Source organism: Bradyrhizobium shewense, assembly GCF_900094605.1.
In the GTDB taxonomy this organism is placed as follows: domain Bacteria; phylum Pseudomonadota; class Alphaproteobacteria; order Rhizobiales; family Xanthobacteraceae; genus Bradyrhizobium; species Bradyrhizobium shewense.
The window spans coordinates 171,039-228,709 of the sequence record NZ_FMAI01000014.1 but is presented as its reverse complement, the minus strand read 5'-3'; the positions used below and the strand labels follow the sequence as shown (position 1 = coordinate 228,709).

Here is a 57,671-nt window from a genome sequence, read left to right as displayed (position 1 = left end):
CGCTTGTCGAGGAGCCGGTCTGCGGATACGTGCACGACAGTTCCCTTCAGGCGAGGCACGCGACGCTGATTGTACGGTACGAGGTGAACCTCGGCATTGAGGCCGGGATGAACCACATCGATATCCTCGGGCCTCAGGCGCGCGGTCACGATGAGACGGTCTTGCCGGGGCACCAGGTCCATGAGCGGAGCGCCCGCTCCGATGACGCCACCGGCTGTATGAATCCGCAAATCGTTTATCACGCCGTCCTCTGGCGCCTTGATCTCTGTTCGCGATAGCTGGTCCCTGGCCGCAAGCAACCGCTCGCGGAGCTGGAATATCTGGTTCTGTGCTTCACGAAGCGACTGTGCGATCTCGTTCTGCCTCTCGCTCTCGAGCTTGAACAAGGTGGCCTGCTGTTCGCTGATGACTTGCGCGGCGCGGGAAATCTGCGCGGCGATCTCGCCGCGGCGGCCCTCAACGTCGGCCAGCTCCCGCTGCAGGTTCAGAAGCCGCGGCCTCCGTTCGAGCCCCTTGTTGACGAGGGTCGCGACCATATCCAGCTCCTCCCGAACGATGTCGACCCGCTGCCCGGTGGCGGTTTCCTGAGCCTTGAGACCTTCGATCTCCTTCTCGACTTGACGCCTTCGTTCGCGAATGACCGCAAGCTGCGACTCGTGAACCTGCAGGCGTGCCTGGAAAATGAACTGCTGCGCCGACACCGCAGCGGCGGCCACCCCGCTCTGCTTGCTGTCCTGTTCCAGCGCGTCCGGGATTGCGATCCTTTCGAATCTCTGCTGCTCGGCTTGAAGCCGTGCGGCACGAGCAGCTGCGTCCCAAAATTGGCCTTGAAGGCTTTGCATCTCCGAGCTCGCCCGGGTGTCCTCCAGCGCGACCAGCGTTTGGCCGGTTCGCACGATATCGCCATCCGAAACCAGGATCTTGCTGACGATGCCGCCTTCCAGATGCTGGATCGTCTTCCGGCTCGATTCCGATTCCACGACGCCGGCGGCGATCGCGGCGCTCTCGAGAGGCGCGAGGCTCGCCCATGTACCAAGCCCCAGCATGAAGCAGAGCACCAGCAGATTGCCCGCGACGGTGATAGCGCGAAGCCTTCCGCGTGGCGAGGTCGGCGTAGGCGTCGAGCACCATGGAAATTCCAGAGGCTCGAAATCGTCGATTGCGGTTACCACGACGCCAGATCGTCGGGCGGGCGGGGGGCACACCAGCGCTCGCATGAGCCGGTCCCTGATCATGGGAAGTCTCGAGACGGCAGGATGCTTCCAGATGGTGAGAGAATTCCAGATCATGGCGTAACCTGCGAAGTAACCTGGGGTCGGCTCAGGTGCCGTTCAAAGATGTCCTCGCTGTCGCCGAACGCGGCGACCGCACCGTCTTCCATGATGGCAATCTTGTCCGTGGCGGCGAGGAGACCCATCCTGTGAGTGACGACGACGAGGATGACGCCCGCGAGCTTCATGCGCTCGATGGCATCCAGGAGCATTCGCTCGCCCCCGTAGTCGAGGCTGGCGTTGGGTTCGTCGAGAACGATGAGGCGTGGACTGCCGAAAAATGCGCGGGCAAGACCGAGGCGCTGCCGATACCCGCGTGAGAAGATTGTTTCACTGTGAACCACCGTGTCGTAACCCTGCGGCAGGCGCATGATCGCCCCATGGATTCCGGCGAGCTTGGCCGCTTCGACGACCTTCCTCCGGTCGGCATCTTCAAGGCGTGCGATGATGTCGTTGATGGTGTCGCCGATCAGATTGATGTCCTGGGGGAGATATCCGAGGCCGTCGCCGTTTCGGCCCTCGCGAAGCAGCGAGACGTCGGTATTGTCGAGGAGGACACGGCCATGCGCCGGCATCGACAGCCCGACGATCACCTGGCCGAGCAAGGACTTGCCCGACCCGGACGGACCGATAATGCCAAGGCATTCTCCGGGCATGAGGCTGAAGGAGACGCCGTTCAGCAGAAGATGGTCGGTCCCCGCAAGCCACACGCCCACATTGTCGACGACGAGGCCGCTTCGCGCCTGCGGCGGGAAAACCCTCGCGCTCTCCTGCCGGGCGACCGGGAATGCGGCGAGAAGTGCTCCGAGCCGCTGACAGGCGCTCACGGCCGTCACGAGTGATTTCCAGCCTGCGACCGCACTTTCGACCGGCGCGAGCGCCCGGCTGAACATCAGCGTAGAAGCAAAGATGATTGCCGGACTTTTCCCGTGATCGAGGACGAGCCACGCGGCAGCCCCCATGATTAAGACCTGCGACAGCGCGCGAACCGGCTTGGCGGCCAGTGAGACGATCTCGCCTCGCCGGAGTGCCACATCGTGCTCTCTGCGCGCGTGCTGCGCGTCACGGTGGATCATGCGCGCAGCGCTATCGAACATTCCCATGGCGCGGATCATGTGGATGTTGCCCGCGGCAGTCTGAAGGCGACCGTAGCTTCTGGAGAGCGCGGCGCTGGACCTGAGCAAAGCGTCTTCCGTGACTAGCTCTCCGGCGACCGTGAGTGCGAACAGGAAGGCGACGCAACAGGTGCCCACCACGCCAAGCAGGGGATGGATCAGAACGAGGACAAGGAGGAACAAGGGCGCCCAGAGCGCGTCGAACAGCATCGTACATGAGCCGGACTCGACGAACTGGCGCAGCACGGTGAGATCCCGATATGCGCCCGACGCTTGCGTCCAATCGCTGCGAAACGCCGATTCGAGGCCGGCCGAAAGCACGCAGGGACGAAGGCGATCGTCGAGCCAGCCGCCGAGGCGTCCAAGGACGGCGCGCCGCAATGCATCGAACACGCCGCCGACGACTACTGTGATCGCGACTATGAGCGTGAGCAGGAGCAACGTGTCGCCGCTCCGGCTCGACAACACCCGGTCGTAGATCTGAAGAAGATAGATGGAGGGCGCAAACAGTAGAAGATTGTAACTGCAGCTATATGCGAATACGAGACCTAGCGGTCTCACGCAGGACCGGAGGGCTGTGTGCAGTGGCGTCCGGATCTGCGGCAGGATCGGCAACCGAATGGGCGGCATCAGCATGATCGTCACCGCCTGAAATCGCGGTCCGGCGCACTTGACTGATGGTCAACGCAATCCGGCAACGGCATCGGTGGATCTTTGGCGTGAAATCCGGGACCGGCGGCTGAGGCAGCCGGTCCCGCCAGTCGGACGAGCGGCTCGTCAGAGCGTGTCGAGATGGAAGGTCACTCCGCCGCCCCATGCGAAGTTGCCGTCTCCGCCATCGCCGCCGATGCCGGCGACGACTTCCTGGTGCTGGTCCACCGCGAGCTTGTTGATCTGGGTAGCATCGGTATTGGCGTAGACCTTGGAGGTATCGTAGCCGCTGTAGGACTTCTGGCTGCCGTTCGACTCGGCGTCTCCGCCATGAGCCTTGGAGAACACCGAGGCCTTGGCGTTGGCGCCGCCGGCATCCCAATCCGCCGTCTGTTTGACGTGATCGCCGGTGCTCACGTGCACGTCGGCGCCTTCCGCCTTGTTGGTCGGATCGTAGTTGACAGTCGGCTTGCTGATGATGGCTCCCTTGAAAGTACCGTCGCCGCCATTTCCGGCACTTTGACCACCGGTATCGATCGATTTGACTTTGATCGTATCCGAGATGTTGATTGCCTTTGGCATCATTTGAGGCCTCCGTCGTTTTGTTGGCTGTCGTGCAACATCCATCCCGATCAGACGGACGCGCACGGCAAGTCTGATCCGCCCGTGCGCGAGAGCGATAGATGTCAAATCGAACACCATCCGGTTTGATGGGCCTACGTACGAAGGTACGACATTGCGGGGGGGCGCCTCTGCGTGGACCTTGCATGCGAAGAGCGGCGACGGCGCGTGCCGCGATGCGATCGGCCATGCGAGCGATGCGATGTTTCGTTATGCCACCAGGTGAAGATCCGACAAGAGATGCGCGGCATCGCCACCCAGCGCGAGGTTGCCGTAGCCGCCGTCCCCGCCAACGCCGGCGATCTGGGTCGCACTCTGGTCGATGTGCACGTTGTTGACCTGATCGGCCACGGCCGTCGAATGTGGACCTGCGATTGCTATGTTGATGGGTGCATAGATCGCGACACTGACGTCGATCAGGCTGCCCGCAAAATAACCGTTGCCGCCATTGCCTGCGCTGTTCGAACCGGTCGCGATCGTATCGGACCCGCCCCACAGATTATGGGAGATAAGGTTTGCATGGCCGCCAGCTGCGGCGTTGTCGTTGCCGCCGTGCCCGCCAATGCCAGCGATCTGAACCGCGGATTGATCCACGGAGACATCATTTATCTGGACCGCGTAAGCGCTGGAGCCATAGCCCGCGATTGCGATGTTGATCGGGTTGTACACTACAAACGAGGTATGGACGAGTTCCCCGTGGAACGTGCCGTCACCGCCATTGCCGGCCTGGCTTCCGCCCGTTTGAACGTCAAAGACGCTCGATCCCCAACTGGGGTCGAGCGTGATGACGCTGCCGCCGGCGGCCACATTGCCATGTCCGCAACTTCCGCCGACGCCCGCGATCTGCGTGGCCGATTGGTCGATGTCCACCGTGTTCGACTGACTCGCATGTGCAGTGCCGCCCGAGCTCGCCAACGCAATATTGATCGGATGATAGATCACCACGGGAGCGTCCACGATCGCACCCGAGAAATGGCCGCTGCCGCCGTTTCCGGCGCTGTTGTCGCCGCTCGCGATCACGCCGGAGCCTGAAAACGTACTGATGCTCCCACCCGCTGCAATGTTGTTATTGCCGCCATGGCCGCCGACGCCGGCCATTTGAAAAGCGGATTGATCGACATTCAAATTGTTGGGCTGGTTGGCCAGGGCGACCGAGCCGTATCCCACGCTGATCGAAATGTTGATCGGTTCGTAGATCAACAGGGACGCGTGAATGATACTTCCGTAAAAGAAGCCATCTCCGCCGTTCCCGGCCGTGTTGGCTCCGCTCTCGACTGTCGCAATGCCCATCTCGGGATGGGATGCGCCGGAAGCGGGCGTGATGGACGAAACATCCAGGCCCGCCGCAGCGTGATTGCCGGCGTGGCCGCCTGTGTCGATCCCCGATGCGGGATGTTTGGATTGTGTCGGGTCGGAGTCATGATGCTGGGTATTCGCGCTCATGGGGTGCGCTTCAGGACCTGCAAATTGACCTGAAAATCGACCTGCAGACGGGTCGGGACCATGGACCAGGATGCCACCGCCGACCGCGTCGGTCAGGAAAGGGGCGCTCGGTGCCGGACTCGCTTCGTCGTCGCCATCGTACCCATCGTGCCGATGAGAGGCGTGGTGCAGCCGGATCCCATCCGACATCCGCGAAAAATCCATCCTAGCCTCCCTCATCGCAATCGCTCCACGCAATCGGACGGGTTCTGCATAGAATGTCATCCCGGGAAGGTCGAAAGCCCAGTCGTCAGTTCGGATATAGCGCTTCGTCTGGCAGCCGTAACATCGGCTACATCCGTTCGGGTAGGGTCACAGCCCTTGCAACTTTGCGTTCGCCGATGCTTGAAAGTGCGACCTTGAGGGGACAATCGAGCTGACGGCCAGGAGGTCCCCTGCATCTCGCCTGCGGCCAAAATGAATCCACCGCGTTGCCGGATTTAAGTCGCATTGCGACCCAGGTAACGGCCAAAACTCCCGTCCGGGCAGGGGGCGCAACACCGGGGTTTTTCATGTCCGGTCATTTGCGAATTTGTTACGTCGCTTTTGCACTTCTTGCGGGTCTGTCGACATCATCCGCGTTTTCGGCCTCCCTTTCCGAACTCTTCAATGCCGGTCCCGCCACAGCCCCTGCGCGCGCTTCCGCGGAAGCGGAGTGCTTGACGCGGCCCGGCAAGTCGACCGCTGATGGCCAGCACTGGGTCTATCGGGTGGAAGGCCAGCGCAGATGCTGGTTCCAGGTCGCCGAAGGAACAGAGACGGTGAAGAAGCTGGTTCAGCAACGCGCCATCAAACATCGTGTCGCCAAATATGGTGTCCCCATGTCCGAAGAGAACCAGACCGCGCTGCGCAAGCGGAAGGTGGTGGTGGATGCGCGCGCGGAGCTGCCGCGCTCCGCACCTGCGGATACGCCCCCGCCGGGCCCGTCCTTGCCCGCGCAGGTGGTTGATGCTAGTCCCGTCCTCGCCGCCGGGATCGCAAACCGCGCGTCGCGGGCTCCCCTTCCCAAAGGCGACCGGCTCAAGGCTGACGAGATCACGCCGCGACAGGTCGACGTTGAGGCACTCCTGGCGGCGACGCCGGCCGCCAGTCACGTCGTTGCCGCCGCAGTGATGCCGCTCGCACTTTCCACCGCCGAGGCGGGCGATGACGGGTGGGTCTGGACCTGGCTTGGCATGCTGCTGATTGCTTTAGGGCTTGTCTCCGTCCTGAGCGCTGGTCGAATCATCCGGTGGGAAGTGTTGCTGCACCAGCTGAGGTCATCTTTCGCTGGCCAGAAGCTGCTGCTGGTCAAGACGGGACTACGCGGGGAGGCGAGGCAAAGCGGCCATTCGGCCTGAGCTGCTGTTTCGGACCGGCCCGGCGTCACTGATATTCATGGTGGGCCCGGCAGGACTCGAACCTGCAACCAGACCGTTATGAGCGGTCCGCTCGTTGGAGCGGACTGGGATTCCTCGATTGAAGTCGAGCAAACAGCTTGAGTTCAATGCACTGACAAGGTTTGGTCGAAAATTGAGTCAGTTCTTCAACTTATAAGGTTTCTAACAAAACCTTATCAGTGCTGCGTTGGTCGAATCGGAGTGTCGGCGAATACATGTCCCGACTGATGGAGGATCACCGCTCCTCCAGACCGACCGACCGACCAGCTCTCTGAAGAATCTGCGATTTCCACAACTCGGCTAATTGCACACGTGACGAGCTACGGTGACAAGCTACGAGCTTCCTGCATCTTTGACCTTTGCAGGACGAGACCGACTGGGAGGGGGCATGGTCCCACGACGGATTTTCGATAACGTCAGTTGTCGAAGCTTAAGAATCGCTTAGGCGAACTCCTTGATGAGCGAGAGTGAGACCATTCGTTCGTCAGGGTACCACCTGTGTCTTACCGGAGACGATGGTGCACGCACCGCCGGAAATCTGAAGCGCGTCCAGGCCGGGCGGCTCGCCGAAGAGGCCCGAAACTTCAAAGAAGCGGCAGGGAAGGCCCCGCCGGTGGCTTTTGATCGAGGCGCGACCGTTGTGCTCTCAGGCGGTTGATTTCTCGGGTTCAGGTCGGGCGAGTTGCTCTCCCGCTACCAAATTCTACGATTTTGCTCGCCTTCGATCTTCTGCGATCCATTGCGCGCGATGGTAGCGGCTCGTCAACGCGAGCGGGTGAATCCACCCATAAATTCAGGGGATTGGGACAAGCTTGGCTTGCTCGCGATCCAGGTGGCGCGAGACAGCTCCAGCACAGGATTGACATATTGAGCAGTGATTGGAGCGCCAGCTGTTGGTGCAAGGCGGTCATCCGCGGTGCGGGCAAACCGGCAAGAACAGAAATCGTTGTTTTGCCCCGAACTGCCCTTGTCAGTTCCCGCAAAACTCGTCTTGATGTCCGCAGTAGCAATCGGGTGTGCCGGCAACTTGCGAAAGATATCGAGTTCGGCTCCCCGTATCAGCTGCCAGCAGAGATAGAGTTACGAACCTTTTTGTCGGCAATACGAATTGACGCCGTTGGACTGGACGCGGAATCGGGATTGGGAACGAACGATGCGGCAGACAATTTTGTCTATTGCGCTGGAGGTCATTCCTGAAAGTGCCGAAAAGCTCTCGCTCATCATTGAAAAGCTGAAACGGGATGAGGAGAATCCCGGCCAGGGCATGGCCCAGTCCTACGAGGGCCTGAAAGCCGGCGTGCCGCTGCTTCATTTCATGTCGATGTCGGTGTTTTTCAGCGCCGACTATGACCCGGTTTTTTTCATCGAGGCGAATTTCGACGGCGAGCCCGGCCCCTTCTGGGCTCAAATCGAAGCAAGGCTGGGGCCGTATCTCCGGCCGATGCTGCGCTGTTGCAAGCGCCCCGGTGACAGCGACGGCCCGCTCTACGACGCCGTGACGGCCGATCAGTCGCGATATCCGATCGCCCCGTACCTCGAACGGCGGACGCTGACGCCGAGCGCTTTCCATCAGGGCAATCGGGGACTGGCGAGAGACCGGATATTGCAGGAAGGCGAACTCTTCCTGGCGACCCAGGCTGAGTTTGCAGCGACTGATGCGGCATCGGCCAGCCCGTATCGCGGGGTCTCCGCGCAGCAAATCCACCAGAAACTGCGCGCGGCGATGCTGCCGCAATTTTCTTGGCTCGGTACGTCCGCTCCGGTGAGGGTTTCCTGGGCCGGGCGGATCAAGGATATGGCGCGGCTGCTTGTCTTCGTCCTTGTGGCGCTGTTTTGTCTTTCGATTCCGGGAATGGCGTTCGCGCTGATCACACCGCCGCTCCGCTTTTATGGCTTGCTCGCAGTCGCGATCGCTGTCGTGGGTGTCTGGCTCTGGCGCATCAGAGAGCCGCTGACGGGCAAGGGCGCGCCGGCCCCGTCGGGCGGGCTGACACCCAAAAGTCTCTCGACCCAGAACAAGGTCACATCGCTGGCCCATCCGGCTGGCTTGGCCTTCTGGGTCCTGGTGATGCTGGGGCTGTATCTTGTTGTCGCAACCTGCACCTCGGCGCTGGTTGCCGTTCCAGTCACGGGCCTCCACTTCAGCGCGCTTTGGTGGCCAACCTTCGGAATCGTCAAGCTTGGTCTCGTCAGCGTCGGCTTTACGATATTGGCGATCGTGCTTTGGCTGCGTCTGCTCGAACGGCGCGACTCGTCCCAGGACGCGCCTCCGGTCGATCAGCGCGAATTGCGGAAGATGACGCATCGCGAGGACTGGATTCCGCAAAATCACATGGGAAGCATTGTCCTGGTCAAACCCGGCGTGCTGCGCATGGCGCTGTTTCGGGCGGGGCATCTGGGCCTCGGCCTGATCATCAGGGTGGTGGCGACCGACGGCTATCTCGGCAGCATGCGCACCATTCACTTCGCCCATTGGGCGTTCCTGAACAACGGCAGCCGCCTGGTGTTCTTCAGCAATTTTGATCACGGCTGGGACAGCTATCTCGACGATTTCATCGAGAAAGCGCATGGGGGCCTGACCCTGTCGTGGGGCAGTGGGGTGGGCTTCCCGCCAACCCGCTTCCTGGTGCTCGATGGCGCCAGCCATGGGCGTCAGTTCAAGGCCTGGGCGCGGCACTCGATGGCGGTCAGCCGATTCTGGTTCAGCGCCTACAAGGACCTCACGGTCGATCAGATCGAGCGCAACACCCGCATTGCCGACGGCTTGCGGCAAACCTCGTTGAAACCAGAAGAGGCAATGGCATGGGCGCTGGATCTGTGACGAACTCCGGCAACAGGGCGCCAAACTGGAAGCTCGCATCTCCGCACGACGTGCAGACCCAGGGCATCATTGTCAGCGGCTTCGGTTCGCTGCCTGCTGCGCAGGCGCTGTTTCTGGAGTTCGACCCGAAACCAGCTACCGGCGGCGCGGATCAGGGGCCGGCCGGCTCCTGGCTACAGACATTGATGCGGGTCGCGCCGATCACCGATGCGGATGGAGCCGACGAGCGCGCGGCATGCATCGCATTCACCTGGACCGGCTTGCAGAACCTGGGACTTTCGGAGGCGGGGCTTACGAGTTTCTCGGCACCGTTCAGCGAGGGTATGTACCAGGAAGATAGGTTGCGCCGCCTGGGCGACAGGATCAACGACGCCTGGCAGACGACCGTCATCGACGGCGGGCCGGTGTGGAGCGCCAACATTCCAGCGCGGAAGAACCTGATGGGGCAACCGAAGGGAAGTCCGCTCGGCAATGTCGGCGGCAGCCCCGAAGGCGACGAGCGCCAGGTCAAAACCGCAACCACGGTGCACGCGTTGTTGCTGCTCTACGATACCGATGAGGCCGCCGTTACCGCGTGGGCCGGCACGGTCGAGCAGGCGCTGGCTCCCTGGAACGTCAGGATCGTGCACCGGCTGTCGCTCGACCTCCGCTTGGATCAGAACAATGTCGGCCGGGAGCATTTCGGTTTCGCGGATGGAATATCCCAGCCGCTGCCTTACGAAAATGTCGGCTCCGGCGACGCAACGGTTCTGCTTGATGGCCGGCCCGCGCCGCAGAACTACTGGAACGGCGTCCCGCTCGGCGACATCCTGATCGGTCACAACGACCTGCACAACGAGAGGAGCCCCGGGCCGGTCATACAAGACAGCGAAGACGGCAAGGCGCGCGCCGCGGGCCTCACGGCTGCGGGCGTGCCGGAGGGACTGTTGAATTTCGGCCTCAACGGCAGCTACATGGTGGTCCGCGAGCTTCGACAAAACGTCGCGGCGTTCTGGAAATCGCTCAAGGATGAGGCCGAAAGGCTGTCGCTGCAAGACCCGTCCGCAAAGCCTGTCTCCGATCTGTGGCTCGCCGAGCGGGTGATCGGCCGAAGCATCGATGGTCATCTGCTTTGTCCTGACGGCAAGGTCCTGCCGCCGGACCAGTTCAATTTCCCGCGAAACGATTTTCTGTTCAAGAAAACCGATCCGCAGGGGTTTGGCTGCCCGGTCGGCTCGCACGTCCGCCGGGCCAACCCACGTGACAGCCTGGCCAAGGATATGGCGTCGGCTCAGACCCTGCTCGATGCCGCCAACAATCACCGGATACTTCGGCGCGCCCGCAAGTACGGCAGCACGATCCAGCAGCGCGACCAGGACGACAATGTCGAGCGCGGGCTGCTCTTCATGTGCCTCAACACCGACATCGCCAGGCAATTCGAATTCATCCAGCAGCGGTGGCTGCTCAATCACAACTTCGCGACACTCTTCAACGAAACCGATCCGTTGATCGGACCAAAGGGCCCTTTCACCGTCAATGAACAGCCATTGCGGAAGATCGTGGACGTCGAAACCTTCATCCAATGCGCCGGGGGCGATTATTTCTTTCTGCCCAGCATTCCGGCACTCAACTATCTGGCGACGATATGAAAACGACGGCCTCCCCGGACGTTCTGCGTCCCGCCGCGACAGGATTGAAGGCCACGATCATGGCCTGGATCGCGGAGCAGTTGCCGCTTGTGTTCCGGATCCTGCGCACCGTTCGTCCTATCCTGCGGATCGGCAATAATTTCGTCGTCACGCGCTATGACGACGTGCGCGAAACATTCCTCAACGATGCCGCGTTCCGCGTCCCCTATGCCGGGAAGCTCGACGTCATCATGGGGCACCAGCCGTTCTTTCTGAGCATGGACGATACGCCGGAATATCGCCGGGACACCGGCGCGATGCGAAAGGTCGTGCAGGCTGCCGACATTCCGCAGCGTCTCGCTCCCGAGGTGGAGCGGCTCGGCGAAATGATCGTCACCGAATCGAACGGGAGTCTCGAAGTCGTCGACGCGCTGGTCCGGCGTATCACATTCGAGCTGTACGCCGGCTATTTCGGCGTGACGGATCCGCCCGGCGGAGACCTGCGCGTCTCGGCGACCCGGCTGTTCGAATTCCAGTTCGCCGATGGCGGCAACGATCCTTCTCTGCGAACAGAGGTCGACGTGATGGCGCCGGCGTTGCGCGACCATATCCAGAATCTGATGGACGCGCGGCGAACGTCCGGGCTCAGTCAGGACGACGTGCTCGGTCGCTGCCTGGTCATGCAGGCACAAGGCGTCCCCGGTTTCAGCGATGACCAGATCCGCAGTTCGCTGATGGGTTTCATCGTGGGAGGCCCGCCGCAGCCGCCGATGGTCGTGCCTCAGGCGCTGGAGCAATTGCTGCGCCGTCCGGACGCATTGGAGGGAGCACAACAGGCGGCGCGCGCCGGCGACGACAAGCTGCTGGCAGGCTACGTTTTCGAGGCGATGCGCTTCGACCCGCTTGCACCATTCCTGACCCGCACGTCCGTTAAGGTCGCATCCATCGCGAAGGGGACTTCGCGCTCGACCGATGTGCCCGAAGGCGCAAGTCTGTACGTGGCGTTCAGTTCAGCCATGATGGATGAGCGGCGGCTGACCGATCCGCTGACGTTCAACCCGCGACGGCTGCCCCATGAGTACGTCCATTTTGGCTATGGGCTGCATCAATGTTTCGGGATTCACATGAACAATGCGCTGCTGCCGCTGATGCTGAAAGCGCTCCTGAAACGGAAAAATCTGCGTCGGGCCGAGGGCTCCAGGGGAAAGCTGCGCAAGCGCGGCGCATTCTCCGAGACGCTGTACGTCAACTACGATTGATCAGGGCAGACTGGCGATCCCGCATCATCGCGATGGTTCCGCGATGATGACCGGCTTGCTCATCTCGGCCTGCTCCAGCCAGAACGGCATGTCCAGCTCGCGATACATCGTCGCCGCGATGGTGAGGTGATCCCGGATCTGATCCGGTGTGTCGGCGCGCAGATAAAGCTTGCCGAGACCGAAGTGGCAGTGGGCGATGAGGGGCAGCATCCCGAGCCGCTCGGCGAGCGCCAGCGCCCGGCGATAGTGAGTCTCGCCGCGCTCGGCATCGAATTGATCGGGGGCGGCTGCGACATCGCCGAGCAGGTGCAGCGCATGGGCCTCGAACCCCGGTTGGGACGCACAGAATTCCAGCGCCCGATCGCCGAGACGCCTCGCCTGGTCGAGCCTGCCGAGCAGCAGGCAAGCGCGCCCCAGCGAGGCGAAGAACCAGGGGATGGACGCGAGGAGTCCGATCGTTGCCTGACGTTCGAGCAGCGGCTCGCCTTCGCTGATCCGGTCCAGCGCCTCGCTTGCGTCGCCGAGTTGCGCCAGGGGCCAGGCGGAGGAGGCTATCCCCCAGGGAAGGTGGAGAAGGGAGTTTACGGTGCGGGCCACCACGACCCAGCGTTCAATCCGGGAGCGCGCCTCGACCCAGTCGCCCCTGGCGAGATGCAGCGAGCTCGCGGAGAACAGGGCCATGCTGATGGTAAAGGCATGCTGAGTCGGTTCGGCGAGGCGGATCATCTCGGCTTCGTACTTGGTCGCTTCGGCGAATCGCCCGAGCTCGGCGAGGCTTTGGATCAGGCAGCCCCGATCCCAAACCGAGGGCGGCCCGCCAAGTCCGAAAGTCTCGTGGAGCCAATCGGCAGGCAGCGCGGCGAGGTTGCCGGTGGCCAGTTCAATCACCCGATCATACTCACCCCTCGCATGGTGCACCTGCACGAGAAGGCTCGTGGCGACGATCCGAAGTCTCAAATCATCGAGGCGGCCGGCGGCCTCCAATGCGCGTGAACCAGCCGCGAGTGCCTCGTTCAATTCGCCACGCAACGAGTGGGCGACCGTCATGAATCCGTAGACCCGGCCACGCCGGCGGTCATCATTCAGCTGCTCGGCGAGGGCTTCGGCTTCGCGCAGGCACTCCAGCATCCGCGAGCCTCTGCCCAGTTCGAGCAGCACCGGACGCAATTCGAGACGGAGATCGCAGCCCTGCTCGAGCATGGACTGGGTTTCCGGCTGCGTCTTGAGCAGATGCAGTGCCTGGTCGAAGAACGCGACGGCCTCGCGTCCGGCCGACCGAGCGCTGGCCAGCTGACCCGCCTTGCGCCAATAGCCGATCGCCTCACTCGCAAACCCGGCCTCGGTGAAATGATGGGCGACGAGCTCGGGCAGGCGTTCGACCGTCGCCGCGAACCGCGCGACCAGCACATGGGCGATGTCCGCATGCAACTGCCGCCGCCGACTCCTGAGCATCGTGGCGTAGGCGGCGTCCTGAACCAGCGCGTGCTTGAATGAATAAGTCGCCTCCGCTGGCGTTCCGCGCCGCGAGATCAGGCCGGAGGCCGTCAGCCGCTCCAACGCCGCGTCGAGGTCTCCCGGGGGTAGCGGCGCCACCGCGCCAATCAATTCACGCGAGAATTCCCGGCCAATGGCCGCACCGATCTGCGCGACATCCTTCACCGAGGCAAGCCGATCGAGACGAGCCACCAGCGAAGCCTGCAGCGATGTCGGAATCGCGAGCGGCGGCAGCGGTCCGTCGAGCAGGTAGCCGTCCGTTGTCTCACGCAACACCCCGCTTTCGAGCAGCGTGCTGGTCAGCTCCTCGATGAACAGCGGCACACCATCGGTGTGCGAAACGACCTGCTCGACGATTGCGCCGGGCAGCTCCTTGTCCCCGGTAATGCTCCGAACGATGCTGGCGCTGTCGCGACGGAGGAGGCGGCTCAAGGGCCGCATCGTCACGTGCGGCTGGCCGACCCAGGTCGGCTGGAACTCCGGCCGGAACGTCACGACCAGCAGAACCGCCAAATTGGCGGCGCGCGCAACCAATCGGTCAAGCAGGTCGAGCGATGTCGGATCGATCCAGTGGACGTCCTCGATCACGATCAGGGCGGGGCTCCGGGTGGTCACAACGTCGAGCTGGTCGAGTAGCGCCGTGAGCGTCATCTCGCGCTTCTGTTGCGGGCTGACCGTCACCGCCGGGTAGCGCCCGTCCGCCGACACCGCCAACAGCTCCGCAATGAGCGCAACGTCGCGGGGGAGATCTTTCGCAGTCGGCTTGAGCAAGGCCTCCAATTTGTCGAGCTTCGCTCCGGGGGCGCTGCTCGGCTCAAATCCCGCCGCCTGCTCGAGCTGCGCGATGAACGGGTAGAGCGGGCTCTGCGTATGGTGGGGCGAGCAGAAATAGCGCAGACAAGCTCGCGGCCCGCCCTCGCGCGGGGCCTGCAGGCTTTGGGCGATACGCGACTTGCCGATGCCGGGCTCGCCGGAGAGCAGCACAACCCGCCCCTCACCGAGCTTGGCTTGATCCCAACGGCGCAGCAGCAGCTCGATCTCCTCTTGCCGGCCCACGAGCGGGGACAGCGCGCCGGTGCGCCGCGCCTCGAACCGGCTCACACCCGCCGTTTCGCCACGCACCTGCCAAGCCTCCACCGGGAGCGGAAGGCCCTTCATCTCGATAGCGTCGAGCGCGTAGCAGTCGAACATCCGCCCCACCAGCCGCCGCGTGCCGGCGGCGATCACCACCTCGCCGGGCGATGCCAGGGCCTGCAGCTGCACCGCCACGTTGGGTGCCTCTCCGATCGCAACAAGCTGTCGTGTGTCGCCGAGCGCCGGCCGCTCGCCAACGACAACGAGTCCGGTGGCAATGCCGACGCTCGCCTGAACAGTCACACCGGACGCCGCTTTCAGCATGGCGACCGCGTCGAGGATGGCCGCGCCCGCCCGCACGGCCTGCTCAGCATCATGTTCTCGGGCTGCGGGGTAGCCGAAATAGAGGTGCGCCCCATCGCCCAGATACTGGGCGACAAATCCGTCAAATCGCGACGCCGCATCGGCGATCGCTTTGTGGAAGGCCGCAATGAGTTCGTGCATCTCCTCGGGGTCAAGGCGCGCGGAAAGCGGCACCGATCCGACGATATTGCAGACCACGATCGTCAGCTGTCGTCGTTCGGGGCTCCCGGAGCGGGCTGCCACCGCTGACGATGCCGGATCGCCGACCACGGCGGGGCTCTCGGCGTTCTCTTCTTTGTGGTCTCGCCCTGTATAGCCAACGGGCAGCGCCACGACCGACGGCTGGTCGGGTTGCGGCGGCGCGGGCCTGGCGACCTTGACGGAGGACGGTCTGCCCGGCGGCTCCGTGGTGCGAAGCTCGGCGATCAGCGACATGGTTGCGGCATCGGGCCCCGTGTCGAGTTCGTGCTTCAGCATCGCAACGAGGACCTGGTAGTGCTTGAGCGCTTCGGCTTTGCGTCCCGTGGCGGCCAGCGCCTGTACGATCAGCCGATGGGCGTCCTCACGCATGTTGTTGAGCGCGATGGCACGCTGGCCGGCCTTCAGCGCATGTTCGGGCCGGCCGGCGGCCAGCTCCCGTTCGCCGAGCCCGACCAGGGCGCCAAGGGCGAGATCCAGCAACCTCTCGCGTTCACCCGTGAGCCATTCGTTCCAGCCCTCTTCGCTGACGCTCACATCGTCGATCAGCCGGCCTCGGTAGAGATCCGTTGCTGCGTTCAACGCATCGCGACTGCCCTCACGGATCAGGTCCTCGAACCGGCTGACATCGCATGCAACGGCCGCCGAATTGAGCGATACGAATTCGCCGTCGCTCTCCAGAGCGTCCTCGCCGAGCACTTTGCGCAGCCGGAAGAGGGCTTGGCGCAGGTTCTGCTTGGCCTGGGCGTCGAAGTGTGAACCCCACAACAGGGCCGCCAACCTCTCACGCGGCTGCGGCTGCGGCGCGGTGCAGGCGAGATAGGCCACCAGGCCCGCAAGTTTCTTGCTCGGCAGGTCGACAAGGCCGTCCGGTCCGGTCAGCTCGAAGCCTCCCAGCAACGAAAGACCAAACTTCGGCTTCGGCGCGCTGTCCATTGGCGCACGTGGGATTTGCACGGTGATGGTACTCCGGGAGGGCTATTTTACACATTATCACGGTCCACCTAGCAAAAATTACGCTGCGATCACGCCCGAGTAACGCCGGCGACGACGGCGACAGGCTCAATTGCGGCGTCACGCAACGATGTGCCGGCACATCAAGGTTGCAGAAAATCGGAGCACCACCATGCGCGCCTATGCACAGCTTGAATCAGCCGACGATCGTCTGGGCCTCGGTGCAATCTTCAGCCTGCCTGCCACCTGGTGGCAGCGAGCCTGTTTCAGGGCAGAGTTGCGCGCGGATCTCAGAGACAACCCCGATTTTCTTCGTGATATCGGGATCGGCTTGTACGAGGCGCAAGCCGAAGCGTTGCGGTTCTTCTGGGAACCTTTGCGACTGGAGCAGACCGTCCGAGATCCTAATCCGATTGCTGCGTCGGACGTGCGCTCGACCAAACGCGTGAGTCTCGATGTCTCCGCGAGACACCATACGATCAAAGATCTTCGGGTGGAGCATTCCACGACATGACGTCCGTCTTTTCAATGGCGGCTGATCGACGACCTGGCGCTCCTCATGCGTGCTTTTTTTCAATAGTTCATTTCAGCGTCTGACCAGCATCGGCAACGGCTTCGACAGGCTTCAAGGGGCTGATCGCGAATACGACTGCTTCGCGCTGCGCGGAGCATTTGAGAGGCCCACCAGGGCAAATCCGCAACCAGGCGAGGGGCGCGCATGCAGATTGTTGGCAAGTTATTGTCCGCGTTGGGCGGACAAGGACCGACGCTTTTGGTGATCTCGCTTGGTGCAGGGCTGTTGATCCATCCCCTCGCTGATTTCGGCTACGAACTTTTGCCTTTTTCAGCATTCCTCCTGACACTTGGCTCGTTCCTCACCGCCGGTCTCGCTCCGCCTGAAACCGGGATTCGCCTTCCTCTGATGGCCCTCGTGCTTGCCTGGGTTGGCCTGGTGCTCCCTGTGGCTGCCGCCATCCTTCTGTCCTTTCTTCCGCTTGATCCTTCGCTGCGGGCCGGTGTCCTGCTCTCGCTGCTGGCGCCGCCGGTCGGAAGCGCCGCCGCGATTGCGGGGATGCTCGGTCTGCGGCCGCGTCTGGCGTTACTCGTGTCCATCGCGCTGACCCTGCTCGCGCCGATTTCGATCCCGTGTTTTGCCGCCGCGCTCGGACTAGGAATTGAATTCAACATGGCCGCGCTGGCGATCCGGTTGTTCAGTATCATCGGCGCCGCAGGCCTGGTCGCCTTTCTGGCGGTCCGGTTTCACCGCAAGCTACTCTCCGTCTTGCCCGATCAAGGCGCTGCCACCGGGGTTGCCGTCATCGGACTCATCATCGTCGGGCTGGCGACCTCGCAGGGCATTCGGACTCACTGGATGAGTAATGCCTTGCGCTTCGATGCGATGTTCGCTGCGGCAGTGGTCACCAACTTCGGGCTGTGCGGGCTCGCGACTTTGACATTCGCAAGACTGGGATCGCAAACCGCCGGGACAATCGGCCTCGTGAGCGGAAACCGTAATGTCATCCTGGTGTGGGCAGCGGCAGGCTTTGGTCTGCCACCTCTTGCGGAGGGTTACGTTGCCGCGAGCGTCATCCCGGTCCTGGTGCTCCCTATCCTGATCAAGCTTTGGCTCAGACGGTCTTCTTTCAGCCGCTTCATCCCGCAAAACCTACGGCCCAGAGAAACAGCTGGGTGAGACACCTGAGTCGTGCCGCTTAAGTCGGCGACAGCTACCCCATCTCGGACTCGACCTGCTCCAGCCAGAACGGCAAGTCCATTGCGCGGTACAGCGTGGTCGCGGTGGCGAAGTGTTTCCTGGCCTGCTCACGCGTGCCCTTGCGCCGGTAGAGCTTGCCGAGGCCGAACTGGCAGTGGGCGACGAGCGGGCGCATGCCGCGCGGTTCGGCAAGTGCCAGCGCTTGGCGAAAATGCCTCTCGCCGCGCTCGGCATGAAACCGGTCAGGGTGAATCGCGACCTCGCCGAGCAGGTGCAGCGCATGAGCCGCGAATCCGGGTTGGTGCGGCGAGGACTCCAGTGCGCAATCCCCGAGACGCTGCGCGTCGTCGAGACGACCGAGCGACAGCGCGGCTCGACCCAGCCAAGGATAGAGCCATCCGAGATTGCCGACGTATCCGGCCGCGACCTGACGCTCGATAAGTTGCTCACCTTCCCGAAGCATGCTCAGTGCCCCGCTCGCATCGCCGAGCTGCGCCAGGGTCCAGGCGGAGAAGACGACCGATAAGGGAAGCAGGAGGGGGAGGTCTCCCGTCCTGATCGCCGCAATCGCGTGCTCGAGCGCCGGGCGTGCCTGCGCCCACTCGCCTTGTAGCACGTGAACCGTGCCATCGCTGAGGTGAGCCCAGCCGGCAGCGTATGCACCCAGCGGCGATGCCACGAGCCGGATCGCCTCGGCCGCAGGTTCGGTCGCTTCTTCGAACCGGCCAAGTTCCGCAAGGCTCAGGATCAAATAGCCTCGGTCGTAAACCGACGGCGGAGCCGCGATTCCGAAATTATCCATACCCCAACCGGCGGGCAGAACGGAAAGATTGTCGGTGGTCAGATCCACGACCCGCGCATGCTCGCCCCGGAAGAAATGCACTTGCGCGACAAAGCTCGTGGCAAGGATGCGAAGCCTCAGGTCCCCGAGGCGCCCGGCGATCTCAAGCGCGCGAGTGCCGCACGTAAGCCCGTCGTCCAGCTCGCCGAGCCCACCGTGCATGCCGGTCATGACCGCGCAGAATCGGCCGCGCCGGCGATCGTCGTCCATCCGCTCGGCGAGAGCCTCGGCCTCGCGCAGACGCAGCAGCGACCGCCGGAATTCACCAAGCTGGACCACCACCTGTCGCAACTCGAGGCGGATATCGAAGCCTTGCTCCAGCGTTGACGGGCTCTCGGGCAGGGTCGTGAGAACTCCGAGCGCCTGCTCGAAGAATTCGACGGCCTCGCGGAGCGCCCATCGCACATGCGCAAGCCGGGCCGCCTTGCGCCAATACTCGATCGCCTCACTCGCAAAGCCGGCCTCGGTGAAATGGTGGGCGACAACCTCGGGCAGGGTTTCGGTCATGACCGGGAACTGCTTGACCAGCACATTGGCGATGTTTGCATGCAGCTGCCGCCGCCGGCTCTTGAGCATCGTGGCGTAGGCGGCGTCCTGCACGAGCGCGTGCTTGAAGGCATAAGTCGCGATCGGCGGCGTTCCGCGCCGCGAGACGAGGCCGGAGACCGTCAGCCGTCGCAGCGCCTCGTCGAGGTCTTCCGGACTCAAAGATGCCACCGCGGTGATCAGTTCATGAGAGAACTCGCGTCCGATTGCGGCGCCGATCTGCGCCACGCCCTTGACCGAGGTGAGGCGATCGAGGCGCGCCACCAGAGAGGCCCGCAGCGTCGATGGTATTGCAAGAGGCGGCAGCGGTCGGTCGAGCGCGTAGCCGTCCGTGGTGTCACGCAACAATCCGCTCTCCAGCAGAGCGCTCATCAGCTCCTCGATGAACAGGGGCACGCCGTCGGCGCGTGCAAGCACCTGCTCGACGACAGCCTCGGGCAGTGCCTTGCCCTTGGTGATACCCTCAATGATGCCGGCGCTGTCGCGACGGCCGAGGCGGCTCAAGGGCAGCATCGTCACATGCGGCTGGTCGACCCAGGTCGGCTGGAATTCCGGCCGGAACGTGACCACCAACAGCACCGGCATGGTAGCCGCGCGGGCAATCAGTCGATCGAGCAGATCGAGCGACGTCGGATCAATCCAGTGGATGTCCTCGAACAGGATCAGGATGGGGCTTCGTGTCGCGGCACCGTCGAGCTGGTCGAGAAGCGCCGTGAAAGTCATCTCTCGCTTCTTCTGCGGGCTGACTTCCAACGCCGGATACCGCTCGTCGGCCGGAAGCGCCAACAGCTCGGCAATGAGCGCCACATCGCGTGGTACATTTTTAGCGGTTAGCTTGAGCAAGGCCTCCAGCTTGTCGAACTTAGCGCTGTCGCTGTTCCCCGGTTCGAAGCCCGCGGCTCGCTCGAGCTGCGCAGTGAGCGGGTAGAGCGGGCTATGCGTGTAGTGCGGCGAGCAGAAAAAGCGAAGGCGCGCAAATGGCTCGCCGTCGCGCGTGGGCAGCAGGCTTTCGGCAATTCGCGACTTGCCGATGCCGGGCTCGCCCGAAAGCAGCACGACCCGACCCTCACCGAGTTGAGCCTGAGCCCAACGGCGCAACAGCAGCTCGATCTCCTCCTGCCGGCCCATCAGGGGGGACATCACCGTTCCCCGGCGGGCGTCGAACCGGCTGGCTGCGACATTCTCGCCGTCAACCTTCCACGCCGCCAGCCCATTGCCCCCGATGGCACCGAATGCGCTGCAATCGAACATCCGCCCGACCAGACGTCGCGTGCTGTCTGCAATCAAGACCTCACCGGATGAAGCCGCCGCCTGCAGCCGCGCCGCCAGGTTCGGTGCATCGCCGATCGCAACATGCTGTCGCTTGTCGCCGGCCGTGGCTTTTTCGCCAACAACGACGAGCCCGGAGGCTATTCCGGCGCTGGCCTGAAGCGTCACGCCGAAAGAGCTTTTCAATGTGACGGCCGCATCGAGGAGGGCACGGCCGGCGCGCACGGCTTGTTCGGCGTCATGCTCATGCGCGGCGGGATAACCGAAATACACCAGCGCGCCGTCACCCTGGTAATGCGCCACGAAGCCGCCGAACTGGGCCACCAGCTCGGCGGCCATCTTGTGGAAGACGGCGATCAGATCGTGGACGTCTTCCGCATCGAGCCGATCCGAAAGCGAATCAACCAGTTTGCAGACCAGAATCGTCAGCTGGCGCTGCTCGAGATCACCTGGGCTTACCGCCATTGCAGGAGATGCATCGTCGCGCGCGACCAGAGTTGCCATCGCAATCGATGGCTGGGGGGGTCGCTGCCGCAGCGGGCTGACGGTATCGTCCGTGGGACGATGCGATTGCGCAGGCTGCTGTGCGCTGCGAAGTTCGGCGGCGAGCAGCCTGGTTGCCGCATCCGGCTCCGTGCCGAGCTCTCGTTGCAAAAGCGCGACGACATCCTGATAGTATTTCAGCGCTTCAGCTTTGCGTCCGGTTGCCGATAGAGCTTGCACGATCAGCCGGTGTGCATCCTCGCGCATGTTGTTGAGGGCGTTGGCACGTTGGCCAGCCTTCAAAGCGTGGTCGTTGCGCCCGGCAGCCAGCTCTTTTTCGCCGAGCTCAACCATCGCGCTCAGAGCCAATTCCTGAAATCGGTCGCGTTCGAAAGCCAGCCAATCGCTCCAGCCTTCTTCGCTGACACCGACGTCGTCGATCAGGCGACCTCGATAGAGATCCGCAGCCGCGCTCAACGCATCACGGCCGCCCTCCCGGACCAGGGCCTCGAACTGTCCGGCATCACACCAGACCACCGCAGCATTCAGCGATACGAACTCGCCACCGCTCTCGAGAGCATCGGGACCGAGAATCTGGCGGAGCTTGAAAAGTGCCTGGCGGAGGTTCTGCCTGGCCTGCACGTCGAAGCGCGAGCCCCATAGCAGCGTCGCAAGCCTCTCACGGGGCTGAGCCACAGGCGCTGTGCAGCCCAGATAGGCCAGCAGGCCCGCCAGTTTCTTGTTCGGCAAGCTGACGACGCCGTTCGGGCCGTTCAGCACGAAGCGCCCCAAAACAGAAAGGTTAAATTTTGGGCGCAACGGCGGGGCTATCATTTCACTTCCAAATCTTGGGCAGAGATACCCCCTAAATATACATCCGACGTAAATTGGCGACGTCGCAATCACTTTTAACGCAGCGATAACGGAGAACTAACGCTCAGGAAGACGTCCGGGGCGCAAATCATATTGCGACGAGACGCCGACAGGCATCGGCGCAGGGCAATTTCACCGGAGAGGCCGTTGTGCGCCTGCATCACCTTTTAGCGGCCGTCATTTTTCTGGCCATGGCCATGACCGGCGTCGATGTCGCGCTGAGTTCTTTGGCCGCTCCGATGGCCAGCCCGGCCTCGCACTCCGCGCCTCCCGTCGCACCCCTCCTGTTCGGAGGCGACTAATCGAACTCCAATTTCAAACTAGCCATCAGCCTGGAGGCCCCATTGACCGACATCGCGCAACTACAATTGCAATCAAATGACGTTCTCTCACGCAAGGAGAAGCGCCGAATTGTAACGGCATGGAGGATCGGGGTGGTGGCGTTCTACGGTTCGTTGCTGGCTTTGGTAATTGCATTCGCTGCAACGACCGAACGACCCCAAGTCGACCAGGCCTATCTGTTGTCCGATGATTTCATTTCACATTACGTTTCGCCGCGTCCCTAGCGAACAATGAACATCGACGTGACACACGCCAGCAAGCGCGGCGGCAGGTTCGATAGTGTCGGGCAGGCGAACTGTCACCGCGCCTACCCAGGCAATCTCGTGAAACTTCAGGAGAGGGTCATGAATACCGATTTTCCTGTGCTGTCCCCGACGCCTGTGAGCGCATCCACGATCCTCGCTGCACTTCACGAATCCCGTCGCCGCGAGGCAATCAAAGTCATCCATCGCTACCGGAACCTTGTCCCCGATCGAGTCGAAACCAGTCTTAGTGAGCCTATTTCATCGCCAGACATGGAAACGCACGATCGTCGGATAGCAAACAGTGAAAGAGAGAAAAACATGAGGCGATTGAGCGGAACACACTTGATGATTCTGGCCCTTATCGGCTTCGGCATCGCGCACGTGATTGGCGGCGTTCTGATCGCGCGTGCAGCGGCGGATCACGGTAGCCGCACTGTAGACATCGCAGCCTGGGGCGACTGACTGGCGCAGGCGAAGACGGTGTCGGGTACTGCGCGAACACGAGCGCAAATTGCGCATGAGGTTACACATTGAACAATTTGATCGCCGCCTACATCGCATGGATCGTCGTCCAGACGGGCCTGGCGGCTCCCGATCACCCATCGATCCACTTCGCGACGCCAACGGAGATGGCGGTGCGATATGGCGCTTCGGTCAACGGCGTGCTGGAGCTGCAAGCGCTCTACAATATCGAGGAGGGCGCGATTTACCTGCCGCGAGAATGGCAGCCGGATAATCTGCGGCAGAAGAGCGCCCTGCTGCATGAACTGGTGCACCATGTGCAGCGGTTCAACAAGATAGACCTCCCCTGTGCCGCCGCCTACGAACGCCCGGCTTACGATCTCCAAATCAAATGGCTGCGCGAACAAGGGGTGGACGATCCCTACGACCTGATCAAGACGAACGAGCTGAGCATCTACATGGTGAGCGTCTGTCAGGATGGATCATAGCGGTGGCCATCTCACTTCGCCGATCCCTGATTGCCGCGAAACCCGATTGGTTTCGCCCGGCTTGTGAGCTCGATGCGCTACCAGCGCCGCCAGGCGCACGGGAGTTTCATTCGCCTCTGTTCGACTGCGCGGAGTTTTGGCTGTCTTGTTCTGTCGCATTTCTGCGTCGCATTGTCCGCGCGAGCCGTCTCCGCTCTCGGGCTGCAGCGGCATGCTTCATCGTGCCGCTGACTTTTGCCGCCGCCATTGTTCTTGAGGATGCCGCACGCGCGGATGGAGGGGCCGGCAGTCAGGGCTCACCCTCCGGCGGCGTCGGGGGACTGGATAATCCGACCGGAGCGGGTGGCACTGGCGGGAATGCCACGAACAACTCTGGCGGTGGTGGCGGCGGCGCTGGCGTCACCGGCGGACTGGGCGGTGCGGGCAACACCAACGGCGGCAATGGCGGACAAGGCGGCGCACACGGCTATTTTGATGTGGGCGCCGGGCTCCCGGCGAGCGCGTCCACAGGCAGCAATGGAGCCGACGGATTCGACGGCGCGCCAGGTGGTGGTGGTGGTGGCGGCGGTGGCGCGGGCGGCTACGGAGCCGTGATCACCACTTCCGGCGTACTCGGCACTCTCAACGTCAACGTCATCGGTGGCGCCGGCGGCAACGGCGGCATGGGAACAAACGTATTTCGCGGCGGCGAAGCCGGCACCGGCGGCATCGGCCTCGATGTCACCAGTGGCGCGTCGACCACACTGGCCATCGGCAGCGGTATAACGGTGCAGGGCGGCGATGGCGGCATCGGCGGCGTCGGCGGTTCGTTCGGCAGCGGTAATGGCGGTGCCGGCGGTGCAGGCATCACGGGCGCCGGGTTGACGATCATCAACGCCGGAACGATCAGAAAGGGCGCCGGCGGCGCGGGCGGACTCAGCGGTGGGGGTGCTGCGGGTCTCGTGGGCGCCGATGGTAACGCCATCACCTTCACGGGCGGCACGAACATTCTGGAAATCCGGTTCGGCTCGTCAATCACAGGCAAGGTGGTCGCGTTCAGTTCTGCCGATACGTTCAGGCTTGGCGGGTCGACCAATGCATCGTTCGATGTGTCGGGCCTCGGCGCCCAGTACCAGGGCTTCGGAATATTCGCCAAGACCGGCACCAGTACCTGGACCCTCACGGGCACGCCGGGCACAGCCACGCCGTGGACCATCTCGGCCGGTACATTGGCGGCCGGCGCTGGAACCAATGTGTTTGGATCGACCAGTGCGATCACGGTCAATTCGCCGGGCACGCTGGATCTGGCGGGATTTAACCAGACCATCGGCTCGTTGACAGGCAATACGGGTGCCACGGTCACCAATAGCGCCGCTGCGGCTGCGACGCTTACCACGAACGGTGCCGGCAACGCGTCAACGAGCTATGCAGGCAACATCACCGACACCGCCGTGACGGGAGGCGCTGCAGCAGCCGGCGCCCTGCATCTGGTCAAGAACGGCACCGGCACGCTGACGCTGTCGGGGGCGACGGGTTCGCTGACCTATCATGGCGACACCACAGTCAACGTCGGCACGCTGCACATCACCAACAGCACCTTCACCAATCAGCAGGGATCGAATCTGACGGTCAACAATGCAGGTACGTATCAGATCGATCATCTTCTGACCAACTCCGGCGTCATCCTGGTCAATGTCGGCGGCGTCCTGAACGCCATCGCGGGCGGCATCACCAACAATGCGACCGGCACCATCACCAACAACGGCCAAATCAACGACGCGTTGAACAACGCAGGCACAGTCACCAACAATCTCAGCTACAATGCCGATGTCGCGACAAACACCGGCACGATTACGAACGCCTCGACCGGCACCTGGACGGGCAACGTCATCAGCAATGCCGGCAATGCGACCGGCATTGCCAACAACGGCATCTGGATCGGCAACGTCGTTTCCAGCACCGGCACAATCAACAACAGCCTGACCTGGACCGGCACGATCAGCAACAATGCCGGCGGCACCTTCAACAACAACGCGCCCGGCACGGTCTCCGGTCTCGTGACCAACGCGGGCACCGGCACCAACAGCGGCGCGCTGAATGGGGGCCTGTTGAACACGGTTGGCACGTTTGCAAACACCGGCACGATCGGCGGCGTGGCGGTGTCGGGCGGCACGGTCACCAACAGCAACATCGTCTCGGCCGGCGTTAGCGTAAGTGGCGCCGGCATCTACACGCAGACCAAGGGCACCACCAGCGGTGGCCTTGCCAGCACTGCCACCGTCAACGCCAATGGAGGCGCGATCAATGGCGGTATAGCCGTCAACAACGGTACATTCAATGTCGGTGGCAACGTCACGACCGACAACTCGTTCGTGACCGGCGGCGTCGCCCAATTGAACGTCACCGGCGGCAATTTCACCGGCATTACGACGCTGACCAACAATTCAAACAATGCGAACGGCATCGTGGTTGCCGCGACCCGGACGCTGAGCGCGACCTCGCTGGTCAATGCGGCGGGCGCGACCATCAGCAATCTCGGAACCATCACCACCAATTCGACCGTGAACGACGGCACGATCACGGGCGCCTATGCGATGGCGGGCGGTACCCTGAGCGGTGTCGGCAACACGGCGAACCTCGCCGTCAACGGTGGGATTTTTGCGCCGGGCAACGGCGCCGCGGGCTCCTCGATGACCGTCACGGGAAGTCTCGTTCTCCAGGCGGCGGCGACCTATCTGGTGCAAATCGACCCGGGCGCGGCGTCATTCGCGAACATCACGGGAACGGCGACGCTCAATGGCGCCACTGTCAACGCCGTGTTCGCCAACGGCAGCTATGTCGCGAAGCAGTACACGATCCTGACCGCCGGCCATGTCAACGGTCCGTTCAGCGGGCCGGTCAACACCAACCTGCCGGACGGTTTCAAGACGGCATTGAGCTATGACGCGACGCATGCCTATCTCGATCTGTCGCTGGTCTTTGCGTCGAATTTCGGCGGCCTGAACGGCAATCAACAGGCGGTCGGCAACACCCTGATCAATTTCTTCAACAGCACCGGTCGCATCCCCCTGGTGTTCGGCGCGCTGACGCCGGCGGGGCTGACGCAAATCTCCGGCGAAACCGCTACCGGATCGCAGCAGACCACCTTCAACGCCATGAACCAGTTCATGGGCGTGATGACCGATCCGTTCGTTGCAGGGCGGGGCGAGCCGATCAGCGGTGGCGGCAGCCCGAACGCCTACGCGGAAGAGAGCCTCCCTGATGCGGCACGCGGCGCGACACGTTCGAAGGGCGCGCGCGACGCCTATGCGGCGATCTACGCCAAGGCGCCGCCGATCGCGACCGTCTTCGAGCAGCGCTGGAGCGTCTGGGCCGTGGGCTTTGGCGGATCGCAGACCACCGCGGGCGATACGATTGCCGGATCGAACAGCACGCGCAGCAACCTCGCGGCCGGCGCTGTCGGCGCCGACTACCGCATCTCTGCGAATACGCTGGCGGGCTTTGCGCTGGCCGGCGGCGGGACCAGTTTCAGCGTCAACGGATCTGGCTCCGGCAGATCCGACCTTTTCCAGGCCGGTGCGTTCGTCCGGCATAACGCCGGTCCGGCCTATATCACCGGCGCGCTGGCGTATGGATGGCAGGACATCACCACCGATCGCACGGTTACCGTCGCCGGTGTCGATCGGCTCCGTGCGCAGTTCCGCGCCAATGCGTGGTCGGGCCGCCTCGAGGGCGGCTATCGGTTTGTAAGCCAGGGTTTCGGCTGGACCCCCTACGCCGCCGGACAGTTCATCGCATTTGAGCTGCCGGCCTATGCCGAACAGGCGATCGTCGGCAGCAACGTGTTTGCGCTCGCCTATAACGCGAAGAGCGTGACCGACAGCCGCGGCGAAGTCGGCCTGCGCACCGACAAATCATTCGGGGTGCAGAGCGGCATCTTCACGTTGCGCGGTCGCGCCGCCTGGGCACATGATTTCAATCCGGACCGATCGATCGGCGCCACGTTCCAGACGCTGCCGGGCGCGAGCTTCATCGTAAACGGTGCACGGCAGGCCGGGGACGCCGCGCTGGTGACGGGGTCGGCCGGCATGACATGGCTCAACGGCTGGTCGGCCGCGGCGACGTTCGAGGGCGAGTTCTCGAATGTCACGCGCTCCTACGCCGGCAAGGGCGTGGTCCGGTATGCGTGGTGAGGCGCGGAATTCCTTTGTCGGCGCGACGTCGTCAGTTCGAATGAGCGATCTGTGCGTGTCACGACGAACCGACATCAACGGGTTTCAAGGTCCAACTTATCGGCAGATGGCAAGATGAGCACAATAGAACGCTACGCTCGCGACCGATCGGGGGTAGCCAAGTTGCAGGGGAACAAAATGAGCGACGCAGCAATCTTTCTTGGATGGAGCCGGCCGATACAGAATCGCGAAACTGATGCGCTCGAACTGCTGGAGCGGCTGGCCATCTGGCTCAAGGAGCTAAGGACTTCCGGACAGATTACCTCATACGTCCGCACGTTGCTTGAGCCGCACGGCGGCGGCCTGGCAGGCTTTGTCTTGATCGAGGGCGATGTGCCGAAGCTTCAAGCGCTCAAACAGACCGAGGCATGGAACGACGGGGTGAGCCGGCTGTCCCTGGTTCTCGAGGGAGTCATGGTGAACCACGCCATCGTCGGTGCCGGCGTGGAACGGGAGGATGCTCGCCTCAAGAGGTTGGCGAAACAGCGCTGACCGCTTCATGACATCGCTATTGCCGGGTGCAAGTAGCTTCCAGCAAAGAGGCGCGGAGACCGCATGAAAGTTCGCGAGGTCATGACCAATCGGATTCCCCGCATTCGCATGGACTCCAATTTGCAGCAGGCGGCTGAGATTGTTGCTCTCTCCGGCGCGAGCGATCTGATGGTCGTCAACGAGCAGGGGGAGTTGATGGGTGTCATTTCGGCGGGTGACATCCTTCGCGCCTGTTTGCCGAAGATTGACGACATTCTGGCCGAGGGCGGCTCGCTGGAGCAGGCCCTCGCGCTGGTCCTGAAGATGGGGCGCGGACTGTCGCGGCAACCAATGGCACCGCTGATGATCACCGAGCCGATCATCGTGGACCCCGACGATCACGTCGCGAAGGTGGCTGTTACGCTGGTGCAAACCAACATTCACTCGCTGCCCGTGGTGCGGGACGGTCGACTGCTCGGCCTGGTGACGCGAGCCACAATCCTGGAGACGGTGGTGGGGCGACTGCACAGCGTGTCGCTCGACGTCGGGAACTCGCTCGTATGAGCGTTCCGGCCAGACTGGTCCTGCGGCAGGCGGAAGTCACCAACGCTGCCTTGGGTCACGTCAATCTCGGGGCGCTGTCGGAGTCACATGGCTTCGTCAGCATCACTCCGCCTGTCCTGGATTTGCCGGCGCCATTCAATGCGTGGACCGATGCGGCGGCGTCGCTGCCGACCCTATGCGATGGCATGATCGTGCGACGAACGTTGGACAGATTGCCGCTTCTGGATGCGTCGCCCGGCGTCTTGCCCGACCGGTATCTGTTGCGCGCCTCGTCCGTGGTCGGTTTGCTCGCTCAAGCCTATTACAATATCGAAGTGCCGGCGCCCGCGCAGCTCCCTGACGCGCTCGCGCAGCCCTGGAGCACGATCGCCTGGCGCCTAGACAAGCCGCGTTGGACCATGTCGACCACCGACTACATGTTCCACAACTGGCGGCTGATCGATCCCTCCGCGCCCGCGCCGATGCGGGTCGAGAACATGAAACTGCTGACCTCGATCTGGAACAATCCCGGCGTCGAGGTCTTCATGCTTGTCGTGCTGGAGATGCTGGCCCAGAGCACGCCGCTGGTCGGCGCCGTGGTGCGCGCGCAAGAGGCGGTGGCTGGAGGAAACAGCAGCGCGCTCAAGACCGAACTCGCCCTGATGAGCGACACGCTCAATCATCTTACCTTTGCGTCGTTGCTCAAGGCGAACCCCAACCGGCACTGCGGCGACTTCCATGTCGATCCGGTGGTGTGGACCAAGATGTTCGCCACGCTTCCATTGCCGCTCAGGGCCGGCGTGCACAATGCGACCGGCGTCGAGACGCCGTTTTTCCATGTGATGGACGAATTCCTCGAGCGGCATGACTACAAGACCCAGTTGGGCGGCGAGGCGCTGATGCTTCGCAACGCGTTTCCGTTGCACTGGAAACAGTTCATCGTCGCGGTGCGCCAGGTCTCGGTGGCCGATTACGTCAGGGAGAGCGGCGACCGCGAATTGCAGGGATTGTTCAACGAGACCCGCGACGCATATCAGGGGGGCCACGGCCTGCTGGCGCGGCACCGGACCAAGGCCTTCACATTCATGGATGCCGCCTTCAAGACCGGCCGTAGCTCGACGGTCACGGGCTTTTCGGGGATGTTCAAGGACCGCGCCTGGGACGTCGTGGACACTTCGTTCGAAAATTCGCGGATCGAGCGGGCTCGGCAATATCCATCCCACGCGTCCTTCGCGCGCATCAAATCGGTATCGAACGTCGGTATCGAGCCCGCGATAATGCGTCGTATCGTTTTCGACGTCAAGGGCATGGGGATGCGCTACGAGCCGGGCGATCGTCTCGCGGTCCTGCCCGAAAATCCGGCGGATCTGGTGCAGCGAACGCTGGCGGCGCTCAATGCCGACGGTCATGAGCCCGTCACTCTCACGCAAAGCTGGCGCGCCGCAGCGGCAAGGCCTGAGTGGCATGATGGGTCCCACACCGTGCGTTTGTCGGAATTGCTGACTTTCGGACAGGTACGTCCCGTGACGCGAGAGGTCGCAAGACGGCTTTATGCCTTGACGCACAGCGAGCATCTGCGTCGTCTGATAGACGACCGCATGGAAGACCAATGGGAGCTGTGGGAACTGTTGGAAAAGCTCAAGACCGGAGGATTCGAGGCCGAGCGTTTGCTTGCTGCGCTTCCGGGAGAGCCGCACCACATTTGTCAAATCGTCCCGCCGATGGCGCCGCGGCTGTATTCGATATCGTCGGCGCCGGTCGACAGGACCGCGCCGGTCGAGGAGATCGAGCTCACCGTCGGCCATCTAACCTATCAGAGCGAGACGTCGCGAACGAGCCCCGGCGGTCAGCGCCGCGGAACGGCATCCAGCTTCCTGTGCGATGCTCAAGGCGATCAGAGTCGTGGCGTCGTCGTGCGTGTCATGCACCCGCCCCGTTTCTCGCTGCCGCGCGATCCATCGACGCCAATCGTGATGTTTGCGGCCGGCACCGGCATCGCGCCGTTCCGCGGCTTCCTGCAAGCGCGCGCACGGTCTGCATCGGGCCGCAACATCCTGATTTTGTCGGTGCGCGACGTGGAGTCGATTCCTTATCGCGACGAACTCGAATTGCTTCAGGCCGCGGGAGAATTGGAGCTGATGGTCGCGGTGTCGCGGCAACCGGTGCGTCCCGTATTTGACCCCGAAACCGGGATGTTACGGATGGCGCCGGGCAAAGCCTGCCGGGTCGACGAGCTCATTCGCGAGCCGGCGGTCGCAAGCCGATTGGTGGAGCTGCTTCGTGACCGGGAGGAGGGCGGAGAAGGCGCATCGATTTACGTCTGCGGTCGCGCAACGTTCGCCGGGGCTGTGCTCGAGGGCCTGGTGGAATTGCTCGGGCGGGGCAACTCGCCGGAAGCGGCGATCGAGGACGGCTATCAGGCCGTCTATCGGATGATCGGCGCCGATCGCTACATGCAGGACGTGTTCTCGACCTATACCGGCAGCACAGCCTCGCTGAGCCGGCGCATCGAAATATCCCAGCTGATGCTGCAGAACACGCCGCAAGTCGGTCTTTGGCAGGCGATCGGAGGGCGTGTCTACGATCTGACGCGTTTTGCACATATGCATCCCGGCGGCGCCAAGCTGATCCAATCCTATGCCGGCCTCGACGCCACCAACGCCTACCGGAAGATCGAGCACCATCGAAATCCGGAGATCGATTCGATGCTGGCGATGTTCGAGATCGGGGTGATGCGCCGATTAGACTTCGGCATGGAATGGACCGTGACGGTGGGCGACGACGGCATGCAATTCGTGCCGCTGTCGGTGTTGTTCCGCAAATGGGTGCGGTTCGTCTATCTGTTCGTCGAGATCGAGAATGCATATCGGGTGGAAGTATCGCTCAAGGACGAAGTTCTGGTACAACGCGAGTCGGGCGACGACCCGCTGAATTCGTCGTACAAGCTGCAGTTCCAGATTCAGGCGCACCACCGCTTCCTGCACATGACGCTCGAATATTTGTCGGAAGAACTCGGCAAACTCTGGCGGCACACAGCAAGCGCCTGCGACCCGCGCGCCGACATCCAGTGGCTGGAGCGTGAGCTGACGAAGCTTCGGGACAACCCAAACACCAGGCAAGCCCTGGCCTGGACCGAGGAGCTGCAACGACGCAACTCCGGACTCGCCGGTGCCGCGCTGGAGCGTTGGCACCAACATCTATTGAGCCTCCAGGCGGCGGACACGGCCTTGATGGCGAACATCAAGGCGGCCCTGAGCCGTGGGCTCCGTGCCTTCGAGACACATGAGCGCAACGCGTTGCGCGCAGGGGCGGCGACCATCATCGGCACCTTGCGCTCATTGCAGTCCACGATGCACGATTACTATACGCGGCTCTCACACGATCGGATCAGAAATCCGATTGAAAGAGATTGAGTACAAGTCAAGCGACGTAGGAATGTCCAGGTAGCCGCCAGAGAGACCGCGAAGTTGCCTTTCACGTGAAAATTCGTTCGGTCTAGCTTCACCTGCTCAGGGTTGAAAAGCGCTTCCTCAAGAAACTCATTTAACGCTTCTTCCATGATAAGGTGGCCCTCAAGGACACGCGAGCCTCGGCCGGGACCCGCTCTTTTATTTCCACTTCGTTGAGCTTCATCCTTCTCTCCCCGCCAACGGCCAGAGAGTCTATTACCACAGGTAGAGGTTTACATCGGCGGCACCAGCTGCGGTTCTGCGTCGTCGACACGCTGCAGCGCCGACAGCGAGATGCTCAGAAGCCGGACCTGCTTTGGGCGAAGCGGGCCGCCGCCATCCATCCAGCGGGCTTCTGACAATCTCAGGAGGCTGCTGCAGAGGGCCGTTTTGCCCGGACTGATAAGGTTTGGTCGCAAAGCTTATCAGTCGCACGAAAACCTTATCAGTCAGCGGCAGGGCTCTGAGGTCCGTGCAACGTTGAGGTCCGCTTCTCGCTGCGAAGCAGACGAGGGGAGGGAAATGCCGATGGTCCCCTTTTGACCCGGAGCTGACCTCAGGCACTAGCTCACGAATGATCAGGTCAGAAGACCGAATTTCCCGCAATTCGACAACGGCACTGCCCCGTTCGTCCCGATGATGTCATCAGATTTTGAATTTAGGTTCGGCCGTCCCTTAAAATTGGTGGTCGTGCAACCTTCTGCACGGATTGAGATCCATGCCCAATAGAGAGCTCCCACCGCCAATCGTCGAAATACCTCGAGTATTTACAACAACACCAATGGACATCGCGATGATCGCTAATTCTCGGGAGGCTATACAGCGGTCGCTCCGTATCCTTGATGAGAGCAGACGGCTCGCGAGCTATCCCGTTATGCACGACCGCGACCGTCGTTCGAGCAATACGCCTCTGATGCGGTGGGGCGCAGAGGGTCCTAAGAAATAGCCCTTGCAAAGGCTCCAGAGGACGCCCACCATCCTCTCATCATCGGACCGAGGCTCTGCAAAGGCGCCGGTGGCTGAGAGACCGATTTGCGCTCCCGCCTGACGGGAGAAAAGCAATGGATCGGTCCCGCCAACTCCAACATCTAGAGGAAGCAGAGCGCCATCTATTGAGCGGCGAGCAGAATATTACCGACCAAGAAGAGCGTATCGAAGTGCTCGAACGGCACGGGCATGAAACGAACTTAGCTCGCGCGGTGCTGGAAACGTTTCTATCCACACAAATGCAATTCGTTGCGCACCGTGATCAGATCCTTCGAGAATTGGACGGCACAACCTAGGCGGCTAGCGTCCGCTAATGGGACCCATAGGCGACGCAGGCGCGGGCTCTCTGGTGGCCGGTGCAGCCTCAATGGCCGAGTTGAATTCGGCAGGTGGCCTAAACGCTTAGGGAACTTATTAACCTATGATACATTGCTGCCTGATCGATGAAGCCTGATCGATGAAGGCAACAGCTATGTGCGCAAGGTGCGCTCAGCTGGTCGAGAAGCTCCAGCAGTACCGAAGGATTGCGGACCGGGTAGGCGACAAGCTCACCACCGCAGCCCTCGATAATCTGGCTGAGCAATACGCGGCCCAAAAATTGGCGATGCACCCGAAGGCTGAGGAGCGACCTAACGGTTCTTAGATGGGAAGGCGGAACAGTTGGACTGAATGTACATTAATCGACATGAACGGACCAATTCAGGGGATTGGCGTCATGGGTATCGAGCGCATGCACCCGCCGCGCTACTGGCAGATGCGAGCGGAGGAGTTTCGAACCAAGGCGGACAATTGCGAGCATCCTGAGACGAGGAAAAGCTTACGCAATGTCGCCAAGACCTACGAGGAACTCGCCCGCCGGGCCGAGCAAATTCGCACGGTCCAAGACGCAGCAGAGTAGCCGGTTAGGAACAGCGACGACTAACCTGTGTTAAATCGGCAATGCCAAGATACTTTTTCAACATTCATAGCGCAGAGCCGAGCACCGATGACACAGGAGAGGATTTGCCCGACGACGAAGCGGCGTGGCATGACGCCACGGTCTTTGCTGCTGAAGTCTTGAAGGACATCGACGGGAGATTTCGCCCCGGGCAAGAATGGTCGCTAGAGGTGACCGACGAGGCCGGCAAGCTGATATTCTGCATCAACATTCGCGGCGCTCCGCGGGCTGAACGGGCAGACCGACAGAAGGAGGAAGGCCGATTCACATAGCCTAATGCGCGGCGGCCCCTGGCGATGGATCGCATCGAACAGGCCTTTGTCGCGACCGCGATTACGGGTTTTCTCGTGATGGTGGCGGCATTTACCTGGATGATGATGAGCTGACGCGGACAGGCTTGCCGTCTTGCGCGTCGCGCTACCTTACGCCGCGGTTGTGTTGTGCCTGGCGGTGACCGCCTGGCTCGCCTTCGCGCATCTGTTTTGATCGTCGATCGTCTGCGAACCAGCAAATCAGCGGTCGCACCCAGTGGCGCGGTGCGGCGGGGTGCGGCGTTCTGCCCCAGCTCGTCGCGTAGGCGCAGTTCGAGATGGCCACTCCTGCGCAGCAGCGCCATGGCCTCGCGAACCAGCTCGTACGAATGGCTGAGCAGTTTGCTTGTCGATGTTGGCATGGGGTGCGTAGATCATCGAACGGCACTCTCGTTTGCAAGAAACGGTGGCGGTGACGCTGCGTCGCATCTTCCCGGTTGACCACCGACGAGGCTTGCAAGGTTCTGCGCCATGGCCACGATGTCGATCGGCTTCTCCCAGATCGGCACGTCCTGGAATTCCGGCTCGATGCTGATCCTGTCGTAGCCCGTGGTGAACACGAAGGGCACGTGGCGTGCCCTGAGCTCCCGGGCGATCGGAAAGATCGGCTTGGCGCGGATGTTCACGTCCAGCACCGCGGCGTCGAGAACGCCGCCGTTGTGCAGCATCTCGACCGCATCCTCGATGTGGCCGACCGGACCGGCGATCTCCGCGCCGAGCGTGCGCATCGCGTTGCCGATGTCATCGGCGAGAAAATATTCGTCCTCGACCACGAGGATACGGCGACCCATCAGCGGCGCGCGTTGACGTGACAGTGTGGGCGAGACGGACATGATCCCTCCGGCGCTCCCTCCTCACCATTTTGGAACATAAGGCCAGAGGGCGCCTTGGTGCAAACGATACAACCGAAGGCGGGTTCCATGAGCAACCGCGATATCATCGTTATCGGAGGCTCGGCCGGTGCCACCCAACCCTTGAAGCAGATTCTGGGCCGTCTGCCCGCGGATCTGCCGGCCGCCATCTTCGTCGTCCTGCACATTCCGGCGCAGGGGATCGGCATCCTCTCGACCGTTGCCAGCAGTGCCGGACCGCTTCCAGTACGCCAAGCCGAGAACGGCATGAAGATCGAGCCCGGCCAAGTCTATCTGGGTGTGCCGGACCATCATCTCCTGCTTGCCGAGGATCGCATTTTCCTGGGGCGCGGGCCACGTGAGAACATGGCCCGGCCGGCGATCGACGCCCTGTTCCGATCGGCGGCTCTCCATCACGGGCCTCGCGTGATCGGCGTGCTCCTGAGCGGCCTATTGTCCGACGGCGCGGCGGGCCTCAACGCCATCAAACGCTGCGGCGGAATGGCGGTGGTCCAGGACCCCGCGGACGCCATTTCCGACGAAATGCCCAAGCGCGCCATGGAGGCAACCACCATCGATCTCTGCGTGCCCGGCGCTGGTATGGGTGACGTCTTGTCCGATCTCGTCAGGGAGAAGGCCGGAGCGGCTTTGCCGATTCCGCCCGAGATCAGGCTCGAGGTCGAGATCGCAGCCGGCGACCGGATCGGCACCGATAATCTCTCTGTGATGGCCGACCCCGTTGCGCTGACTTGCCCGGCCTGCGGCGGCGTCATGTCCGAGGTCAAAGAATCGCGTCCGCTGCGTTTCCGCTGCCAGGTGGGCCACGCCTATACGGCCGATGCGCTCGCCAAGGAGCAGGAGGGGCGGGTGGATGAGGCCTTGCGGGTCGCGCTGCGCATCATCGAGGAGCGGGCGGAACTGGTGCACCGTATGGCCTCCGATGGCCGCCGCAGCGGCCGGCTTGCGGTCGCCGAGATGTACGAGGCGCGCGCGGCCGAGTACCGGGAATATGCCGACATGATCCGGCGCGTCGTGCTACAGTCGCTCGATCCTCCGGTTCGCAAGCGGGAGGCTTGAAGGCGCGCCACCATGGCCATCTCCCTCGCCGAACGGACCGCTCAGCTCGACGCTGAGCAGAATCTCCTGGTGAAGGCCGATCGGGATATCGAGGAGGGTTGGCAGCGCATCCGCGATCAGGAGGATCGGGTGCGCGAGCTTATGGCCGGCGGCCACGATGTGCGCCAGGCCGAGCGGTTCGTTGAGCTGCTTAAGCAGACCCTGATCGAATGGGAGCGCCACCGCACCTTGATCGAACAGCGCGTCAGGTATCTCCGGCAGGAGGTGGGGTTGGGCTAGCCGAAGAGCGCCCGATCATCGACCTGCGAAACTCCGCGCTCAGCTTGAACAGGAATTCGAGCTGCTGCTTTGCCGTGCGGCGCCAGCGCTCATTTTCGTCAACCAGCCGGCACGCGGTTGCGGTGGCGTCCTCGGCACGCCTGATCAGGGCCGCGAGCTCTTCCGATATTTGCATCGCCGGTTCCTGCGCCCGGTACGAAGTATGGACCTTTTCGCCGGCACGGACATCGCTCGGACCGAAAAGACAGGCCTTTTGGGACATTTCTGCCTTTACCCTGTTGGGGTAATATCGATTTCTGCTATTTCCGGGGACTGGGCGCCCGTCGGTCCCAGCCAGTGAACGAAAGCTACCAGAGCCATGAATGAAGTCGGCGGCCAGCCGGTCGATGGAGAGCGCCAGATCAAAGCCCCGCTGATTATCGGCGTGGGGGCTTCCCCTGGTGCACTGGACAGCATCGAGCGCTTCTTCGCCAAACTGACCGTCGGGGTGGATCAGGCCATCGTGCTGGCGCTTCAGCATCACGAGGCCTTCGACGGGCCGCGGCTGCACGAGGCCGTGCGAAATTCCAACGGCGGCAAGATCGCAGAGATTGTCGATGGCCATGCGGTTGAGGGCGGCACCATCTATCTGTGCCCGCCGGCGATGATCACCACCATTCAGGGCGACCGATTCGCGATCCGCAAGGCCGAGCAGGCCCCGGGCGAGCGCGCCACGATCGACAGCTTCCTGGTGTCGCTCGCGGAGGAGCGCGCCGAGCAATCCATCGGCGTCCTGCTCGCCGGCACCGGCGGTGACGGCACGCTCGGCACCGCGACGCTGAAAGATCATGGTGGTCTGGCCATCGCCGAAAGGGTCGGGAGCCAGAAAGAAGCCGAGCATCTGATCGACGGCAACACGCCTGCGTCCATCGCCGACTACGTGCTGCCGCCGGAGGAGATCCCCGAGCACATCCAAGTCTACGCCCGCCATCTCAGGCGCCTGGAGGAGAAGCAAGGCTTCGACGAGGTTCTGGCCGCGGCCGCGGCCTCGCTGTCGCGCATCGCCGACATCCTGCGCAACAAGACCGGCAATGACTTCCACGGCTACAAGCAGAATACCTTCCTGCGCCGCGTGCAGCGGCGCATGCAGGTGGTTCAGATCGACGACATTCCCGCTTATGTCGATTTCCTGCGCAACGACAAGGACGAAGCGCAGCATCTCTTCAACGATCTCCTGATCGGCGTCACCGAGTTCTTTCGCGACAAGCGCGAATTCGAGGTGCTGGAAAGCCAGATCGTCCCGAAGATATTCGACGGCAAGAGCGCGGGCCAGCAGGTGCGGGTCTGGGTGCTCGGCTGCGCCACCGGCGAGGAGGCCTATTCGATCGGCATTCTCCTGCGCGAGCACATGGCGCGGATGGATTCGGCCCCGCAGGTTCAGATCTTCGCCACCGACATCGACGGACGGGCGCTCGCGGCCGCCCGCGTCGGGCGCTATCGCACCAATATCGAGGCCGACATGACCAGCGAGCGCCTGGCGCGCTGGTTCGTGCGCGAGGGCGACACTTACTGCGTGGTCAAGGAGCTGCGCGAAATGTGCATCTTCTCGCAGCACAACGTCATCAAGGACGCGCCGTTTTCCAAGCTCGATCTCGTCTCCTGCCGCAATCTGCTGATCTACCTCAATGGTGAATTGCAGAACCGGGTGATCCCGCTATTCCATTTCGCGCTGCTGCCGGAGCGATATCTGTTTCTCGGAAATTCCGAGAACGTGACGCGGCATCCGAAACTGTTCGCGCCGATCGACCGCCGCGCCCGCATCTTCAAGAAGCTGGAGTCCGGAACGCGGCTTCCCCCGGAATTTCCGATCACGACCGCAGCGGGCAGGGTGCCGGTCGAGGTGCCGACGGTGCGCTCCTTCGGTCCCGACGTCGGGCTGGAACGTCGCGCGCAGCGCATCGCGGAGCGCTACGCACCCGCCTATGTCATCACCGACGACAATTTCCAGATCCTGCACTTCTCCGGGCGGACCGGCCGCTACATCGAGCCGACGGCCGGAGCCGCCACGCTCGACCTGCTTCAGCTCGTGCACCGCGATCTCCGGCTTGAATTGCGCACCGCGCTCAGCCGTGCCGCGGAAGCCAGCGAGCCGGCTCATGCCGAGCAGGTGCAGCTCGGGGTCAACGGCCACCGCGTCCTCGTCGACATCACCGTCGAGCCGATCCAGGAGGGCGCAGGCGGTCATCGCAACTTCGTTGTGCTGTTCAAGGACGGTCCGGTCCGCACCATCGAGGCCGACCAGAGCAATCCCAATTCCCTGGTGCGCACCGAACATGTCGAGCGTCTCGAAAGCGAGTTGCGCGCCACGCGCGAGCACCTCCAGGCCACCATCGAGGAGCTCGAGAGCACCAACGAGGAGCTGAAATCCTCCAACGAGGAATATCAGTCGCTGAACGAGGAGCTGCAATCGGCCAACGAGGAGCTCGAAACCTCGCGTGAAGAATTGCAGTCGGTCAACGAGGAGCTGACCACCGTCAACGGCGAGCTGGCGCATCGCGTCCAGGAATTGACGCGCGCCACCAGCGATCTCAAGAACTTCCTCGAGAGTACGCAGATCGCGACCGTCTTTCTCGATAATGATCTGCGCGTGATGAACTTCACGCCGGCGATTACCCAGATTCTGCATCTGGTCGAAACCGATACCGGCCGCCCCATTGCTCACATCAAGGCCCGCGTTCCCATCGAAGAGCTCTATGAGGACGTCCGCCGCGTGCTGCGCACACTCGCGAGCGTCGAGCGCGAGTTGAGCGCGCCTGACAGCGGCACACGCTATATCGTGCGCATCCTGCCCTATCGCAGCATCGACAATTTCATCGCCGGCGTCGTCATCACCTTCATCGACGTCACTGCGATCACCCGCGCCGAGGAGCGGCAGCGCCTGCTGCTGGCCGAGCTTCAGCATCGCGTCCGCAACACGCTCGGTGTGGTGCGGTCGATCGCCCGCCGCTCGGCGGAATCGAGCAAAACCGTCGAGGAATACGCCGCCCATCTCGACGGACGGCTGAACGCGTTTGCCCGCACCCAGGCGCTGGTGACACGCGATCCGGAAGGCGGTGTCGACCTCGAATATCTAGTGGTCGAGGAGCTCACGGCCTACAACGCCCGCGAAGGCGAGGAGGTGCGGGTCTCCGGCTCCAAGGTGCGCTTCCAGCCCAAGGCCGCGGAAACATTTGCGCTCGCGATCCACGAACTCGCGACCAACGCGCTGAAATACGGCGCCTTGAGCCAGCCGAGCGGGCGTATTGAAATCAGCTGGCGTCTCGACGAAAGCACGGAGCCCGCGGAGCTGGTGTTCGAATGGCGCGAGCGCGGCGGGCCACAGGCCAAGCCGCCGCCGCGAAAGGGCTTCGGCACGGAGCTTCTGGAGCGCACGCTGGCGTTCGAGTTCAAGGGGCAGACCTCCCTGGCATTCGACCCCGCGGGGCTGCTATGCACGATCGTTATTCCGCTGAGCAAGCGCACGTTCCACACACCGGCAGTGGCTGGCTGATGCCCTTGTCGACCTCCGATCGCAGCCTGGTGGAGCCGGTCATTCGCCGGATGAACGCGCTCAGGCCGTTGTCTGCGGAGGCGCGTGCGTCGCTGGAATATGCGATGCTCGACGGTCTCCAGCGTGCCGGGGCGAGCGAAGACTTGATCTCAGAGGGCGATCCCGTCGATAGCGTCCGGGTTGTGCTATCGGGCTGGCTTTGCCGCTATAAGACGCTCGAGGACGGCCGGCGCCAGATCGTCAATTTCATCTTTCCCGGCGAGAGCTGCGACTCGCACGCGTTCTTGCTCCCCGTGATGGATCATTCCATCGCGACGATGACGCCGGTGGTCTACGCCGAGATCAAGCGCGCGCGTTTCGAGAGTCTGACGAGGGGCGATCGATCGCTCGCCGAGGCGCTCTGGTGCGAGACCCTCGTCAACAACGCCGTCCAGCGCGAATGGGCCATCAACCTTGGTCGCCGCACGGCCCTAGAGCGCGTGGCGCATCTGTTTTGCGAGATATTCGAGCGGCTTCGTCCCGTCGGGTTGGTCGACGGCAATTCCTGCGTCATGCCAGTCACGCAGATGGACCTTGCGGACGCTACCGGCCTGTCGGTGGTGCACCTTAACCGGACCGTGCAGGAGCTGCGTGCGTCCGGCCTGATCGTGCTGCGCGATCGGACCCTGACCGTTAATGATCCCGACGCGCTCAAGGCAGCGGCCTTGTTCTCGCCGAGCTATTTGCAACTCTATCGGTTCAGCTGATAAGGGCGGCACGGCAGGTTTGACCGAGACCCTGGGCGCGCGCGGGATTGCCCGGCTCGGGCCCTTGAAACGCGTTGCATTCGGCTCGCTTGCGATACTCGTCCGCCATTTCCAGCAATGCAGTTCGCGTTGCGGGTGAGGAGCTGAGGGCGGCCTGGATCTCGCACGCTTTCTGCAGTCGGCGATTGTTTGTCCATTCGCGGCAATTCAGGCGGTCACACGATGTTCCTAAATTAGTAAATTTAGTCACCGACTAACTTAACCTAGGTTATGCCGCGACCATGGATGCGCCTGGCCTGCAACCGCTGCGCTTCTGGAACGTCCTAGAACCATCGCTACGTGCGATGGCCTCAATTGGTGCGAACGCAACGAAGCGCTCCGACCCAGTGATCAGGGAGAACGCTCCATGTTGACGCGGAGTCGAATGAAGCAAACGGACCCGCTGGAGATACGTCTGACCGCCGAAGCGGAGCGGCTGCGCGAAGAAGCCAAGTCGCTTCTGCCCGTGCACTGAATTCGCTTTTGCGTTCAGGAGACCGACCTGATTAGACGGTTAGTTGCCGGATTGACTTTCTCGATCGCGGCACCTAGTGCCCATCCGGCAGGACGTCCGTCGGCCAATGTGCCAGGACGGCTATTCTGGTCGCGGCGAGCACTCCACCGACCGCATAGATGTACGTTCTTCTCCTGGGTTTGGCCCAAGCCAAGGCTCCGACAACGGCTCCAAGATGCACGCTGTGACCGGAGAGAAACGAATTGTGCGGCTTACCAGAGATGCCGACGCCTCGTCGATCGCGACCCACCCCGCAACGGTCAGGCTGTTGCCGGTCGACCATGCTCTTGATGACTTTCGGAACTGCGATCGCTGCCGCCACTGTCACTGGCTGTCGTGCGCCGACGCCGTCCACCGACCCGTGAAGCGAGCCAGATGGCTGCCGTGGCGGGGCCAAGCACGTGACCATCAGCCACCCACGTTGCCGTTCGGAGGCATTTCTGGATGATGGGGTTTGTCTTTGTTGCGGCTTGGACTGCGATGAAACGATCCACCTCGGTTGGCGGAATGGTTGCTTTGCTGATCATCTTCCATGAGTGGTGGAATATGTCGGTCGTTGACTCTAGTATCCCAGCCACCCCGCGCCCCGTATCATTTGATGTGGGCGGCCAGAAATACTTGGCGCGTGATTAACTTATGTTCCTGCAGCTTGCATCTGGCCGGAGATATAACTCCCGAACGTTCAAAGGGAGGTCACCGTTGATCAAGCGCAGGAGACGATTCAAGCAAACAGACTCTCTCGAAGCGCGGCTGGCGCAGTTCGCGATGAACTTACGACAACAGGCAGACCACCAGCCTCCAGGAGAGGAACGCAACTCGTTGCTGAAGCGCGCCTACAATGCAGATCGAGCGATCGACCTCGAGCAGCATCTACGCGAGCAAGGTTAGCCCTCACGCGGCTTCGGCACAGAGGCTCAATCACTGAAGTGAACGGGTCTTTGCGGGCTTACCTGGGAAGTGAGGACATTGGTTACGGCACGTGGGGGCGGATGTACCCCTCGTGGCAGGAAAGGCTCTCGGTCCAAGACCGGGAGCCTTTTTTTAATGAAGCGTAGGAACGGCCGTACGCGCCAAGATCTTGGCGGCACAACGGAGATTCGAAGATGCGGAAAGCTTGTTCCAAGTTGAGCGACAACCAAAGGGACGTCGCCATGTACATCGGATTTCTACGCTCTTCGCTGCCGGTCATGCCGGTGCTAAGCTCTTGGCATTTCTAATCGAGCGGCCCAAGCGGTTTGATCCGTCAGAGGTGGATTTAGCGAGCCCCAATAGTTCGCAGGCGCAGAGTGTGTGCCACTGGGCCAACACGTCGGATTAGTGAGCCTGGCCCACGGTTGTGTCCGTTTGTTTGTGATGAGCCGTGTGCTTGTCGTCATCCCCAGCGAATCGAGCGAACATCACTGCTAAAGCAAATAAGAATGCGATTATAGCTAAGCGTTGCATGCACTCTAAACGCGGCCAGGCGCCGATAGCAAGACAGAAGGCGTGTTCCTGAGTCAGTGGAGCAACATAGTCGAGCCTGTCGAAATACGGGATCGCCTGGAGATACGTCTTGGCTTCGATCAGCTTCTCGGTGCCCCGATGCAACAGGCCGATATGCGGATCGACCCGCGTGACCACCTCGCCATCAAGTTCGAGCACGAGCCGGAGCACGCCGTGAGCGGCGGGATGCTGTGGGCCAAAATTGATGGTGAAGTTTCTGAGGCTCGGAGACTGTTCGGCCATCACGCTTTCTGTCCACGACATTGCAAACCTTCACCCTAGCCGCGATCGGGGTCCCCCGAAGCTGATCGACGACATTGAGGCCTGGTGCGATCCGTTCCTGCGTATGGTGGACGATCTGGATCGGCTGCTTTCGCCGAACCCGAATCTTCAGGGGCCGCAACGTGGATATCGGCAGGGTCACCCTCGAGCAAGCCTGGCCTGGGGCTTCTCGGGCGTTATGGTGCGCGGGTCCGGTGCGGCCTGGGACCTGCGGAAGGCGCAGCCCTATGACTGCTATGCGGAAATGGACTTCGATATCCCGGTTGGCAAGAACGGAGACTGCTACGACCGGTATCTCATTCGAATGGAGGAGATGCGGCAGTCAGTCCGCATCATGAAGCAGTGCATCGAGAAGCTGAGGTCTCCGGACGGAAGAGGCCCGGTTCTCGTACAAGACAACAAGGTCACGCCGCCTCGTCGCGGCGAGATGAAGCGCTCCATGGAAGCGCTCATTCATCATTTCAAGCTGTACACGGAAGGATTTCACGTTCCTGCCGGCGAGATCTACGTAGCCGTCGAAGCGCCCAAAGGCGAGTTTGGAGTGTTCCTGGTCTCGGATGGCACCAACAAGACCTACAAATGCAAGATCAGGTCGCCGGGGTTTGCCCACCTCCAGGCGATGGACTTTCTCTGCAAGGGGCACTTGCTCGCCGATGTCTCGGCGATTCTAGGCTCATTGGACATCGTGTTTGGCGAGGTGGATCGTTAAGAGGTCGTGTTTGCATTGGACGCGACGTCTTGAGCCAGTGCCTGGTCGAATAGATCTCGCTTTGACCTTCACTTGAACGCGATATCACCCGGAGGCAGTTTCGATCCAAAGGCCGCCAGTGTTGCGAAAGGCTGTTGATCCCTGGCTTTCTTAGGCTCGTCATTCCTCGCGGCGAAATTGCCGGTCTCCGTCGAAGTCCTTAGCCATTTCGTCACGTCGCCGATCGCTTCCCGCGGCGAGCGGCCGAACTTCCTCAAGCCGCGGAAATATTCGAGCTGAAGATGCGCCGAGGTACCGCGCTTGGGGATGGTCTTGAGATGCTGGATGTCGTCTTCGACCCCGAGATGTTCGATGTCGGGCGCTAGCAGGGCGATCACCGCGTCTAGCCAGCTTCTGAACGAGACCGGCTCCAACGACACCAAATCGATGTAGGTGCCATCGGTTCCGTAGCGCTGGGCGCGCCAGCGGTTTTCTTCAATCAGCGCGCGATGCACTGCCGAATGGTTGGCATTCAGATCGGGATGATGCACGACGTGCCTCACCAGAGCACGAAACAGCGCCGCGACGCATCGGCCGAATTGGTCAGCGGCGGGGTCGCGACCTCGATCTGCGATTGCAGGATTTCGGTGGTCAGTCGCTCGCCAAGGCGCTTCTGAGCCGCCGTCATATAGGCCTTCGGCAGCTCGGACCGCGGCGCTGCGGATTGGCGGTTGACCAGGAAGTATTCCTCCTCGATACCGAAGCGGTAGCGGTGCATGGCCCTAAGCTGTCCTTTTCGCCTTTGCATGCAAGCGAACCGCATCTCCGAAGGCGGAGCGGATGCGCGCCGATGCATGATCTGTGCTTGCCCAATAGTCCGGGTGAAACAGCGTGCCGAGCGCAAAGGCGCCGGCGCCCGCGACGATGACGGCCTCTATCGAGCCATCCTCCGCCACGGCTTCCGCGATGAGCCCCGGTGCGAGATCTTTGATTAGGAAGCTGTGCAGCGAATTCACTGTGACGGCGTCTGCGCCGCAGATCTGTTGCAGGACACCTCCTTTGCGCAGCGTCACCTTTTGCCGGAGCCGGTAGCGCGCATCTTCATTGTCCGCGTCGAGCGTGCCGTGGCGCTGGTCTTCGGGCAGGCCATCCGGCTCCTTCGCCAGCGTGCCGCCAAAAGCGACGTTCAGCTCCTGGATGCCGCGGCAGACAAAGAGTGCGGGGATTCCGCGCGCCAGCGCGCGCGGGATCAGATGGAGCGCGACTTCGTCGCGGAATTCATCGAACGGGTCGTCGCGAGAGTCGTCGACCATTTGGCCATAACGCGAGGGATGAACATTGGTCTGCCCGCCGCCGATGAAAAGACCGTCAAGGCCATCGAGATAGGCGTCGATGTCGGCTTGGCGCGCCGCCGGAAGGATCCGCGGCACGGCACCGGCGACCAGGCCGATGGCGTTCACGCAAATCATCGCAACCGACGAGAGCTGCTCGCCGCGTGCGACCATCGTCTCGGAGAGAATGCCCACCTGCGGCGCGCGGGTACGCGCTTGCCACTGCCCGCGCGAGGCGCTGTGCTGCCACTGCTGGAGGCCGTAGGCCACCGCATCCGCGGCGCTGCCGAATTGATGAATCGCTGCCTTGAGCTCCCTGACGTTCGTTCCCAAGCGAAGCGCCCATTGACTACAGGCGGCGGGGTCGTGCGGATCGATTGTGGGATGCGGCTCGTGCAAATGTCTCGCCTGCCTCAATTCGTGTGTCTGTGCCTGGTAAAACAGCGATTGTGCAGAATGGTTGCTCTGCTTAGATCTGTTGACCCTGTGGCGCCGTTAACTTTTGTTATGAACGCGGATCTTCGGGCGAGAGCCGAAGTACGCAACGAGCATCTAAAACCGGGCGAGGTCGCCAGAGCAAACTGAGTAAGCAACTGGGCAAGCCCAAGATGGGTCGACATTCCTCGCCGCGTGCCTCTGCCCATTCAACGATCGTCCGAGATTAACCTTTGTTGTGGGCGCCTCGTGCCCAATTGCATATCCTCATCAAATCAAGAAGAGAAACGCGATGGGATTGAAGCGCAGGCGGATCAAGCAAACAAACTCTCTCCAAGACCGCTTGGCTCAATCCGAGGAGCACATGAGGAAGCGAGCTCACGCCGAGCCGATCGACGCTGAGAAGAACGAGCTTCTCAAGAAGGTCCGCAACGCAGAGCAAACCGTGGACATAGAACGGCAGCTCCGGCAACCGCACTCGGGCGGATGTACCCCAGCGAGCCAGAAGGCCTCCGGTCCGACCCCGGAGGCCTTCTGCCAGTGTTCAAGTTGAAAGCAGATCAGCGATCCGCTATTCATTTTGCCGCTGGCGTAGATGTGCGAGCGGTCGAACGGCACGCCCTCGCAATTGGCTGGGAATGCCGACAGGCTGGTCGAGAGCAAATGCCGATGCAACATTCCCTCGATGACATGCCGCGGCGCATCGAGGGGGCGAAGATCGCCGGCATTCATGAAATGGTGCTGAGGCTGCCCAGTGGCCCCGAAGTCGCTTTCGAGTCTGCCCCGCTGCCGCACGACTTCGCTGGCCATTGCGCTTAGAGTAAAGAACTGATTGACGATCGAAACGAACAGAAGAACCACGAATCCAAGCACCGACGAGAATCGCGAGTTCGTCCACGCTTCGACGCCTCAGGTGGTCACCGACTTTAGCTGGGATACCACGACGAGTAGCAATTGGTATGCCCAGCAATTGACCTTGAATTTCGACGAACGTCTTATGTATGCGCGTGAGGAATCCAGGTTAGCAGTTTCGATGTCGGTCTTGATCTTGTCGTAGGAAAAGCTCGATAACGAAGAGCGATAGCGAACCACAGCACTGTTTTCATTTGAAAACGGCCGTTAAACTATTGAACTTATTAGAAGGCATTTTGAGCCCCTTTTCCAAACCCGCGAAATCAAGCAGGTGTTGATTCCGCCATTCGGAGGCTCGATCCGTCCCGCGCCCAGCCAGCCCTGAGGTCGCGGCTCTATCTTGTAGCTCCACCTCGCCGAGGTCTTGCACGCCGGGCGTCGGCCAGGCGGTCGTCAATTGCGCGGCGTCGGGGCAGCCAAGCTATAGGAACCGCCCGCGGGTGCGCCGGTTTCCACGTGATGAGGAAACACTTAGCGCCCCGTCCAAAAGCTGCACCCGGGCTGACGCCGGCTCTCGAGCGGAATATCCACGCTCTAGTCGAGCGAAGGAAGCGCGAGCAATCCGACGCGTCTATTCAGCAAAAGGTCGCCGATGCGATAACTTCGTTTACCGGCAGCATGCAGTTTGTTTACCTGCACTTATTCGCTTTTGGATTTTGGATAGCCGCAAATCTCGGATGGCTTCCAGGAATTGTGCCATGGGACCAGAGCTTTGTAGTGCTCGCTATGATTGCCTCTGTAGAGGCAATCTTTCTTTCGACCTTTGTTCTGATCTCTCAAAATCGTATGGCGGCCGAAGCGGATAGAAGGGCGGAGTTGGATCTGCAGATCAGTCTCCTCACCGAACATGAGATCACGAAGGTGGTCGCGCTCCTGAATGAAATGGCCCGCAAAATGGAGATAGATTCCCGGCAGAACGAAGAGCTTCAGGAAGCCGCCTCAGATATCGCGCCAGAGCGCGTTCTCGACAAGATCGAAGAGAGCAAGCACTAAGCGGGCGCAACGGCGCTCCTGCCGCAAGACGCCAGAGCCGGAATGAGCGCTTCTGGCTCTCAGCTGGCTATTCGGGACTGAGCAGGCTGCGCGCCGGACCTCTCTTTCGCTGCGCGAGAGCTGGCACGAGCGTCGGTGGCTCGCCCGCGATGCGCATTGCGAAATAGGCGATCGTGGCTTGAAGACCATCCTTCAGTGCCACCCGCGGGCGCCATCCCAACAGCCGCATAGCGGTGTCAATGACGGGCTTGCGGCGCTTTGGATCGTCTTTTGGCAGCGGCTCGAAGCGGAGCGGCGAGGCCGAGTCCGTATACGTCAGAACCTCTCGGGCTATAGCTTCGATAGTCACCTCGTGCGGATTGCCGAGGTTGCAGGGACCGGTCACCGATGAGGAGCTTTCCATCAGCAACTGGAGGCCTCGCACGAGATCATCGACGAAGCAGAAGCTTCTGGTCTGCGTACCGCCGCCATAGATCGTAATCGGCTCCCCGCGCAGGGCCTGCACGATGAAGTTGGAGACGACACGGCCATCGTTCTCCAGCATGCGTGGGCCGTAGGTGTTGAAGATGCGCGCCACCTTGATCTCGGTCCCCCGCGTGCGGTTGTAGTCGAACATCAGTGTTTCGGCGGCGCGCTTGCCCTCGTCGTAGCAGGCTCGTGGCCCGATTGGGTTGACGTTACCGAGATAGGATTCCGGCTGTGGGTGCACCTCCGGATCACCGTAGACTTCGCTCGTGGAAGCTTGCAGGACGCGGGCACCCTTCCGGTGCGCGAGCTCGAGCAGGTTGATGGTACCGAGCACGCATGTCTTCATCGTGCCGACCGGATCCTTCTGATAATGCCGGGGCGAAGCTGGGCAGGCGAGGCTGTAAATGCGGTCAATTTCCCCGTCGATCTCGATCTCCTCCTGCACGTCATGCTCGATGAACCGGAAGTTCGGATGGTTCAGCAGTGGCCTGATGTTGTCGATGCTCCCCGTGAAGAGATTGTCGAGGCAGATCACGGCGTTGCCATGTTGCAAAAGCGAATCGCAGAGATGAGAGCCGATGAAGCCGGCACCGCCAGCAATGAGCACGGTCGGCGAGCGGCGGAGCGTAGGGATGCGGGTCTGGAGTTTCATTGCAGGCTCTCTTCGGCGACTTGAACGGTACGGCTGGCGGCAGGCCGCGAGGATTTGCGACGGCGGTGCGCGGCTGCTTCGGCGTAGTAACCCTCCAGCTGGCAGGCCCGGTGATCGGCGGTGTGACCGGTCAGAACGCGTCGGCGTGCGCATTCCGCAATGGTCCGCCGACGCTCCTCGGGCATGTCGCGCAGGATCTCGATGACGTCGCGCGGGCTTGAGGCCAGCAGGATTTCCCGCGACGGTGCGAAGATGGTTTCGATGCCCGGCCATTGGTCAGAGATCACGGGCGTGCCGCAGGCAGCGGCTTCGAACAGGCGAACGCTCGGCGAGAAGCCCAACGCACGCATGTCGGCGCGGGTCGCGTTGAGGGTGAAGCGCTGTTCCGCATAGAACTCCGGGTGCTGTTTTGGCGCGAGGTGCTCGATCCGCACGACATTGTCGGGCCAGACGATATCAGCGGGATATTGCGCCCCTGCGACCGCGAACTGCTCTGGCGGCAGCGTGCGCGCCGGGGACAGGAGCAGCTGTTCGAGGACGGGCTGCCGGTCCTCACTATAGGTGCCGAGATAGCCGAGGGCCCATCTAACCTCCGCCTGCTGCGGAGCGTAAGCCTCGGTGTCGGCGCTGCAATAGAGAACTCGGGCCATCGGGCTGCCATACCGCTCCTCGATCATGCTGGGCACGGGCCCGCCGGCGAATGACAGATAGAGGTCGAAGCGTGGGATCATTGCGGCTGACAGGTAGTTCAGGCCTTCGTCGAGCCTCGCGAGCGTTACGGGCGTGTCGATGTCATAGAACGCGGTGATTCCCCGCGCCTGACTCGTGATCCACTCGGAAATGGCAATGCCGTCGGGCACATAGGAACCGATGATGACGAGGTCGGCGTCCCGGATCAGCTTGCCGAAGCGGCGAGGCACGTCCTTCAGCGACTGGTAAAGCTCGACCGTCCACGACGACGGCTTGGTCAGATCGCGATGCTCACGATACCAGTGGACGTCGCGCTCGAGGAACGTGACATGGTGACCTCGTCGCGCCAGGGCCTCGATCAGGGCGCGATAGGTCGTGGCGTGACCATTGCCCCACGACGAGGTGACCGAAAGACCGACGACGACGATACTGAGGTTCATTCTGCTGCCTCGATGCGCGAGCTGCTTCCGAAAAAGAGTTGGTTGAACTGGCGGGCGCGATGCCGATAGGTGTGTTGGCTCAGGACGCGTGCGCGGGCACGGTTGGCGATCGCGGCGGCGCGATCGGCGCTGAGCGCGCCGAGATGGCCCGCCACCTCAGCTCCGCTCGCAGCCACCAGCACCTCGCGATCCGGCTCGAGAAAATGGTCGATACCCGGCCATTGATCGGTGATCAGGCAGGCGCCGGCCCCGATCGCCTCGAACACCCGCGTCGGCGGCGAGAAGCCGCAGCGCGCCATGCTGTCGCGATTGACGTTGAGGGTGGCAAGTCCGGAGCCGAAGAAGGCGTTGTGCTCGCCGGTGCCGACATGGCCGATCTTGCGGATATTGCTTGCCGTGTCCTTTGTCTCCCAGCCGGAGCCGCCGAGCAGGAACGACTTGTCCGGCAGCTCGAGTGCGACGTCGAGAAAGAAGTGTTCGACCCGCTGTTCGCGATCAGGCAGGCGGTTTGCCAGCAGGCTGAGATCGCAGGCGAAGTCCGGTCTTGGCGGGAATGGAAAATGCGTCTCAGGATCGAGGGCGTTGTAGATCGGCAAGCAGTCCCGCGCGCCCATGGCGCGGTAAGCCGAGACGACGCCGTCGCCGCCGCCGTAGGTCAGGACCGTGTCGTAGGAGGGGATCGCACCGCGCAGATGATGGCTCGGATCGTTCGCCATCGCTTCGAGAGTGGCGGGGGCATCGACATCCCAGTAGATCCGTAGGGTTCGGGAGGGCAGGGCGGCGACGGCGATCTCTAGCTCCTGATCGAAGACGCCGACGCCGCTGGCCTTGATCAGCATGTCGGCCGATCGCGCCGCCGCATCGAGCGAGCCGCGCCAACCATCGGACGTTGCGGGGTACACGACGACCCTAGCCCAATCGGGATCGGCGATGTCGCGATGGGCCTGCCGCTCGAACGCGTCGGGTTCGAAGAAGGTGATGTCGTGTCCGAGTGCCGCAATCTGCTTGAGCATGCCGCGATAATAGGTGGCGGCACCGTTCCAGTAGGAGGAGACGAGGCTGGATCCGAAGAAGCAGATCTTCATGCGGAGGCTCCAATGTATCGCAAAGGCCGGGACGAATCGGCGGAGGTGCGAATGGCCTCCACAATGCCCACGAGCTGTTGTGCGCGATGACGGCAAGTATGGCGCTCCCGGATCGTCCGCAGCCCGGCGGCCAACATGGCGGCGGACATCTCCCGATCATCGAGCACAGAACGGAGTGCGCGCTTCATCTCTTCGCCACTGGCGGCCTGGAGATAGGCGCCATCAGGAAACAGGCCTTCCACGTCGGACCAGGGGGCCGAGATCAGGGGAATGCCGCAGGCGAGCGCCTCGAACACCCGAATGGTGGGGATGCCCGGAAGCGAGCGCACATAGGGCCCGCGAGGAACGTGAACGGTCGCGCGCGCTCCCGCGAAGGCGACCGACGCCCAGTGCGCCAGCAGCCAGCCTCCATAGCGGATGCCCGCGGCCTGGATGGTCTGGAGAGCGGCATCAGAGTAGCGAACGCCGTAGACGCTCGCGCTCAGCTTCAGTTCAGCAACGGGCTCGACCAGAAACTCGTTGAGTTCGGTGCTGCGTTCGCCGTCGCCCCAATTGCCGATCCAGACCAGATCGTCGTTGCGCTCGATATGCGGCAAGGGATGATACATGGTGGTGTCGGCTGCCTCGTGCCAGGTATAGGCACGATCTGCCCAGCCGAGATTCATGTAGATCTGACGAAGCACCTCGCCGAAGGCGAGCACGCCGTCGAACGCGTCGAGGTCGAACTGCGCGAGCTCGTCCGGCGCGGTGACCGCCCGATGATGGGTGTCGTGGAACAGCAGCGTGAAGGGGGCGCCGTGCGCGCGCCTATATCCGATCTGCCCGATCACGTCGGGCGAATTCCATTCGTGCACGACGACGAGATCGGCACCATCCAGAGCCTCATCGAAATCGAGTGAAGCATCGTAGCGACGAATGGAGATGCCGGGGAAGAGCCGGCCGATGTCTTGCAGGGCCTGACTGCCGCTTTCGCGGATGGCATTCAACCGGCTCCAGCCATCGACCGGCTCGAACACCACGACCTCGTGGCCGAGTGCATGCAGCTCGCGGGCATAGCCGCGCAGGAAATGGGCGTTGCCGTTGTTCCAGCAGGAGGTGAATGCGTGGTAGAACAGAACGCATTTCATGCGCGCACCTCGATCTGACCGGCTTGCGTTGACCTGCGATCGGAGGCGTGCAGCCCCTCGTAGAGCTTGAGATAGGCGCTGGTCGTGCGCGCCAGGGAATAGGTCAGGGAATGTTCATACGCAGCGCGTTGCAGGCGCGTCCTTTCGAGATCATCGGCGCAGAGTTTGACGAGGATTCGGTGCAAGGCCTGACTGTCGCCGGCATCGAAGAACAGCGCTGCTCCACTCCACAATTCCCGGAACGTTGGAATATCCGACAGCACGAGCGCGCAGCCGGCGGCGGCCGCCTCCAGAACCGAGAGGCCGAACGGCTCGTACAGCGCTGGGCTGACGAAGATTGCGGAGTGTCGGAGATGTTCGCGCAGGGCGCTGTGCGGCAATGGACCAAGCCAGGCGATGCCGAGGGGATCTATCTCCGCCGGGCCCGCGGCCTCGACCGGCCAATCCAGTCCTTGCGCAGCCTGAGCCAAGACTTCGATATTCTTGGCACGATCCCACAGGCGGCCGGCCGCGAAGATCAGCTCCCGCTTTCGGCTTGGCGCGGCGCCAGCCGCAATCCCATTCCAGATCACGGCGCCGGGAGAGCGCGGGTGATAGATCTCAACGATGTCATCGTGAAAGGATTGGCTCGGGCAAACCCATGCCTGCGTACTGTTGAGCGCAGCGGCCACCCGGTCCGTGTAACGCGCCCATCGGGGCTCGCCGAGCCATGCCGAATCCTGGCAGGCCAGCGCCCATGAGTTGACGCAGGAATGCGCGACGAGAACGGTCGGCGCATGCCACGGCAGGGTTGCCTCCCGAAAACTGTTGAGGTGGGCGACGTCAGGCCTGAGCCTCGCTTCGAGGCCGGCGAGGACACGTTCGGCCTTGGGAAAGTCGCGTCCTTCCGGATCTTGCCACTCCAAAGCGAGGTCGGTTTCGACGAGGCGGACTCGAGAGTCGCGCAGCATCTCGCGCTGGTCGGCGCGCGCGGGCGGGCCCATGGTTGCCAAGGTAACTTCGGCGCCCGAGGCGGCAAGGCTCGCGGCGAGGGCGCAGGAATAGGTCCATACGCCCCCGACGGTGTCGGTCGTCATCAGGATTTTGATGTCCGCATCTCGGCTCATGGCGCCACCGGATGTTCGAGGGCATCGAGGGGCATCGGCCGATCGTTCTGCACGTCGCTGAACTGGTCGTACATTCCGAGATAATGCCGGTGCGCGCGCTCCCAGGCGAAATCGTCGGCTTCGCCCCACAGCTTTTGATAGTCCGGCGAGCCCGGATAGGGATAAAGCGGGACCGGGTCGTTGGCCCAGATGCCGGCATCCTGCATCTTGCTGCGCCAACGCTGCACGACGGGATCGTCGTCCTCGGGCACCTCGATCAGATTGGCCTGTACGAAGGGGACGTGGCGCCGGGCCTCGACCAGCCGGTCGGCAAGCTGATCGGTGGTCATCTTGCAATTCTTGGCGAGCGCCGCCCGTCCCTCGACCGTGAGGCTCTCGATTCCAGCCTCGATCGAAACGCAGCCGGCGCGGCCAAGCAGCGCGAGCATGTCTGGCTTCCAGAGATCGATCCGCGTCTGCACGCCGAATTTGAGGCCGCGCGTGCTCAGCCCTTCCAGCAGTTCCGCATTCGGAAGGAATATCTCGTCGATGAAGTAGATATATTCGACGCCTTGGCCGCGCAGGCTGTCGATCTCATCAAGGATGATCGCGGGAGGGCGCTTGCGGTAGGCGTTGCGGAAATTCTTCTTGGCGCAGAACGTACAGTTGTAGGGGCATCCCCGCGAAGCCTCGACCTCCGCGCCGGGGCCGACCGGCTCGGCGTCGAAACGGTGATGGTGGTGATGATGACGCCGGATCATCTCGTCCGGCCAAGCGAGCGCCGGCTGATCCCTGAACTCGACAGCTTGAGGACCGCCATTGACGCGGATTGAGCCACCGTCGGCAAAGCACAGACCGGGAAAGTCTCGCTCGCCGTTTGCGAGCCTCAACAAGGATCCTTCGCATTCGCCCATTACGACCAGGTCGACGCCGAGCTTCCTGAGCGCCGCCCGTGGGGTCGTTGAGCCGTGCGGACCTACTGCGGCCAGGACTGGCGCGAGATCCCGCGCCGCCGATGCGAGCTCCTGCGGAACGCGCAGCTCCGGTGGCGCGCAACGCCAGAACAGATAGGTCGGCGCCGTCGTGATGACGATCATGTCGGGCTCGAACGCAAGCAGTTCGGCCTCGATGTCCCGGAACGACAGATCGAACATGTGCGCATCGAGCAACAGCGTCCGGTGCCCGGCCGCTCTCAGATAATGCTCGGAGATGCCGAGCTCGAGCGGAAGGTGGGGGGACCGGCACCCGAAATAGATGCTGCCGCCAAAATCCCAATTCGGATTGATCAGGGCGACGCGCCTCATGCCAGGGCCTCGCGGTTACCTTGAGCTGCTCCAAAACGACTGTCGAGCCAGGCGTGGAGCGAGCGGAGGCCCTCCGTCAGCGAAACCCGCGGTGCCCAACCGAGTGCGGTTGACAAAGCACGGGTGTCGGTGACGTACCAGGGCTGATCGCCCGGACGCCAATCGGCAAAGCTGTAAGCGATTTCACGGCCGGTCAGTTCCGTGATATGGTCGATGAGCTCGCGAAGGCTGACCGCGTTGGCGGGCCCACCGCCGAGATTGAATACGCGTCCCCGCGCGAGCGCGATGCGATCGAGCACCGCGAGCCAGGCCGCGGCGGCATCCGACACGTGCAAGGCGTCGCGAACCTGATAGCCATCACCATAGATCGTCAACGGCTTGCCGCGGATCGCGCTCAGCAGGAAGTGCGCGATCCAGCCCTGATCCTCAGTGCCGAACTGGCGGGGGCCGTAGATGCAGCTCATGCGCATCACCACGGTCTGGAGCCCGTAGACTCGCGCATAGTCATGGACGTACTGATCGGCGGTTCCCTTGGAGCAGCCATAGGGGCTGTAGAAGTCGAGCGGCGCGTTCTCGGAGATGCCGTCCTCCAGCAGGGCGCTAGTGGGCGTGTAACGACGGCCGGTGAGGGCGATCTCACTGTCCTCGATCAGGCGGCCATAGACCTTGTTGGTGGACGCGAATACGATCGGCGCGGTGCTGTTGTGAAGCCGAACCGCTTCGAGCACGTTCAGGGTGCCGCGTGCGTTGATCTCGAAATCGGCAGCGGGATCGCTCACGCTGTCCGTGACGGCGACCTGAGCTGCCAAATGCAGCACGGCGCGGGCATCGCGTACGGCGTCGATCACCGGGATCAGCTCGCGGACGTCGGCCACTGCGATGGTGATGAGGTCGCCGTGCCTGGATTTCAGCCATTGCGCGTTCTCGCGCACGCCCGCGCGAGCTAGATTGTCCAGCACCAATACACGCTCGCCGCGCTCCGCCAGCCGGTCGGCAAGATTACAGCCGATGAAGCCGCAGCCTCCGGTGATTAGCACGGGCCTGCTGTCTTGCTCATTCATCACGCAACCAACCCTCGTTGTAGCAGCTCCTGCGTCGCCCGTTCCGCCTGGTCGTCGGCAACCTGGTCTGCGAGATAATCCGCGAGTTCCTCCAGGCCGTCCCTGAACGCCACGTGCGGCTCGAAGCCGAGAAGGTCGCGCGATTTGCCGATGTCTGCGAAGCAGTGCCTGATGTCGCCGGCGCGGTATTTGAGCGTGATCTCGGGGGCGATGTCGCTGCGCCCCATGACCTGGGCGAGATCATCGGCTACCGACAGGATGCTCCTGCTTTGGCCCGAGCCGACGTTAAAGACATCATGCGCATGTTCGGCTTCCAACGCGATGCGGCAGGCACGGGCGACATCATGCACGTGAACGAAATCGCGACGTTGCTCGCCATCCTCGAACACTAGCGGAGGGCGCCCGTTGAGGAGCCGCGCGGCGAAGATGGCGAGCACGCCGGTATAGGGATTCGACAACGCCTGACGGGGGCCGAACACATTGAAGAAGCGCAGCGCGACGGTCGGAATACCGTAAGCCTTGCCGGTGATCAGGCACATGCGTTCCTGTGCATACTTGTTCAGCGCATAGACGGAGCTGAGTGAAGGCAACTTGGTCTCCGGCGTAGGCACGGGCTCGAGCGGATGCCCGGCTGTGTCGCGCAACCCCCATTCCCCTCGGCGGAGCTGTTCGATTGATCGTTCGTCGCAGGCAACGACGCTTTGATCGGGCCTTCGATAGAGGCCTTCGCCATAGATGCTCATGGACGAGGCGACGACCAGCCGCTCGACGGGGCGCTTCGACAAGGCTTGGAGCAGTACGGCGGTGCCCAGCTCATTCGTCCGCACATAGGGCTCAATGTCGTACATGCTCTGGCCGACGCCGACGGCGGAAGCAAGATGCAAGACCATGTCGGCGCCGCGCAGCGCGTGGTCCACGGACACGCTGTCAGTGATGTCACCAACAATGAGCTCGGCATCTTCGGCGAGATAGGAGGGACGCTGGCGGTTACTGCCGTGAACCTGAGGCGAAAGGTTGTCGAGCAGACGGACTTCGTAGCCCGCCGCCAGCAGAATGTCCGTCGCATGAGAGCCGATGAAACCCGCGCCCCCCGTAATCAATACCCGCGTCATTCACCGCTCCGTGCAACCTTGAGACCGATCCGCTCAGATCGGTCGATGATGTCTGGTGAAGCGCACCTTGCTGACTGGTCGGATGACCCGCGCGCCGGTCACGTATGGACTCAGAAGCAATGCAAGGAATGTTCGTTCCTCGGAATTGTACAAACGAATATTTCTATAACCTGGATCAATAACCCAAGTGAATCGGTGTGCTGACGACGTCTAGAAATGCACCCCGTGAAGCGGCTGGGGCAGGTCAAGATGCCTTGCCGCGGTGGCGCCGATATCGGCAAAGCCGGCGCGGCGGCCGACGGGAGAAGAAGATTGCGTCGTCCAGGCCAGGATTGGCACCTGCTCGCGGGTGTGATCGGTGCCGCTCCAGGTGGGATCGCAGCCGTGATCGGCGGTGATGATGAGAAGATCATCGCTGCGCAATCGGGACAATAGTTCGGGCAGGCGATCGTCGAAGGCTTCCAGTGCCGTGGCATAGCCGGTAACGTCTCGGCGGTGGCCGTAGAGCGTGTCGAAGTCGATGAAGTTGGCGAACAGCAATCCGCCATCCGCAAGGCTCGCCAATCCCCTCAGTGTGGCATCGAAGAGCGCCATGTTGCCATCGCCGCGCAAGTTTCGCCTTGTCGCGCGATGAGCAAAGATGTCGTCGATCTTGCCGATGGTCACGATGTCACGGCCGGCGCTCGCGGCGTGGTCGAGGATGGTGTTTTCAGGGGGCAGCACGGAAAAATCGCGCCGGTGCGCCGTCCGCTTGAAGTCGCTCGCGCTTGTGCCGACGACAATGACGCGGCCGATGTTGAGGGGATTGATCAGTCGTCTTGCGATTGCGCAAATCTCGTACAGACGTTCGAGCCCGAAAGTCTGCTCATGCGCTGCGATCTGGAACACGCTGTCGGCTGAGGTGTAGCAGATCGGCATTCCCGTTCGCATGTGGCGCTCGCCGAACTCGGCGATGATCTCTGTACCGGACGCGTGGCAATCTCCATGGATCCCGGGTAGCCCGGCCTGATCGCACAATGCGTTCGTCA

The 57,671-nt window shown here is 62.4% G+C and carries 46 protein-coding genes and 2 pseudogenes (2 of these 48 cut by a window edge); 25 read left to right on the top strand and 23 right to left on the bottom strand.

The window, feature by feature from the left end:
* The 4 genes from GA0061098_RS25845 to GA0061098_RS25830 all read right to left on the bottom strand — a co-directional run.
* Positions 1-1,235: the 5' portion of an HlyD family type I secretion periplasmic adaptor subunit gene (locus GA0061098_RS25845; RefSeq protein WP_245323577.1), read on the bottom strand. Its footprint begins 184 nt before the window's first position; the window shows 1,235 of its 1,419 coding nt (coding positions 1-1,235); the start codon lies at positions 1,233-1,235; the stop codon falls past the left edge of the window.
* A gap of 50 nt (positions 1,236-1,285) precedes the next feature.
* On the bottom strand, positions 1,286-3,022 hold the full coding sequence (locus GA0061098_RS25840; RefSeq protein ID WP_091963195.1) for a type I secretion system permease/ATPase: 1,737 nt from the start codon (positions 3,020-3,022) through the stop codon (positions 1,286-1,288).
* Between the two features lie 141 nt (positions 3,023-3,163).
* The gene (locus GA0061098_RS25835) at positions 3,164-3,622 is read right to left on the bottom strand and encodes a hypothetical protein (RefSeq protein WP_035705682.1); all 459 of its coding nucleotides are present in this window, start codon (positions 3,620-3,622) and stop codon (positions 3,164-3,166) included.
* Between the two features lie 246 nt (positions 3,623-3,868).
* Entirely contained in the window at positions 3,869-5,305 is a 1,437-nt protein-coding gene (locus GA0061098_RS25830) for a hypothetical protein (protein ID WP_245323575.1), read from the bottom strand.
* A 347-nt stretch (positions 5,306-5,652) separates the two neighbouring features.
* On the opposite strand from GA0061098_RS25830, the gene GA0061098_RS25825 reads away from it, so the two are divergent.
* From GA0061098_RS25825 to GA0061098_RS25805, 4 genes are all read left to right on the top strand, one after another.
* On the top strand, positions 5,653-6,480 hold the full coding sequence (locus tag GA0061098_RS25825) for a hypothetical protein (RefSeq protein ID WP_129590931.1): 828 nt from the start codon (positions 5,653-5,655) through the stop codon (positions 6,478-6,480).
* A 1,192-nt stretch (positions 6,481-7,672) separates the two neighbouring features.
* Positions 7,673-9,340: a hypothetical protein gene (locus tag GA0061098_RS25815; protein ID WP_129590930.1), complete on the top strand. Its 1,668-nt coding sequence runs from the start codon at positions 7,673-7,675 to the stop codon at positions 9,338-9,340.
* A 50-nt stretch (positions 9,341-9,390) separates the two neighbouring features.
* Positions 9,391-10,968 (top strand): Dyp-type peroxidase, encoded by a 1,578-nt coding sequence (locus tag GA0061098_RS25810; protein WP_165637597.1) that lies wholly within the window; start codon positions 9,391-9,393, stop codon positions 10,966-10,968.
* Between the two features lie 44 nt (positions 10,969-11,012).
* Positions 11,013-12,206: a cytochrome P450 gene (locus GA0061098_RS25805; RefSeq protein ID WP_165637596.1), complete on the top strand. Its 1,194-nt coding sequence runs from the start codon at positions 11,013-11,015 to the stop codon at positions 12,204-12,206.
* A gap of 24 nt (positions 12,207-12,230) precedes the next feature.
* Here the strand turns inward: GA0061098_RS25805 and GA0061098_RS25800 are convergent, their stop codons facing one another.
* Positions 12,231-16,271: a BTAD domain-containing putative transcriptional regulator gene (locus GA0061098_RS25800; RefSeq protein WP_091963123.1), complete on the bottom strand. Its 4,041-nt coding sequence runs from the start codon at positions 16,269-16,271 to the stop codon at positions 12,231-12,233.
* A gap of 190 nt (positions 16,272-16,461) precedes the next feature.
* Here GA0061098_RS25800 and GA0061098_RS25795 point away from each other — a divergent pair, with 190 nt between their 5' ends.
* On the top strand, positions 16,462-16,803 hold the full coding sequence (locus GA0061098_RS25795) for a hypothetical protein (RefSeq protein ID WP_129590927.1): 342 nt from the start codon (positions 16,462-16,464) through the stop codon (positions 16,801-16,803).
* 204 nt (positions 16,804-17,007) lie between these two features.
* Positions 17,008-17,982, top strand: coding sequence for a hypothetical protein (locus GA0061098_RS25790; RefSeq protein ID WP_091963119.1), 975 nt, complete (start codon positions 17,008-17,010; stop codon positions 17,980-17,982).
* Positions 17,983-18,016: 34 nt separating this feature from the next.
* Here the strand turns inward: GA0061098_RS25790 and GA0061098_RS25785 are convergent, their stop codons facing one another.
* Positions 18,017-21,976 (bottom strand): BTAD domain-containing putative transcriptional regulator, encoded by a 3,960-nt coding sequence (locus tag GA0061098_RS25785; RefSeq protein WP_091963117.1) that lies wholly within the window; start codon positions 21,974-21,976, stop codon positions 18,017-18,019.
* Between the two features lie 383 nt (positions 21,977-22,359).
* Between GA0061098_RS25785 and GA0061098_RS43995 the strand changes: the two genes are divergently transcribed.
* The 11 genes and pseudogenes from GA0061098_RS43995 (at position 22,360) to GA0061098_RS45665 (ending at position 34,422) form a co-directional block, all read left to right on the top strand.
* Complete coding sequence (locus GA0061098_RS43995; RefSeq protein ID WP_129590926.1) at positions 22,360-22,581, top strand: hypothetical protein; 222 nt, start codon at positions 22,360-22,362, stop codon at positions 22,579-22,581.
* A gap of 6 nt (positions 22,582-22,587) precedes the next feature.
* A complete protein-coding gene (locus GA0061098_RS25780; RefSeq protein ID WP_165637595.1) occupies positions 22,588-23,064 on the top strand; it encodes a hypothetical protein in 477 nt (158 codons plus the stop codon).
* 68 nt (positions 23,065-23,132) lie between these two features.
* Positions 23,133-23,552: a DUF6647 family protein gene (locus GA0061098_RS25775; protein WP_091963115.1), complete on the top strand. Its 420-nt coding sequence runs from the start codon at positions 23,133-23,135 to the stop codon at positions 23,550-23,552.
* A 221-nt stretch (positions 23,553-23,773) separates the two neighbouring features.
* The gene (locus tag GA0061098_RS46275; protein WP_245323574.1) at positions 23,774-27,724 is read left to right on the top strand and encodes an autotransporter outer membrane beta-barrel domain-containing protein; all 3,951 of its coding nucleotides are present in this window, start codon (positions 23,774-23,776) and stop codon (positions 27,722-27,724) included.
* A 177-nt stretch (positions 27,725-27,901) separates the two neighbouring features.
* Complete coding sequence (locus GA0061098_RS25760; RefSeq protein ID WP_129590925.1) at positions 27,902-28,255, top strand: hypothetical protein; 354 nt, start codon at positions 27,902-27,904, stop codon at positions 28,253-28,255.
* Positions 28,256-28,318: 63 nt separating this feature from the next.
* Positions 28,319-28,798: a CBS domain-containing protein gene (locus GA0061098_RS25755; protein ID WP_091963109.1), complete on the top strand. Its 480-nt coding sequence runs from the start codon at positions 28,319-28,321 to the stop codon at positions 28,796-28,798.
* Positions 28,795-29,406, top strand: a pseudogene (locus GA0061098_RS47475) (PrnB family protein); the annotation flags it as partial. The gene GA0061098_RS25755 and the pseudogene GA0061098_RS47475, both read left to right, overlap by 4 nt.
* A 252-nt stretch (positions 29,407-29,658) precedes the next feature.
* Positions 29,659-32,190, top strand: a complete 2,532-nt coding sequence (locus GA0061098_RS25750; protein ID WP_245323572.1) for a cytochrome b5 domain-containing protein — start codon at positions 29,659-29,661, stop codon at positions 32,188-32,190.
* Between the two features lie 1,097 nt (positions 32,191-33,287).
* Complete coding sequence (locus GA0061098_RS25745) at positions 33,288-33,509, top strand: hypothetical protein (RefSeq protein ID WP_091963103.1); 222 nt, start codon at positions 33,288-33,290, stop codon at positions 33,507-33,509.
* A gap of 419 nt (positions 33,510-33,928) precedes the next feature.
* On the top strand, positions 33,929-34,111 hold the full coding sequence (locus GA0061098_RS25735; RefSeq protein ID WP_091963188.1) for a hypothetical protein: 183 nt from the start codon (positions 33,929-33,931) through the stop codon (positions 34,109-34,111).
* 41 nt (positions 34,112-34,152) lie between these two features.
* A complete protein-coding gene (locus tag GA0061098_RS45665; protein WP_430649277.1) occupies positions 34,153-34,422 on the top strand; it encodes a DUF6894 family protein in 270 nt (89 codons plus the stop codon).
* Between the two features lie 413 nt (positions 34,423-34,835).
* Here the strand turns inward: GA0061098_RS45665 and GA0061098_RS25725 are convergent, their stop codons facing one another.
* A complete protein-coding gene (locus tag GA0061098_RS25725; protein ID WP_091963097.1) occupies positions 34,836-35,294 on the bottom strand; it encodes a response regulator in 459 nt (152 codons plus the stop codon).
* An 87-nt stretch (positions 35,295-35,381) separates the two neighbouring features.
* Here GA0061098_RS25725 and GA0061098_RS25720 point away from each other — a divergent pair, with 87 nt between their 5' ends.
* A complete protein-coding gene (locus tag GA0061098_RS25720) occupies positions 35,382-36,389 on the top strand; it encodes a chemotaxis protein CheB (protein ID WP_091963094.1) in 1,008 nt (335 codons plus the stop codon).
* A 12-nt stretch (positions 36,390-36,401) separates the two neighbouring features.
* Positions 36,402-36,668 (top strand): hypothetical protein, encoded by a 267-nt coding sequence (locus GA0061098_RS25715; protein ID WP_091963092.1) that lies wholly within the window; start codon positions 36,402-36,404, stop codon positions 36,666-36,668.
* Here GA0061098_RS25715 and GA0061098_RS46265 read toward each other — a convergent pair.
* On the bottom strand, positions 36,634-37,188 hold the full coding sequence (locus GA0061098_RS46265; RefSeq protein ID WP_245323581.1) for a hypothetical protein: 555 nt from the start codon (positions 37,186-37,188) through the stop codon (positions 36,634-36,636). The two genes, GA0061098_RS25715 and GA0061098_RS46265, sit on opposite strands and share 35 nt — an antisense overlap.
* On the opposite strand from GA0061098_RS46265, the gene GA0061098_RS25705 reads away from it, so the two are divergent.
* Both GA0061098_RS25705 and GA0061098_RS25700 read left to right on the top strand, forming a co-directional pair.
* Positions 37,114-40,197 carry a CheR family methyltransferase gene (locus GA0061098_RS25705; RefSeq protein WP_245323580.1) on the top strand — a complete coding sequence of 1,028 codons (3,084 nt, stop codon included), beginning with the start codon at positions 37,114-37,116 and terminating at the stop codon, positions 40,195-40,197. The two genes, GA0061098_RS46265 and GA0061098_RS25705, sit on opposite strands and share 75 nt — an antisense overlap.
* Positions 40,197-40,943, top strand: a complete 747-nt coding sequence (locus GA0061098_RS25700; protein ID WP_091963083.1) for a Crp/Fnr family transcriptional regulator — start codon at positions 40,197-40,199, stop codon at positions 40,941-40,943. Before GA0061098_RS25705 ends, GA0061098_RS25700 begins: the two co-directional genes overlap by 1 nt.
* Positions 40,944-41,530: 587 nt before the next feature.
* Here GA0061098_RS25700 and GA0061098_RS47470 read toward each other — a convergent pair.
* A complete protein-coding gene (locus GA0061098_RS47470; RefSeq protein WP_091963082.1) occupies positions 41,531-41,905 on the bottom strand; it encodes a phosphatase PAP2 family protein in 375 nt (124 codons plus the stop codon).
* Positions 41,906-41,940: 35 nt separating this feature from the next.
* On the opposite strand from GA0061098_RS47470, the gene GA0061098_RS25690 reads away from it, so the two are divergent.
* Both GA0061098_RS25690 and GA0061098_RS25685 read left to right on the top strand, forming a co-directional pair.
* Complete coding sequence (locus tag GA0061098_RS25690; protein WP_091963078.1) at positions 41,941-42,129, top strand: hypothetical protein; 189 nt, start codon at positions 41,941-41,943, stop codon at positions 42,127-42,129.
* 66 nt (positions 42,130-42,195) lie between these two features.
* On the top strand, positions 42,196-42,384 hold the full coding sequence (locus GA0061098_RS25685; protein WP_245323568.1) for a hypothetical protein: 189 nt from the start codon (positions 42,196-42,198) through the stop codon (positions 42,382-42,384).
* A gap of 522 nt (positions 42,385-42,906) precedes the next feature.
* Here GA0061098_RS25685 and GA0061098_RS25680 read toward each other — a convergent pair.
* Positions 42,907-43,221 (bottom strand): annotated as a pseudogene (locus GA0061098_RS25680) (NADH-quinone oxidoreductase subunit D); the annotation flags it as partial.
* Here GA0061098_RS25680 and GA0061098_RS25675 point away from each other — a divergent pair.
* The gene (locus GA0061098_RS25675) at positions 43,184-43,969 is read left to right on the top strand and encodes an NADH-quinone oxidoreductase subunit D-related protein (protein WP_091963076.1); all 786 of its coding nucleotides are present in this window, start codon (positions 43,184-43,186) and stop codon (positions 43,967-43,969) included. The pseudogene GA0061098_RS25680 and the gene GA0061098_RS25675 overlap by 38 nt on opposite strands.
* A 68-nt stretch (positions 43,970-44,037) precedes the next feature.
* On the opposite strand, the gene GA0061098_RS25670 is transcribed toward GA0061098_RS25675, so the two are convergent.
* From GA0061098_RS25670 to GA0061098_RS47465, 4 genes are all read right to left on the bottom strand, one after another.
* On the bottom strand, positions 44,038-44,499 hold the full coding sequence (locus GA0061098_RS25670; protein WP_129590924.1) for a glutamate--cysteine ligase family protein: 462 nt from the start codon (positions 44,497-44,499) through the stop codon (positions 44,038-44,040).
* Between the two features lie 8 nt (positions 44,500-44,507).
* Entirely contained in the window at positions 44,508-44,726 is a 219-nt protein-coding gene (locus GA0061098_RS25665) for a glutamate-cysteine ligase family protein (protein ID WP_091963070.1), read from the bottom strand.
* A gap of 4 nt (positions 44,727-44,730) precedes the next feature.
* Positions 44,731-45,678, bottom strand: a complete 948-nt coding sequence (locus GA0061098_RS25660) for a gamma-glutamyl-gamma-aminobutyrate hydrolase family protein (RefSeq protein ID WP_129590923.1) — start codon at positions 45,676-45,678, stop codon at positions 44,731-44,733.
* 414 nt (positions 45,679-46,092) lie between these two features.
* Positions 46,093-46,575, bottom strand: a complete 483-nt coding sequence (locus tag GA0061098_RS47465) for a manganese catalase family protein (protein WP_245323565.1) — start codon at positions 46,573-46,575, stop codon at positions 46,093-46,095.
* Between the two features lie 510 nt (positions 46,576-47,085).
* On the opposite strand from GA0061098_RS47465, the gene GA0061098_RS25645 reads away from it, so the two are divergent.
* The gene (locus tag GA0061098_RS25645; protein ID WP_091963057.1) at positions 47,086-47,619 is read left to right on the top strand and encodes a DUF1003 domain-containing protein; all 534 of its coding nucleotides are present in this window, start codon (positions 47,086-47,088) and stop codon (positions 47,617-47,619) included.
* Positions 47,620-47,686: 67 nt separating this feature from the next.
* On the opposite strand, the gene GA0061098_RS25640 is transcribed toward GA0061098_RS25645, so the two are convergent.
* From GA0061098_RS25640 to GA0061098_RS25600, 9 genes are all read right to left on the bottom strand, one after another.
* Entirely contained in the window at positions 47,687-48,739 is a 1,053-nt protein-coding gene (locus GA0061098_RS25640) for a UDP-glucuronic acid decarboxylase family protein (RefSeq protein ID WP_091963054.1), read from the bottom strand.
* Positions 48,736-49,869, bottom strand: coding sequence for a CgeB family protein (locus GA0061098_RS25635; RefSeq protein WP_091963050.1), 1,134 nt, complete (start codon positions 49,867-49,869; stop codon positions 48,736-48,738). The genes GA0061098_RS25640 and GA0061098_RS25635 overlap by 4 nt, the downstream gene beginning before the upstream one ends.
* On the bottom strand, positions 49,866-50,954 hold the full coding sequence (locus GA0061098_RS25630; protein ID WP_091963047.1) for a CgeB family protein: 1,089 nt from the start codon (positions 50,952-50,954) through the stop codon (positions 49,866-49,868). Before GA0061098_RS25630 ends, GA0061098_RS25635 begins: the two co-directional genes overlap by 4 nt.
* Positions 50,951-52,081, bottom strand: coding sequence for a CgeB family protein (locus GA0061098_RS25625; RefSeq protein WP_091963044.1), 1,131 nt, complete (start codon positions 52,079-52,081; stop codon positions 50,951-50,953). The genes GA0061098_RS25630 and GA0061098_RS25625 overlap by 4 nt, the downstream gene beginning before the upstream one ends.
* On the bottom strand, positions 52,078-53,187 hold the full coding sequence (locus GA0061098_RS25620) for a glycosyltransferase family 4 protein (protein ID WP_091963040.1): 1,110 nt from the start codon (positions 53,185-53,187) through the stop codon (positions 52,078-52,080). Before GA0061098_RS25620 ends, GA0061098_RS25625 begins: the two co-directional genes overlap by 4 nt.
* Positions 53,184-54,470 carry a TIGR04295 family B12-binding domain-containing radical SAM protein gene (locus GA0061098_RS25615; protein ID WP_091963037.1) on the bottom strand — a complete coding sequence of 429 codons (1,287 nt, stop codon included), beginning with the start codon at positions 54,468-54,470 and terminating at the stop codon, positions 53,184-53,186. Before GA0061098_RS25615 ends, GA0061098_RS25620 begins: the two co-directional genes overlap by 4 nt.
* Positions 54,467-55,531: an NAD-dependent epimerase/dehydratase family protein gene (locus GA0061098_RS25610; RefSeq protein ID WP_091963034.1), complete on the bottom strand. Its 1,065-nt coding sequence runs from the start codon at positions 55,529-55,531 to the stop codon at positions 54,467-54,469. The genes GA0061098_RS25615 and GA0061098_RS25610 overlap by 4 nt, the downstream gene beginning before the upstream one ends.
* Positions 55,531-56,643, bottom strand: a complete 1,113-nt coding sequence (locus tag GA0061098_RS25605; RefSeq protein ID WP_091963029.1) for an NAD-dependent epimerase/dehydratase family protein — start codon at positions 56,641-56,643, stop codon at positions 55,531-55,533. Before GA0061098_RS25605 ends, GA0061098_RS25610 begins: the two co-directional genes overlap by 1 nt.
* Positions 56,644-56,853: 210 nt before the next feature.
* On the bottom strand, positions 56,854-57,671 hold the 3' portion of the coding sequence (locus GA0061098_RS25600) for a phosphopentomutase (protein WP_091963025.1). The gene runs 379 nt beyond the window's last position; 818 of the gene's 1,197 nt are visible here — the last part of the coding sequence; its start codon lies beyond the right edge, outside the window; its stop codon occupies positions 56,854-56,856.

Coding starts and splice junctions, on each gene's coding strand:
- GA0061098_RS25720 (WP_091963094.1), top strand. CDS start 35,382: ATGAGCAACCGCGATATCATCGTTATCGGAGGCTCGGCCGGTGCCACC.
- GA0061098_RS25605 (WP_091963029.1), bottom strand. CDS start 56,643: ATGACGCGGGTATTGATTACGGGGGGCGCGGGTTTCATCGGCTCTCAT.
- GA0061098_RS25830 (WP_245323575.1), bottom strand. CDS start 5,305: ATGGATTTTTCGCGGATGTCGGATGGGATCCGGCTGCACCACGCCTCT.
- GA0061098_RS25755 (WP_091963109.1), top strand. CDS start 28,319: ATGAAAGTTCGCGAGGTCATGACCAATCGGATTCCCCGCATTCGCATG.
- GA0061098_RS25735 (WP_091963188.1), top strand. CDS start 33,929: ATGGGTATCGAGCGCATGCACCCGCCGCGCTACTGGCAGATGCGAGCG.
- GA0061098_RS25725 (WP_091963097.1), bottom strand. CDS start 35,294: ATGTCCGTCTCGCCCACACTGTCACGTCAACGCGCGCCGCTGATGGGT.
- GA0061098_RS25785 (WP_091963117.1), bottom strand. CDS start 21,976: ATGATAGCCCCGCCGTTGCGCCCAAAATTTAACCTTTCTGTTTTGGGG.
- GA0061098_RS25630 (WP_091963047.1), bottom strand. CDS start 50,954: ATGAAGATCTGCTTCTTCGGATCCAGCCTCGTCTCCTCCTACTGGAAC.
- GA0061098_RS25800 (WP_091963123.1), bottom strand. CDS start 16,271: ATGGACAGCGCGCCGAAGCCGAAGTTTGGTCTTTCGTTGCTGGGAGGC.
- GA0061098_RS25675 (WP_091963076.1), top strand. CDS start 43,184: ATGGTGAAGTTTCTGAGGCTCGGAGACTGTTCGGCCATCACGCTTTCT.
- GA0061098_RS25665 (WP_091963070.1), bottom strand. CDS start 44,726: ATGCACCGCTACCGCTTCGGTATCGAGGAGGAATACTTCCTGGTCAAC.
- GA0061098_RS25620 (WP_091963040.1), bottom strand. CDS start 53,187: ATGAGCCGAGATGCGGACATCAAAATCCTGATGACGACCGACACCGTC.
- GA0061098_RS25760 (WP_129590925.1), top strand. CDS start 27,902: ATGAGCGACGCAGCAATCTTTCTTGGATGGAGCCGGCCGATACAGAAT.
- GA0061098_RS25625 (WP_091963044.1), bottom strand. CDS start 52,081: ATGAAATGCGTTCTGTTCTACCACGCATTCACCTCCTGCTGGAACAAC.
- GA0061098_RS25835 (WP_035705682.1), bottom strand. CDS start 3,622: ATGATGCCAAAGGCAATCAACATCTCGGATACGATCAAAGTCAAATCG.
- GA0061098_RS25610 (WP_091963034.1), bottom strand. CDS start 55,531: ATGAATGAGCAAGACAGCAGGCCCGTGCTAATCACCGGAGGCTGCGGC.
- GA0061098_RS25745 (WP_091963103.1), top strand. CDS start 33,288: ATGGATCGGTCCCGCCAACTCCAACATCTAGAGGAAGCAGAGCGCCAT.
- GA0061098_RS25700 (WP_091963083.1), top strand. CDS start 40,197: ATGCCCTTGTCGACCTCCGATCGCAGCCTGGTGGAGCCGGTCATTCGC.
- GA0061098_RS25795 (WP_129590927.1), top strand. CDS start 16,462: ATGCGCGCCTATGCACAGCTTGAATCAGCCGACGATCGTCTGGGCCTC.
- GA0061098_RS25825 (WP_129590931.1), top strand. CDS start 5,653: ATGTCCGGTCATTTGCGAATTTGTTACGTCGCTTTTGCACTTCTTGCG.
- GA0061098_RS25815 (WP_129590930.1), top strand. CDS start 7,673: ATGCGGCAGACAATTTTGTCTATTGCGCTGGAGGTCATTCCTGAAAGT.
- GA0061098_RS47470 (WP_091963082.1), bottom strand. CDS start 41,905: ATGGTCACGTGCTTGGCCCCGCCACGGCAGCCATCTGGCTCGCTTCAC.
- GA0061098_RS25635 (WP_091963050.1), bottom strand. CDS start 49,869: ATGAACCTCAGTATCGTCGTCGTCGGTCTTTCGGTCACCTCGTCGTGG.
- GA0061098_RS45665 (WP_430649277.1), top strand. CDS start 34,153: ATGCCAAGATACTTTTTCAACATTCATAGCGCAGAGCCGAGCACCGAT.
- GA0061098_RS25615 (WP_091963037.1), bottom strand. CDS start 54,470: ATGAGGCGCGTCGCCCTGATCAATCCGAATTGGGATTTTGGCGGCAGC.
- GA0061098_RS25640 (WP_091963054.1), bottom strand. CDS start 48,739: ATGAAACTCCAGACCCGCATCCCTACGCTCCGCCGCTCGCCGACCGTG.
- GA0061098_RS25690 (WP_091963078.1), top strand. CDS start 41,941: ATGATGGGGTTTGTCTTTGTTGCGGCTTGGACTGCGATGAAACGATCC.
- GA0061098_RS25645 (WP_091963057.1), top strand. CDS start 47,086: ATGAGGAAACACTTAGCGCCCCGTCCAAAAGCTGCACCCGGGCTGACG.
- GA0061098_RS25840 (WP_091963195.1), bottom strand. CDS start 3,022: ATGCTGATGCCGCCCATTCGGTTGCCGATCCTGCCGCAGATCCGGACG.
- GA0061098_RS46265 (WP_245323581.1), bottom strand. CDS start 37,188: ATGCTGAAGCGCCAGCACGATGGCCTGATCCACCCCGACGGTCAGTTT.
- GA0061098_RS25715 (WP_091963092.1), top strand. CDS start 36,402: ATGGCCATCTCCCTCGCCGAACGGACCGCTCAGCTCGACGCTGAGCAG.
- GA0061098_RS25780 (WP_165637595.1), top strand. CDS start 22,588: ATGAACATCGACGTGACACACGCCAGCAAGCGCGGCGGCAGGTTCGAT.
- GA0061098_RS25790 (WP_091963119.1), top strand. CDS start 17,008: ATGCAGATTGTTGGCAAGTTATTGTCCGCGTTGGGCGGACAAGGACCG.